This window comes from Vreelandella arcis, assembly GCF_900103865.1.
Taxonomy (GTDB): domain Bacteria; phylum Pseudomonadota; class Gammaproteobacteria; order Pseudomonadales; family Halomonadaceae; genus Vreelandella; species Vreelandella arcis.
The window spans coordinates 1-57671 of record NZ_FNII01000014.1 but is presented as its reverse complement, the minus strand read 5'-3'; the positions used below and the strand labels follow the sequence as shown (position 1 = coordinate 57671).

Sequence of the window (57671 nt, the reverse complement as noted above, 5' to 3'; positions counted from 1 at the left end):
GGTCGCCGTCGGTGGTGGACACGTCGGCGAGCATCGCTTCCACGCGCTCGGCATTTTCGTTGATCCACTGCTCGGCAACGCCGTCCAGCTCACGTTCTTCCTGGCCAAACTGCTGAATCATCCAGCTTTGTTCTTCTGCAGTGAAGGTGAACTGTTCAAAAAACGTCACGACATTGGGATTGGCGTCGGCGTAGTCGGCACGCAGCAGGGTGAGAACTTCGCTTTCGCCATTGTTCTCGCCGAACAGGTCTTCGGTATCGTCAAGATAACGCATCGGCAATTCAAGGTTCATCCAGTGCGGTGTCCAACCGACCCACACAATCGGTTCTTCCCGAGAGATCGAATCGCTGGCGGCGGATAGCATTGCCACCTCGCTGGTATCGACCAGTTCCCAGTCACCCAGTCCCCAGGTGTCGTTATCAATGGCGTTGTTGATAATTTCGCTGGCCGCTGAACCGGCACCGAAACCATGAATTTCGCCATTGAGCTGATCACGGTAGTCGTCGAGATCGGCAAAGCTTTGCAGGCCATCATCAAACAGGTATTCCGGCACTGCTAGGGTCATCTGTGCGCCGTCAACGTTGTTGGCGACATCGACCAGAACGCCTGACTCTTTGCGCGGGTTGAACATGTCGCGCTGAGCGGGCAGCCAAGCGCCCAAGAAGGCATCAATATCACCGCTTTCAATGCCTTGATAAATCACCTGCAAACCGATTTCTTGGGTGCTGGTCTCGTAGCCCAAGGGGTTGAGCAACTGCTCGGCGATGGCGGTTTTGACCGTAATGCCCGGCCATGCGGGTACGCCAAAGTCGAGGGTTTGGTCATCGGCGTTAGCCGCCGAGGCAAATAGGGCGGCGCCGGCGAGGGCGATGCCCGAGGCGAGAGGCTTAAGATGTGTCATGTGATCTCCTTGCTTGGTTTATTTTATGCGTTGCGCGCGAGGACGCGTAGCCGTGAAGCGAGCATGTCACGGTCTAAATAGGTGCCTTGCAAGTGGCGTGCGCCGCTATTGGGATCGAATTCACGCCGTCCGTGTAGAACGCGACGGTTGTCGAACGCCACCATTTCGCCCGGACGGAGGGTGAACTCAAGCTGGTGCGCCTCACTGTGAAACAGCTGCCATAACACGCGATAGGCGCGGTACCAGGCAGTCATTTTGGGTGCGGGCAGATGCAGCGTGTCGCGAATCCAGTTGTTTAGGCGCATTTCGACGAGGTTGCCTTCATCGTCGAGCTTGATAACCGGCGCACGCACGGCAATGTCGTGGGTCTCATCCTGAAAACGAAAATCGATAGGGGTATCGCTTAGGATGGCCAGTGCTTCAGGATCTTGTTCGCGCAGGGCATTGATCACCCGCGCACCATCGGCAAACAGTGACTCGCCGCCGCTGGCTTCGTTTTGCAGGCAGTAGAGCAACTGAATGTCGGGCGGTTGACGCCAGTTAGGCAAGTCGATGTGCAGCGCTAAGCCTACGGCGGTGTAGGCCGCGTTGTTGGGGTTAGGCTTCGAGCGTACATCAAAGCGCGAGCCAAAATTGGTCGCCCGTTGAGGGCCAATGCGCTCGGCTAAGCGGCTAACTTCTTCCTCAACCAGCGGCCCCTCGGTCATCAGAGCCAGGCCATCGCGCAGCATGGCGGTCAGCCAGGCTTTTTCACCCTCGGGCGTTAAAAAGTCGGCATGACGGATACGCTCGGGGGTGAACTGATCTTGCCAGGGCTTGAGCGCTGGAACGGACGTGGGTAGGTCGGCTTCCGGGCGGCGCTGGTAAAGCCAGCCGCTATGAAAGGCGCTCTCGTGACCATCTTGCCACGTCAGGTATAAATGACCGTCCGAGAGGGCGATAGCCGGTGTCTCGTTGATCTCCTCAAGCGGCAGGTACAGCCGTTCGCGGGTTTGCGGGTGACGGCAAGCAGGGCAGGCGCAATGATCGCGTAGCCACAGCAGGGGGAGGGTGGTGTACTGACCGTCCTGCCAGGTTAGCTGAATCCCGTCGTCGGTGGGCACCGCTTCAGTCAGCGATGGACCGTCTTGATAAGGGGCTAATTCGCCCATTTGAGGCGCTTGGCGTTGCTCTTCAGCAAAAACGGCACTGTTCATCACTTTCTCCCGGCCTTGAACTAATTACGTGCTGTATAGGATGGGCAGTCGCATCGGCAGTGACAAACGATTAATATGGCCCCTAAGACCTCATTCAGCTTATAGGTAACTTTTTCATGAGCGCATTGCCGCCGCTTTTATGGTTACAAGCCTTTGAATCCGCCGCGCGAACGCTAAGTTTTACCGCTGCCGGTAATGAGCTGGGGGTGACCCAGGCGGCGATCAGCCAGCGTATCCGGTTGTTGGAAGATCGCTTAGGCCAGAAGCTGTTCGTTCGGCATGCCCGAAGCCTCACCCTCAGTCCTGCCGGTCAGGCCTGGCTGCCCAGTATTCACGATGCGTTTGCGCGCATAAGCGAAGGCACGTCGGAGGTTTTCGGCGTGACCAGTGAACAGCCGGTGACGTTGCGTTCAACCCCGGTCATTCAGCAGTCGTGGCTGGCGCCTCGGTTGATTCAGCTGCACCACCAGCACCCTCATTTATCGTTGCGCCTGGTTAGTGCTATTTGGCCGGATGACTTTGGTCCGGAAGGCGCAGATATCGAGATTCGCTACGGCCGCGGTGAGTGGAGCGGTGTCGAGATGTGGCCGCTGGGGGACGAGGAGCTATTGCCGGTATGCTCTCCGCGCATTGCCCAAGGCCTGACTTCTCCCGAGGCTTTAGCCGGGCACACCTTGCTCCATGCGGTGGGGTTCGGGGTTGGATGGCCTGGCTGGTTGCAAACCGCCGGTGTGGCGCATTTGGAAGCCGAGTGTCACGCGCTGACCTGCGATAATCAGGTGATGACGCTGGCGCTGGCAAGTCAGGGGGGAGGGGTTGCCTTGACCCACCGCCGCTTATTTGAACAGCGCGACGATTTGGTCGCACCGTTTTCGATAAGCGTGCCCACCGACGAGCGTTTCTGGCTGGTAAGACCTAGCCGCCGCCATGTGAGTGACGAAGCCACGGCTGTCTGGCAGTGGCTGCAAAATGCGATCGCCTGATACACCACCAACGCTAAGCGGTATTCCATTCGACAGCAGGAGAGACGCGATGCCCCGACCCGAATTGCTTGAGCAAATTTACACCATTGTCGACCAGATTCCGGTGGGGCGGGTGACGACCTACGGGCGGATTGCCGCCATGACCGAGGGCGCGACGCCGCGCATGGTCGGCTCGGCGATGCGTCATCTACCCGACGGTCACCAGTTGCCCTGGCACCGGGTCATCGCTGCATCGCTGAAGCTTGCCGATCATGGCGGTGCGGCTCGTCAGCATCAAAAACTGCGCGATGAAGGCGTCGTGTTTGATGCTAAAGGGCGGGTGCCTAAGCACCTTGTTTGGCCAGATTAATTCAACTGACTTTATTAACACCAACGCCGCCTTAAAAGGCGGCGTTGGTGGAGGGGCAGCGATTGCCAGCGGCTGTGCGTTAGTCGTCGAGGTTAGCGCCCGACTTCCACGACCAATCGCGCCAGCGGAGATCAAACAGATCCTTGCGGCGGTCTTTCAGGTTGGTCACCGAGCCTTCGGCACGCACCACCGTTAGGCGGGTTAAGTCCAAGTCTGAGAAGAAGATCATCTCGGTATTGGGCGTCGTCTCGGCCAGCACCGCGTCATGAGGGAAGGCAAAGTCGGAAGGCGAGAACACCGCCGACTGGGCGTACTGGATATCCAGGTTCTCAATGGACGGCAGGTTGCCGACGCTGCCGCACAACACCACGTAGCATTCGTTTTCAATCGCCCGCGCCTGGCAGCAATGGCGCACCCGCAGGTAGCCGTTTTTGGTATCAGTCCAGAAGGGCACGAACAGAATATCCATGTCCTGATCGGCGAGCAGGCGACCAAGCTCAGGGAATTCCACGTCATAGCAAATCAAAATACCCACGCGCCCGGCATCGGTATCAAATACCTGCAGGTCGTCGCCGCCTTCAATCACCCAGTCGCGGCGTTCTTGAGGCGTGATATGCAGCTTCGACTGTTTCTCAACGCTGCCGTCGCGATGGAACAGGTAGGCCACGTTATACAGCCGGTCATCCTCGCCAACTTCAATCATCGAGCCGCCGACGATATTGATGTTGTAGGACACCGCCATCCGGGAAAGCTCAGTGCTAAACCGGTCGGTAAAACCGGCCAAAAAGCGAATGGCCCCCATCTGATCCTGTTGAGCGTCGCGGTCTTGCAGCCCCATTAACGGCGCATTAAACAACTCCGGAAATACCGCAAAGTCACTTTGGTAGTCGGAGAGCGCATCCACGAAGTACTCGATCTGCTGAAGCGCGGCTTCGACGGATGAAAACTCGCGCATTTGCCACTGTACCGCGCCAACGCGTACTTGGGTCGGGCGGGTATCCAGCACGCTTTCGGCGGGTTCGAACAGAATGTTGTTCCATTCCAGCAGCGTGGCGTAGCCGCGCGACTGTTCGTCTTCGGGAAGGTATTTGCGCAGCAGCCGCTTCACCTGGAAATCGTTCGCTAGCTGGAACGACAGAATCGGATCGTAGATTTCCTTGCGCGAGACTTTATCTATGTATTGAGCCGGGGAAAGCTCGCTTGCGTGCTGGTGGTATTCGGGGATTCGCCCACCCGCCAAGATGGCGCGCAGGTTGTGTGACCGGCACAGTTCTTTACGCGCCTCATACAGGCGGCGGCCCAGCCGGTAGCCGCGATAATCGGGATGGATCAGCACGTCCAACCCGTACATGGCATCGCCGTCCTGGTCGTTACGAATGATCTCACGATGCCCAATCAGGTCGTCGTACTTATGCGGGTTGGAGAACTCGTCGTAATCGACCTGCACGGTTAGGGCGACGCCAACTAGCTTGCCATCATCCTCGATGGCAATCTGACCATCGGGGAATTCTTGAATCAGTTTGTCGATGGTCAGCTTAGGCCAGGCACCACCAATATCGTGATACACCGCATCCATCAGCGCCTTGAGCTGATCGTAGTCATCGCTCGTCAGGTTGCGGAGATTAAGGTGCAGTTCTTCTAAGGACATTGTCAGAGGTATCCTACAGTCGGATAAAGTTGCCCGATTGTATCATTGCTCGGCACCACTAGACTTAACACGGGATAAACTTCGCGTTAACGGCTGGGTCAGCGTTTGGGCCATAATGACGCCGGCCAATATTAATAGTCCGCCGATAAAGTGGAACCCCGCCACCTGTTCACCCAGAAACGCCATGGCGATAAGCGCACTGAACAGCGGCATCAGGTTAATGAAAATACTCGCTTGGCTAGCGCCAATCTGACGCACGGCCCGCATCCATAAAAAGGTCGTGATAATCGATGCAGGAATCCCGGCGTATAAGATAAGTCCAATATTTTGGCTATCCACCGGCGTCATCGGCCCCAATAAGTAAGGCGGTAGCAGGAACAGCACGGCAAAGCAGACCTGAGCGTAGAGCATGACCCATGGCGGTAGCTTCATTGACCAGCGTTTTAGCATCACACCATATAGTGCGTAGCAGGTGGCCGCCGCGACCATCAGTGCATCGCCATAGGCGACTTGTAGCTGCAATAGTGAAAGCGGGTTACCGCGGCCCAGTAGCACGGTGACGCCGATAAACGCCACTATCCCGCCCATAATGCCACCGCGGGTTGGTGGCTCGCGTAAAATCAACGCACTTAACAGCACCGTCAATAGCGGTACCATAGCGGCTAATATGCCCATGTTGGTGGCGGTGGTGGTTTCCGCCGCCACGTAGGCTAAGCCTTGCCATAAGCCCATGCCGAGAAGCCCCAGTAAGGCGAGCTTGGGCCAATGGCGGCGGATTTCATCGCGATGGCGCAGCGCGGCGGGCAGTACAAACGGTGTCATGACCGCGAGCGCCAGTAGCCAGCGTAAAAACGCGATGCTGCTCGGCGCTATGGCCCCAACGGTCATCTGGTTAATGGTCATGTTCCCCGACCAGATCAGCACGGTGGCCAGCGGGGCTAAAAAGTAAATAAACGGCATAGCATAGTCCCTTATCGTTAGCCGGTTAATGTGACCTGCTTTGGCGCGATGAGCAAGAGCCAAAAGGGTATGCGGGTGAGGCAAAAGGCTGTACGTCGTGCGCTGCATGTCATACGCTTGTTTGAATTATTATATGAACAACGCCAAGGAGAACCGTGATGAGTCATCCCCCCGCGTATCCGTACCTGTTTCGCCCGCTGACGCTTGGCCATTTAACGCTGCCCAACCGCGTGCTGATGGGCTCAATGCACACCAACTTGGAAGAAGCACCGAATGGCTTTGAGCGCCTGGCGGCGTTTTATGCCGAACGGGCACGCGCCGGGGTCAGCCTAATCGTTACCGGGGGGATCGCGCCCAATGCCGAGGGTGCGGTGTTCCAGGGAGCCAACGCACTAACCGAGGCCTCGCAGCTGGCGGAACATCGTAAGGTGGTTGATGCCGTCCACGCCGAGGGCGGGCATTTGTGTATGCAGATTCTGCATGCCGGACGCTATGCGTACTCGCCCGAGCTGGTCGCGCCATCGGCGATTCAGGCACCGATCAACCCCTTTACGCCGCGTGCGTTGACCAGTGACGAAGTCGAGCAGCAAATTGATGACTACGTACGTTGCGCGAGTCTTGCCCAGCAGGCGGGCTATGATGGCGTTGAGGTCATGGGCTCTGAAGGCTATTTGATCAATCAGTTTATTTGTCAGCGCACCAATCAGCGCGATGACCAGTGGGGCGGTGACTTTGAGCGGCGTATTCGCTTTCCGATTGAGATCGTCGAGCGCATTCGTGCCGCCGTGGGCGAGCGGTTCCTGGTTATCTTCCGCCTGTCGATGATCGATCTGGTCGAAGAGGGTAGCTCTTGGGAAGAAGTCGTGGCGCTGGGACGAGCGATTGAAGCCGCGGGTGCGAATGTGATCAACACCGGTATTGGCTGGCACGAAGCCCGAGTGCCGACCATCGTGACCAGCGTCCCTCGGGCCGCTTTCACCGAGGTGACCAAGCGGATGAAGGCCACGCTGTCGATTCCGCTGATTACCACCAACCGCATCAATATGCCGGACGTGGCCGAGCGAGTGCTAGCCGAAGGGCACGCCGATATGGTCTCGATGGCGCGGCCGTTTCTGGCTGATCCCGAGTGGGTGCGTAAAGCTGAGGCGGGGCTGGCCGACGAGATCAACACCTGTATCGCCTGTAACCAGGCCTGCCTGGATCATACGTTTGCGGGCAAGTTGACCTCGTGTTTGGTGAACCCTCGCGCTTGCCACGAATCTGAAATAACGCTTACGCCGACTCAATCGGCAAAGCGTGTGGCGGTGGTCGGCGGTGGCCCGGCGGGTCTTGCCACGGCGGTGGCCGCTGCGAGCCGTGGGCATCAGGTGGTGCTGTTTGAACGCCGCGCCGAATTAGGCGGGCAGTTTAATTACGCCCGCAAAATCCCTGGCAAAGAAGAGTTTAACGAGACGCTGCGCTACTTCCGCGTGATGCTTGAAAAACACGCCGTTGAGGTTCGGTTGAACACCCTCGCGACGCCGGACGCGCTGGCCGAGTTTGACGAGGTGGTGATTGCCACCGGCGTGGTGCCTCGCGAGTTGACGTTGCCTGGTGCTGATCACCCCAGCGTGCTGAGCTACGCTGAGGCGATTGAGCAGCCCGAACGGGTTGGCCAAACCGTGGCGGTGATTGGCGCGGGTGGCATTGGTTTTGACGTCTCTGAGCTGTTAGCCGACCAACAGCATACCGCGCTGGATCTCGAGGCCTGGTGCGACGAGTGGGGCGTCGACTTAGCGATGGATGAGCGCGGCGGGCTGAAAACGCCAGTACCACCGGCCTCCCCGCGGGACATCGTCATGCTGCAGCGTAAAACGTCCAAACCGGGCAAAAATCTGGGTAAAACCACCGGCTGGGTGCACCGCTCGTCACTCAGGCAGCGCGGGGTAAAAACCCTCACCGGCTGTGAGTACCTGAAAATTGATGACGAGGGTTTGCATATCCGCCGTGACGGTGAAGAGCAACTGCTCGCCGTGGCGTCGGTGGTGGTATGTGCGGGACAGGAGTCGGTACGCGACTTGATCACGCCTTTGGAACAGGCAGGCGGCCGTGTGCACGTGATTGGCGGTGCCGATGAAGCCGCCGAACTGGATGCCAAGCGTGCTATTGAGCAGGGCACCCGCCTAGCGGCTTCCTTATAACCTTGAAATGGCGATAGACTGATTAGGCCTTAACTACCCCACTCGTTAGTCACCCTGACGAGTGACGACGACGCGGGTGGCACCCAGCCCACGTTGTAATACTGTCAGATAAAAGGACTATCGCCATGACCTCGGAGTGTACCCCGCGATTTTTAGCCAGTGACAACACCTCCGGCATTTGCCCGGAGGCCATGCAGTACTTGCTGGAAGCCAACCAAGCGGATGACTTGGCCTATGGCAATGACCGCTGGACTGCCCGCGCCGCCGACCGCTTTCGCGATATGTTCGATTACGATTGTGAGGTGTTTTTTGTATTTAACGGCACCGCTGCCAACTCACTGGCGCTTTCCGCGATGGGACGCAGCTACCACAGTGTGATCTGCCATGAACTGGCCCACATTGAAACGGACGAGTGTGGTGGCCCCGAGTTTTTTTCCAACGGTGCCAAACTGCTCACCTCGCCGGGGGCCAACGGCAAGCTGACGCCGGAGGGGATTGAAGCGCTGGTGACCAAACGCAGCGATATTCACTATCCCAAACCCAAGGTTGTTTCGCTGACCCAAGCCACCGAAGTGGGCACGGTCTACTCCCGAGAAGAACTGTTGGCCATCCGGGCGGTGGCGGATAAGCACGACCTGCGTTTGCATATGGACGGCGCACGCTTCGCCAACGCCTGTGCCAGTTTGGACGCCACTCCGGCCGAATTGACCTGGCAGGTGGGTGTCGATGCGCTGTGTTTCTCAGGGACTAAAAATGGCTTAGCGTTCGGCGAGGCCATTCTGTTTTTCAACCGTGAGCTAGCCGAAGACTTTGCCTACCGCTGCAAGCAGGCGGGGCAGTTGGCCTCCAAGATGCGCTTTGTCTCGGCGCCCTGGCTTGGCCTACTGGAAAGCGGTGCCTGGCTAACCAACGCCCAGCACGCCAACGCCATGGCGCGTTACCTCTCCGAGGGCCTTCAGGCACTGCCCGGCGTCTCGCTGATGTTTCCTACCCAGGCCAATAGTGTTTTCGTTGAATTGCCACCTCACGCCATCGAAGCGTTGAAAGCCAGAGACTGGACCTTCTATACCTTTATTGGCGCGGGCGGCGCGCGGTTTGTATGTGCCTGGAACACCACCGTTGAATTATTGGATCAACTGCTGGACGACATGAAAACGGTACTTGAATAGCCTGGCTTATTAGCACGTTCTTCACTGGCGCCGCCTCTTAGTAGGCGGCGCTTTGCGCCGGGCTACTAGCGCCTTGTTTAACGTAGTCGTCAGCGTGCCGAGGTTTTCAACGCAACTAATCTCCTGCCCTTATGCTCATAGCATTAACGTTCCAGCGTTGAAGTTTGAGCCATCACATTTTGCTAATACTGACTACGCTGATAGTGCGACACCTCGTTCGGCACACCTCTGTGACATTGGCTACTTGACGGTGACTGCCTGGGGATGGGCTACAGGAGAGTTAAATGAGCATCTTTGATCACGTTCAAGACCGTTTTGCCCGCGTTCAGCAAGAAGACATGAGCCTTGAAGAATATTTGGCGCTGTGTCGTCGTGACCCGAAGGTTTATGCCAGCGCTGCCGAGCGTATGCTCGAAGCGATCGGCGAGCCTAAGGTCATCGATACCGCTAAGGACTCGCGTCTCTCGCGTATTTTTTCCAACAAAGTGATTCGACGCTACCCTGCGTTTGCCGAGTTTCACGGTATGGAAGAGGCCATCGAGCAGATTGTGTCCTACTTTCGCCATGCGGCGCAGGGGCTTGAGGAACGTAAGCAGATTCTCTACTTGCTGGGGCCGGTCGGCGGGGGGAAATCGTCACTGGCTGAGCGCCTCAAGCTGTTAATGGAGCGCATTCCCTTCTATGCCATTAAAGGCTCGCCGGTCTATGAGTCACCGTTGGGATTGTTCTCACCCGAGGAAGACGGCGAGCTGCTCGAAAAAGAGTACGGCATTGCACCGCGCTACCTGAAAAGCGTGATGTCGCCCTGGGCGGCCAAACGTCTGAAAGAATACGGCGGCGACATTTCCCAGTTTCGTGTGGTGCGCTTGTACCCATCGCGGCTCAACCAGATCGCTATTTCTAAAACCGAACCGGGGGATGAGAACAATCAAGACATCTCGTCACTGGTAGGTAAAGTCGATATTCGTCAACTGGAACTTTACTCCCAGGATGATCCCGATGCCTATAGCTTCTCTGGCGGGCTGTGCCGCGCTAACCAGGGGATAATGGAGTTCGTCGAGATGTTCAAAGCACCGATCAAGGTGCTGCACCCGCTGTTAACCGCGACCCAAGAGGGTAACTACAACCCCACGGAAGGCATGGGCGCGATTCCTTTTAATGGGGTCGTTTTGGCCCACTCTAACGAGTCCGAATGGCAGGCGTTCCGCAATAATCGCAACAACGAGGCATTTTTAGACCGCGTGTATATCGTCAAAGTGCCTTACTGCCTGCGGGTAACCGAAGAAATTAAGATCTATCAGAAATTACTCGAAGACTCGTCGCTTAACGCTGCGCCTTGCGCCCCGGATACGCTACGCATGCTGGCGCAGTTTTCGGTGCTTTCGCGGCTTAAAGTACCCGAAAACTCAAGTATCTACTCCAAAATGCGCGTTTACGACGGTGAAAACCTTAAAGACACCGACCCACGGGCGAAGTCGATCCAGGAATACCGTGACGCCGCCGGAGTGGATGAAGGCATGCAGGGGTTATCTACCCGCTTTGCGTTCAAAATCCTCTCCAAGGTATTTAACTTCGACAGTACCGAAGTGGCCGCTAACCCCGTGCATTTGCTTTACGTACTCGAGCAAGCGCTTGAGCGTGAACAGCTGCCGTCGGAAGTGTTCGAGCGCTATATCGGCTTTATTAAAGAATTTTTGGCACCGCGCTACGTCGAGTTTATCGGTAAGGAAATTCAGACCGCCTACCTCGAATCGTATAGCGAGTACGGGCAAAACATTTTCGACCGCTATGTAACCTATGCCGACTTTTGGATTCAGGATCAAGAGTACCGCGACCCCGAAACCGGCGAGCTGCTGAATCGTCAGGCGCTCAACGACGAGCTGGAAAAAATCGAGAAACCTGCTGGGATTTCCAACCCGAAAGACTTCCGCCACGAGGTGGTCAACTTTGTGCTGCGGGCGCGGGCGCAAAACAACGGCATGAACCCCAGCTGGCAGTCGTATGAAAAGCTCAAAGGCGTTATCGAACACAAAATGTTCGCCAACACCGAAGAGTTGCTGCCGGTGATCTCGTTTAATGCCAAGGCGTCGAAGTCGGATCAGAAAAAGCACGAAGACTTTGTCGCGCGGATGGTGGATCGTGGCTACACCGAAAAACAAGTGCGGCTACTGTCCGAATGGTACCTGCGTGTACGTAAGTCCCAGTAGCGGCTAGCGCTTAAGCCAAGAGCTAGGGAGGTCGCATGACCTACTTTATCGATCGCAGGCCCAACGCCAAGCACAAAAGCGCGGTGAATCGGCAGCGCTTTTTAGAGCGCTACCGCAAGCATATTAAACGTTCGGTAGAGGAGGCCGTTAACCGACGCTCGATCACCGATATGGAGCGGGGAGAAAAGGTCTCGATCCCCACCAAGGACATTTCTGAACCGGTGTTTCAACACGGGCCGGGGGGCGCGCGTGAGATCGTTTCTCCCGGCAATAAAGAGTTTCTAACGGGCGATAAAATTCGCCGCCCTAGCGGTCAGGGCGGCGGCGATGGCGCGGGTGACGGCGGCGCCTCGAACCAGGGTGAGGGCACCGATGAATTCGCCTTCACCCTCAGCCGCGAGGAGTTCTTGGAGTTTGTCTTCGACGGCCTGGAGCTGCCTCATTTACAGCGCAAACCGCTTAAATCGCTACAGGAAATCAAAATGGTGCGCGCGGGCCTGGCCCGCGATGGCGTTCCGTCGCGCATTAGCATCACTCGCTCAATGCGCGAAGCCTACGCGCGGCGCATCGCCATGCGCGCTCCCATCAAACGCGCCTTAAAAGAAGCGCAGCAAGCACTGGAGGCCGAAGAGCGCAAAGACCCGGTACTGCGTAACCCCGCCCGGATTACCGAGCTGAAGGCTGAGATTGAACGTCTCAACAAGCGCATCGAAGCGGTGCCGTTTATTGATACCTACGACCTGCGCTATCACCAACTGGCCGCCCAGCCGCAGCCTTCAAGCCAAGCGGTGATGTTCTGTGTGATGGATGTCTCAGGCTCCATGACGCAAAACCACAAGGACATCGCCAAGCGCTTCTTCCTGCTGCTGTATCTGTTCTTGGAGAAGCATTACGAAAAGGTCGAACTGGTGTTTGTTCGCCACCACACAGCAGCGCGGGAAGTCGGCGAAGAAGAGTTTTTCTACTCCCGGGAAACCGGCGGCACCATCGTTTCCAGCGCACTCACGCTGGTCAACGGCATCATCGAAAAGCGCTATCCACCCGCGCAGTGGAACCTGTACGTCGCCCAGGCTTCCGACGGCGATAACTGGGACGATGACTCCAACGTGTGCCGCGATCTGCTGATCAAGCAGCTGATGCCGCAGCTTCAGTACTACGCCTATGTGGAAATCACGCCCCACGATCATCAGTCCCTATGGGAGGAATACGAGACCGTGGCCGCGCGCTTTCCCGAGCAGTTTGCCATGCGCCAGATTGTCGAGGCCGGGGATATCTACCCCGTCTTCCGTGAACTCTTTAAGCGCCGCTTGAGCCAGCAGCGCTGACCGCCCGTTGAGGAGTGCGCCATGACTGCCACCCGCCAACCCATCGCGACCGGTTCCGATTGGAACTTCCGCGTGCTGGAACAATTCGACGAGGAGCTCGCGCGTCTGGCCGATGAATACCGGCTGGATACCTACCCCAACCAGATCGAAGTGATTACCACCGAGCAGATGATGGACGCCTACGCCAGCGTGGGGATGCCGGTGGGGTATCACCACTGGTCGTTCGGCAAGCAGTTTTTAGCGGTTGAGCAGGCCTACAAGCGCGGCCAGATGGGGCTCGCCTACGAGCTGGTGATCAATTCCAATCCCTGCATTGCTTATCTGATGGAAGAGAACACCCTGATGATGCAGGTGCTGGTCATGGCCCACGCCTGTTACGGGCATAATTCCTTCTTCAAGGGCAACTACCTGTTCCGCACCTGGACCGATGCGGAATCCATCATCGACTACCTGGTGTTCGCCCGTCATTACATCGCCCGGTGTGAAGAGCGCCACGGCGTGCAGGCGGTCGAGCAACTGCTGGATGCCTGCCATGCGCTGCAGAACTATGGCGTGGATCGCTACAAGCGGCCGTCGCCGATATCCGCCGAGGAAGAAGCCAAGCGCCAGGAGGAGCGCGAAGCGTACCTGCAAACCCAGGTGAACCTGCTGTGGCGCACGATTCCCGATAGCCCGGAAGACGGCGAACAACTGCCCGGCAGTTTATCCGCACAGACGGATGACCCGCTCGGACTCCATAGCGGGGGGCGCTACCCACCGGAACCCCAGGAAAACCTGCTCTACTTTATTGAGAAGAATGCGCCCTTGCTGGCCCCTTGGCAGCGCGAAGTTGTGCGTATCGTGCGTAAACTCGCGCAATATTTTTACCCCCAGCGGCAAACCCAGGTGATGAATGAGGGCTGGGCGTGCTTTTGGCACTACACGTTAATGAACCGTCTTTACGATGATGGCCACGTGGATGAAGGGCTGATGCTGGAGTTTTTACAGTCTCATTCGGCGGTGATCCAGCAGCCTGCCTTTGATAGCCCCTACTACAATGGCATTAACCCTTATGCGCTGGGCTTTGCCATTTTTATCGACATCAAGCGCATCTGCGAGGCGCCCACCGATGAAGATCGCCAGTGGTTTCCCGATATCGCCGGCTCTTCCTGGCGAGACACACTTGAGTTCGCGATGCGCAACTTCAAAGACGAATCCTTCATTCAGCAGTTTTTGTCGCCCAAGGTGATACGCGACCACAAGTTGTTTTTGGTGGTCGATGATGATCAAGAGGAAATGCTGGAGGTAGCCGCCATCCATAACGAACAGGGCTACCGAAAGGTACGCGAAGCGTTGGCGACCCAGTATGCGCTATCGGTGCGTGAGCCCAATATCCAAGTCGTGGAAGCTGCGATTCGTGGCGATCGCTCACTCACGCTGCATCACGTCCAGGACAGCCGACGCCCGCTTGCGCGTAGTGTTTATCCGGTTATTCGGCATTTACAAAAGCTGTGGGGATTCCCCGTCCATTTGATATCGATGGAGGAGGGACGCGTGACGCGCCGCTATCGTTGGCCGGTAGAAGAAACGACTCAAGACGAAGAGTGAGCCAGGGCAGGCGTGATCACCACGCCTGCCGCCGTGATTAGATAGGTCTGGTTTTAGCCTTGTGCGACCCAGGATTGACACCAACCAGCAGGTTCTACGCTGTGCTGCGGGAACAGCTGGCAGCCATTGTTATCGGCGTTGAAGAACATGCAGTTGTCGCAGCGCTGCCCCTCTTCATAAGCTGGGTGATCGCTGGCATCCGCGGCGTTTTCCACATAGTTCAATGCTTGGGCGTTGCTCGCAGACGGATCCAGACGCGGCAGCTCTTGGGCGAAAGCGGTTTTAGACAAGATACCTGCGCCAAGCGGCAGGGCAGCAAGACTGAGCATGCTGGAACGCATAAAGGCGCGTCGGCTTTGGTTAGCCATGGTCTCTCCTCGTCGTCATTAACTGACGTATGGTCACGGTGTCGGTGGGTAGCTTGCCACCCGGATGGGTAGTCTGCCACCTCTTTAGTGACATCGCGCTCGGGTTAGTAAGCGCTTATCGACATGCTAGCGGAACTCATCGTCGAGTGCGAATATCGCGAATCGCCCAGCGACAATCCGTCACGCTAAACAAGCCACGGTCGCCTGAGTCACTACGCCCCTTGCCAGTGCCCTGGTATACTCGCTGAATTATTCAGCTGTAGCTTAACACCGACATAAAAGAGGGCGCGATGCAAAACGCAGTCATCCTAATCAATACCGAGAAAGGCCAGGTCAAGGCCGTCGCTGAGCGTTTGGCGGATGTCGATGGCATCAGCGAAGTGTACTCAACCTGCGGCCGTTATGATTTGGTCGCCATTGCGCGAACCCGCGACTTCGAAAGCTTGGCGGATCTGGTGACCGAGCGGCTTAATGCCGTCGAAGGCATCAGCGACACCGAAACCCTCAATGCCATGCAGGTTCATTCGCGCCACGATCTCGAAACCATGTTTTCGCTCGGTTGGTAATATACGTCGTTTGATGATGCGTTGCGTAACAGGCGCAGTAGTGGAGTCGTGTTAGTGAGTATATTGCGCTTGGGTTGGCGGCAAGCCAAACGAATAGGGATTCTTGTACTGTTTGTGTCGCTTGTAGCCGTGCTATGGGAGTACCAGGGGCGACAGCATCAAGACGCTTATACGTGGCAGGGCGTGCCCACCTGGGAGGCGCTTAGCCTGACCTCGTTTCATCGTGTGCTGCAAAACGATGGTTACCTGGTTGGTTGGTCTGACGTACGCGTTAATCCGCTGTGGGTCAGTTACCAGGTGGCCGCCGTAGACGACTCGCGAATTGGCTCACGGCCCGATTTTCGTCCAGATTGGCGAACGTTATGGCCGGTGGGCACCGACAGTTACTCGGGCAGTGGTTACGACCGGGGGCACTTGGCCCCCAACTACGCCATTGCCGCTGTGCACGGTCGTAGCGCGCAGCTTGATACCTTCTATATGAGCAACATGACGCCGCAGCGGCCCAATTTGAATCGCCAGCTCTGGCAGCGGCTGGAAGAAGCGGTGATGGATCACTTCGCGCCGCGCTTCGATCGCTTGCAGATCATTACCGGGCCGATTTTCCCCGAACCTTTTATGGACAATGTGTTTAATCGGGTGGGGCTTATCCAGGTGCCGGAGGCATTTTATAAAATCATCGTGGCGCCTCACGACAGTGCCCCACTGGCCCTGGCGTTTATCATGCCCCAGGACGTTCGCGGCAATGAACCGCTAGACGACTATCTGGTGAGCATCGATGCGATTGAAGCGCAAACCGGGCTGGACTTCTTTCCCGAGCTGAACGACGCCGTAGAGAGCGTTCTGGAAAGCGAGATTCGTACCGAGGGCTGGGCATTGGAAGAAGTCGCGAAAAAGCCTGGGCGTTATCAATAGCGCTTGGCAGGTAAGCCGTTGGGTTAGGAAGTTTTTAACACCCACTGGCGGAAAGCGCGCATGGGCTCGGTAAGGTGTCGGTGCTGAGGCGTGAATAGCGACAAGCGCCCTCTACTGGGAATCGCGTGGGGAAGTGCTTGCACTAAGTTTTTTTGGTCAAGCTCGGCATCTAGAAGACGCATCCATCCAAGTGTTACCCCCTGGCCCGCCAGCGTGGCATTCATGAGCAGTTGGAAACTATTGGCGCGTAACGTATGCACAGGTGGCTGCCAATCAAGCCCGAGTGCTCGGTACCATGTTTCCCAGGTTAGCCAATCATGGTAGTGATCCTCCACCACCATGAGGGTGTGGTCTGTCAGCAGTTGTGCTGGGTCGAGTACGCCATGGCGTTCCAGATAAATGGGGCTACAGACGGCTGATACCAGCTCATGCTCGAAAATAGCTTCGGCAATCAGCCCCGGTGGATCGACCTCGTTGGGAACGTGATAGTAGATGCCTAGATCAAACTCGGCTAAGTCGAGGCGATGAGGGTCTTCTACCGTCAAAATACGGATTTCGATGTGAGGATAAGCGCGCTGAAAATCGGGAAGTTGGCGGGCTAGCCAGATCGAGGCAATGGTCGGGCTAGAGGCTAGCGTCAACTGACGGTCGTCGCCGCGTCTTCTAAGGCGGGCGGTCTCATCACCCAAGTCGCGCAACAAGCGTTGTACCACTCGGAAGTATTGCTCACCGGCCGGCGTAAGACGTAACCCTTCGTAATGACGTTCGAAAAGCAGGCGTCCAAGGTCACGTTCAAGCCGCTTAATTTGACGACTAATGGCGCTTTGCGACAAATTCAGTTCACTTCCGGCTTGCGTGAAGCTGCAATATCGTGCGGCCGCCTCGAAGGCGCTCAAGCAAGATAGCGGCGGTAAGGCATCGCGCATTGGGTAAGTCTCGAACGTCTGAAAGAAATGGCTCCATAGCATAGCACGGCTAGGCGCTGTGCCTGGCCGTGCTGGTATAAGGTGGTTTAGATCGCCGTGCGAGGAATTTCCCGCTTCCAGGATTTGTCGCTCACCAAGGTGTCATCGTCGTAAGCCTGCTGCTCGGCCTTTAAGTAGAAAGTGCGCTCATCGCAATGCAGGTGGTAGCGACTGAAGACTTTAACGGCGAAGGGGGCCTTATCTCCGCTGCGGCTGGCGCGGTATACCCATTCGATATCGGCGCGCGTACAGGTGGCATCCTCAGGATGGCTGGTATAAATCTCCTTGGCGTACTGTTCAACGCGCAAGCCGTGATCGAGAAGCTGTATATCACCCATATCATCTTCAATGATCACGCTCACCTCTCCACTGCCGACGTCTTCGCTGATCGTTCGCTTGGGAAGGCCTTTACGGTGAGTCTCTACCTGGCAAGGCGTAGCGCTTTCCGGCGGCTCGAATGGCATGGGGATGTAAGCGGCCTTGGACACCGGTAGTTCGAGTGTTGGCGTGCCCGACTTGAGCGTCAGGTCTGAGCGTTTCTGAGGCGACCATATCAGTGGAAAGCTAGCGCTCGAAAGCGCGACCCGCAGCCGATGGCCTTTAGGTAGCCGATAACCGATGAGATCCAATGAAAGGCGTATATTCATTGGCTGGCCGGGAACGGGCGGGGTGATCGTCCCCGCGTCGTCGCGTAAATTGAGGTTAAGCGTCCCGTAAGTGATTAAGGCACTTTCCCCGGTTGGTGAGACATCGCACAACCGGACATGCAGTTGACCGCAGGCTTCAGCACTTTCTACCGCGAGTGATACGGCTGGCTGGCCGAGGATGTCGAGCCCTTCTGAGTAGGGCTTGGAATCAAACGTTACCGAGAGGCCATCATCGCGCCGCTGATCGGTGGGGAAATCAGCCCCAAACCAGAGCGGAATATATTCACCCTGTAGGGTGCCTGTTGTAAGCGGCGAGGCAATCAGCCGATCCTGGCTGAGGCCTGCGTCCGGTGCCAGGCCTGTGTCACCTAGCGTGAGTTTGATTGACTCAATTTCGTCCTGGGGAGCAGGCCAACCATGCGTTTGTACCCACTGGCCCGGTCGCTCCAGGTATTTAGGCGCTGGTGGCAGGCCGTCCTGAAGGTAAAATGTGCATTCAGGCTCTTCCATGATCCCGGTCTCAATACCTTTGAGCCAGTAGTCCCACCAACGAAGTGCTTCCTGCAGGAAGCCAATGGCAGGGTCAGGTATGGCGAAGTGTGGATACTTATGCATCCAGGGGCCCAAAAGCGCCTTTTTGGGACACTGAAGGTGCTCCATCATCCTCGGAATAGCGTTTATATAAGAGTCACCCCAGCCGCTTATCATATAAACAGCGGCTTCAATGTCGGCATAATTCTCGCCAATAGAGCCGTGTTTCCAATAATCATCGCGATGCTGATGAGTAAGCCAGGTATCGGCTAACAACGGCATATTGTCGAGGCGAGACTTCCACATCTCGCGCCATCTATCCCCCACCAGGGCAGGATCCGGGGCAGCGGCGGAAAAGCTTAGCATGGTGGCGGCCCAGCCAAGATTTTCCATCAGCATATTGCCGCCCTTGTAATGGATGTCATCAGCGTAACGATCATCCGTAGAACAAAGCGTGATAATTGCCTTGAGAGCAGTGGGGCGCAATGCTGCCACTTGTAGGCTATTGAAGCCGCCCCAGGAGATTCCCATCATCCCCAGGTGGCCATTACACCAGGGTTGGTGGGCGATCCAGTCAATCACTTCCAACGCATCTGCTTGCTCTTGAGGTGCGTATTCGTCCTCCATCAGCCCATCTGATTCGCCGTTGCCCCGCATGTCGACCCGCACACAGGCATAGCCATGACCTGCAAAGTAAGGGTGGGTCAGCTCATCGCGGATGGCGGTACCGTCGCGCTTACGGTAAGGGAGGTATTCCAGGATGGCGGGTACCGGTTGCGCTTCAGCATCCTCCGGTAGCCAGATGCGCGCGGCTAGATGGGTTCCGTCAGCCAACGGGATCCACATATTGTCTATTTCACGGACGCGGTGGGGAAAATCCTGCTTGGTGTTCATAGTTCACGCTTGTTACGAGTGAGTGTTGGGACGTTACGCAACTGTTCCGGGTTTTTGAGCCATATCCAAAGCGAACTGGTGGCCATTAACACGATCAACAGCGCTGGAAGCCCGCCCAGATTGGAAAGCATCTTGATGCCGTCAATGCCCACGAAACTAACCATTACCCATGCCACGATACCGACGATCACGCCCCAAATAATTTTCATGGTAATGCCAGCGTTAAGGTCTGAGTCGGCTGTGAGGCCACGGGTGCAGAGATTGCCGATGGCATCGGTTTGGGAGTCGGCCGCCGTGACATAAGAAACGTAGGCTATGAACAGCAGCAAGGGTATCCACAGGCCGGAAAACGGTAGCTGTCGGAATAGAGCGTAAAGTACATTTTCCACGCCCTGGTCATTGAGGATGGCGTAGAGGTCTATCCCAGTATGTGCTTGATAGTAAAGCGCGGCGCCAGAAAAAATCAGGATCCATGTGCTTGCGAATAGCGCGGGGTAGAGCAGGTTGACACGAAGAAACTCGCGCACGGTGTAGCCGCAGGATATTTTGCCGAGAAACAATGCCGCTACCGGCGCCCAGGCAAACCATACAGCCCAGTAAAATATGGACCACCACTGTGCCCACGGGTCGTCACCTGCACTGCCGGTAAACAGGCTTTTGGTGAAGAAGTTGTCGATGAAAATGCCAAACGATTCTACCCCGAGGCTGAGGCTAAAGATTGTGGGCCCAATGGCGAAAACGAACACGCCGAGCACAAGCAGCAGAACCGCATTGAGTGAAGAAAACCGGGCGATGCCTTTTTGCAGACCGCTGGCCGCCGAGAGAACGAACGTCGTGACGATAATGGCGACGATGATGCCGAGTCGCAGAGGGCTGGTTTCACCCCCCAGGTACTGACCGACCCCTCCCGCCAGTGTTAGTGCACCAGTGCCAAGAGAAGAGGCCATGCCGGCGACCAGCGCGTAGAGTGATATTGCATCGATAAGCCCAGAGAAGCGTTTGATTTTGGGGCCGAATAAAGGCTCCAGCATGCTGGAAATCGAGAAGCGAAGACGCAAGTTGTAGAACACCAAGGCAAAGATCAATGCGGGCACGGCATAGATGGCATAAGGCGTGAACGTCCAGTGCAGAAACATGGTCGACATCGCAAACAGCATTGCATCGCTCGAGCCAGGTTCTAAGCCGCTGGAACTTGGAGGGCCCATGTAATGGTAAAGCGGCTCAGCGGTTGTCCAGAAGAGAACGCCGACGGCCAAGGTGGTGCATAAGGTTATTGAAAACCAACGTAAAGGTGATAACAGTGGCTGAGCGTCTGAACCACCAATGCGAATATGGCCCAGCGGAGAAAAATAAACGATGACGGCCATCACCAGCAGGTACAGGCTGCCTAAGCTGAAAAGCCATGAGAAATTGTTGAGGATCGCGTCATTGAGGCTACTGGCGACGGCTAGAAAAGCGTCTAAATCAAGATAACTGGCAATAACGGCGGCCAGTAGAATCAGAAATGTTGGCCAAAAGACCAATGGTCGGAGCGATTTTGTCTGCATCCCATTCTCCCTTTGTCGTTATCGTCATGCATAAACTTCATGCCAGGACAACCTAACGCCTTTTAAGCCTCGGTATAAAACGTAGGCTGGGAATGGGGGTATGCGCTGGGCGCATGGGGTGCTTTCGAATTAACTTAATGGAGGATTTCTTAAGAATGTTCAGGCAGCAAGGCGGTGTATCCAGCATGTGCTAAACGAGAGGTAGGCTAAGTCGGGGATTATATCCAGAATCGCTTTGGGGAGTGTCAGAAAAGCAAGGAGGGATGCTGATGCGAGCCCAGTCAATGGTGCCCAGGAGAGGACTTGAACCTCCACGTCCATACGGACACTAGCACCTGAAGCTAGCGCGTCTACCAATTCCGCCACCTGGGCGCATCATTTTTCACTTGTCAGTTGTGTTCGATTGGTGCCCAGGAGAGGACTTGAACCTCCACGACCATACGGTCACTAGCACCTGAAGCTAGCGCGTCTACCAATTCCGCCACCTGGGCGAACAACAACTTGAAAACACCCATCAACTCGTAAAAAGGGGATAACACGAGTTTGATTGGTGCCCAGAAGAGGACTTGAACCTCCACGTCCATACGGACACTAGCACCTGAAGCTAGCGCGTCTACCAATTCCGCCATCTGGGCAAGTGGCGCGTATGATACCCGTGTATTGCTTAAATGCAAGCGTTAAGCGCGGGTTTTCAGCGCCAAAATACGATAATCATAGCCAAGGTGGTTGGGTGATTGAAGTCACGGCGCTATACTGCGCGTATGACCAAACAAAACATGATTATTTTCAGCCGAGCGGATGCTGAAACCCCCCGCCCGCGACGTACCCCGTCCGCGCTTTTTTTATGCCTCCCGCCAACGCAATCAAGGATGTTGATCGCATGAAGTACTGGACCTTAAGTGATGATCCGCACGCCGAGCGCGAGGCGCACAAATACGACAACCCTGCGCCTAGCCGCGAGTATTTGCTGGCTGCGCTAGAGCAGCACGGCAAACCCATTACTCACGAAAAAATGAGTAGCCTGCTGGGCCTGGAAGACGAGGATCACCATGAAGCCGTGCGCCGTCGCTTAGCGGCTATGGAGCGTGACGGTCAGGTGTTGCGCGACCGTCGTGGGGCGTATGCACTGATTAACAAGCTTGATTTGGTGAAAGGTAAAGTGCTCGGCCACCGCGACGGCTTTGGCTTTTTATTGCGTGACGACGGCAAGAAGCCCGACCTCGTGTTGCCCCCGCGCCAAATGCGTCGCGTGTTTCACGGTGACCACGTGCTGGTACGGATTAGCGGTCGTGACCGCCGTGGTCGCGATGAAGCCACCATTGCGGATGTTATCTCGCGCAACACGCAAACCATCGTCGGTGTTTACCGCAGCAATACGCCTGAATTCGGGATCCTGATTCCGGAAAATCCGCGTATTACCCAGGAAGTGATTATTCCTCATAGCGCTTGCGGTGGTGCGCAAGACGGGCAGGTGATCTCGGCCAAGATTGTCCAGCAGCCGGCTACGCGTGTTCAGCCGGTCGGGGAGGTGATAGAGGTGCTCGGCGAGCGCATGGATCCTGGTATGGAAATCGATATCGCCATTCGCAGTTATGAAATCCCCGCCGAGTTTCCGCCCGAAGTGCTGGATCAAATCAGCGAGATTTCCGCGGAAGTGCTCGAAGACGATAAACAGCACCGGGTGGATCTGCGCGACACGCCGCTGGTCACCATTGATGACGAGTCGGCCAAGGACTTTGATGATGCCGTATGTGCCTGGCAAACCAAGTCAGGCAGCTGGAAGCTGTTGGTCGCCATCGCTGACGTCTCGCATTATGTGCGCCCCGGCACGCCACTTGACGACGAAGCGCGCACGCGGGGCAACTCGGTTTATTTCCCGGGTCAGGTAGTCCCCATGCTGCCGGAGCTGCTCTCCAATGGCCTTTGTTCGTTAAACCCGCATGTCGATCGGCTGGTCATGGTCTGCGAGATGAACATCTCGAAGACCGGTGCCATCAGCCGCTACCGTTTTTACGAAGCGGTGATGAACTCGCATGCGCGGCTTACCTATAACAAGGTGGCGGCAATCCTGGACGAGGAAAGCGACGAAGGCGAAGCGCTGCGCAAGGAACACTCAGCGCTGGTCAAACCGCTTAATAACATTCACGAGCTTTACAAATTACTGCGCAAAGCCCGTGAAGAGCGCGGTGCGATTGATTTCGATACCACCGAAACGGCGATTATTTTTAATGACGAGCGCAAGATCGACAAAATTGTGCCGCGTACCCGTAACGACGCCCATAAGCTTATTGAAGAGTGCATGTTGGCGGCGAACGTCGCCACCGCGCGTTTCCTGGATAAACACGATCTGCCGGCGCTTTATCGTATCCATGAACGGCCGACACCTGAGCGGCTCGATAAGCTGCGTTTGTTCCTGAATGAATTAGGGCTGTCGGTGGGCGGCGGTGATATGCCGACCCCTCAGGACTATCAGGCGCTGCGTGAGACCATCAAGGATCGTCCCGATTTCGATATCATCCAAACGGTCATGCTGCGCTCGATGAACCAAGCGGTGTACTCGCCGCAAAACGAAGGTCACTTTGGCTTGGCTTATCAAGCCTACGCGCACTTCACATCACCGATTCGCCGCTACCCTGACCTCTTGGTCCATCGGGCGATTCGCTCGGTGATTCGTGGGCCGCGACAAACCAACACCGTGTTGCGGGTAGAAGGTGCACCGGTTGAGCCGCCGAGCAAATGGTGCCCTTACACCTTCGAGAATATGCTTGAGCTTGGTGAGCACTGCTCGATGACCGAGCGCCGTGCTGACGACGCCACCCGCGACGTGGAAAGCTGGCTCAAGTGCGAGTTCATGTCCGACAAACTGGGCGAAACTTTCGACGGCACCATTGCCTCGGTGACTCAGTTCGGTCTGTTCGTGCGTCTCGATGCGTTTTACGTGGAAGGGCTGGTTCACGTCACGTCGCTACCGTCTGACTATTACCACTACGAGGCGGAAAAGCACCGCCTGAAAGGCGAGCGTACCGGTACCACTTACCGTCTGGGTGATGGCCTAAGCGTCCAAGTGGCACGTGTGGATATGGACGACCGCAAGATCGATTTTGCCCTGGCTGACGAGAAGCCGCGTCCGCGTCGCCAGCCGCGTAAAAAGCCATCGACCGAAGGCAGCAATAACGCTAGCAGTAAGGACAAGCCCGAGCGCCGAGGCCCACGCCGCACGCGCAAAGGGCCGCGTAAGCCATCACCGAATAAAGGCTGACTATGAAATCGGCAGCGTCCAAGAAGCGCCCGCGCACGCCGGATGGGCTGGATCAGGTGTACGGTGTACACGCCTTGCAAAGCCTGCTCGAACGCGGTGAAACGCCGAAGGAAATATGGGTGCAGCAAGGTGTCGGCAGCCGCTTGGGCGAGCTTTTAACCCAGGCGCGTAGCCAGGGGGCGCAGATTCAGGAGCATCCCCGGGCACTGCTCGACCAGCTAACTCAAGGGGCCGCCCATCAAGGGGTAGTGGCTTTTTGCCCACCGTTAACGCCTGAAAGCGAAGAGTCGCTTTGGCTTAAGTTGCGGGCGTGGCCGTCGTCCACGCCTCCGTTGCTGCTCGTGCTGGATGGCGTCACCGATGTACATAATTTCGGTGCTTGTTTGCGCAGCGCCGATGCGGCTGGTGCGCATGGTGTCATCGTGGCGAAAGATAAAGCCGCGCCGTTAAATGCGACCGTGCGTAAAGTGGCCTGTGGTGCAGCCGAAGTGGTGCCTGTTTATCAAGTCACCAATCTGGCCCGGGCAATGGCTAAGCTCAAAGACGCGGGCGTGTGGATTACCGGCGCCGCCGGTGAGGCCGACACCAGCGTATACGAGATTAATATGGTCGGCCCGACGGCGCTGGTCATGGGGGCTGAGGGGAAGGGCATGCGCCGCCTGACCCGCGAAGCGTGCGATAACCTCGCAAAACTGCCCATGGCCGGGCAGGTGTCGAGTTTGAACGTATCCGTCGCGGCAGGTATCTGCTTATTTGAAGCTGTGCGTCAGCGCCAGCTTGCAAGTTAACCCGGCCCCTTCTAGAATACATGCGCCCGTTTGCCTTGCAATCGGGCGCTCGTTCTTATGAACGGTGCTATGTACGGTTGTTACAGACCGTTGTTCTGCTTGATGCTGACGCCATTGATCTGATCAGTGTGCGAACCGCATTTCAGTTAACTCCTTGCTTCTATGTCGTTTTGCCAAGTGCGCTCGCATAAGAAGCTGTCAAACCGCAAGGAGATCCCATGCGTCATTACGAAATCGTGTTTATGGTCCACCCGGATCAAAGCGAGCAAGTCCCCGCGATGGTCGAGCGCTACACCAGCCTCGTCACCGAAAGCGGCGGCACTGTGCATCGCCTGGAAGATTGGGGCCGTCGTCACCTGGCTTACCCGATCAACAAGATCCATAAAGCCCATTACGTGCTGATGAACGTTGAATGTAACGGTGAGACGCTCGACGAAATCGAGAATATCTTCCGCTTCAACGATGCCATCATCCGCAGCTTGGTAGTGCGCTGTAAAGAAGCCGTTACCGAAGCGTCGCCGATGATGAAGCCGGCAGAAGAAAAGCGTCCGCGTCGCGAAGAAAAACCGCGCGCTGAAGCAGACACCGAAACTGCCTGAATTTATTCACTGCACGTAATTTAAGGAGCTTATTCCATGGCACGTTTTTTCCGTCGCCGTAAGTTTTGCCGCTTCACAGCCGAAGGCGTCAAGCAGATCGACTACAAAGATCTCGACACGCTGAAGGCTTACATCACCGAAACCGGTAAGATTGTCCCGAGCCGTATTACCGGCACAAGAGCTCGCTACCAGCGTCAGCTGGCAACGGCTATTAAGCGTTCGCGCTACTTGGCGCTGCTGCCCTACTCCGACAGCCACCAGTAAGCGCTTAACGTGATGCTAGCACTGGCGCGATGGCTAATGCGTGGCACGCCCTACGCCGCAGGCGGGGCAGCGCTCGCAAGCTTCGTGCCCTGGCTATTTTGGCTAGGTGCCGCTATCAGTGCATTGGTAACGCTCCGTCGCGGGTTCGCGTCAGCGTTACCGGTGACCATAGCGGCGGCACTGCCAGCGGGTATGTGGTGGGTGCAGGGCGATGTGATTCCGCTTGCCAGTATATTGCTGGTGACGCTGATGGCCGTTGTTCTGCGCGAGCGAATGCGCTGGGGTGAAGCGCTCATACTGGGCTCAATCGCCGCTGCTGTGATGGTGCAAATCGGCATTTTTAGCCCGCCGGCGGGTACCGAGCAAATGCTCGAACAGCTACGACAAAGCTCGCAAGAAATCGACCAGATGCTCAATGAGTTCGCCAACCAAGGCTACGATACCCAGCGCTTAGCCGGGCTCGTCGTTGGTGGTGTAACCGGGTTTGTGGTGTTGCTTGCCGCGGTTGCCTGCTTGGCGCTCGCACGGAGCTGGCAAGCCGGGCTTTATAACCCCGGGGGCTTTCGTGCAGAGTTTCATGGCCTGCGTTTAACACCGAAAGAACTCATTTTGCTGGTTGTCTTGAGTGTTATCAGCATGGTGTTGGGTATTTCGGCGTTGGCGATGCTGGCATGGATCCCGCTGCTAGTGGCTGGCATTGCATTAGTGCATGGTATTGTTGGAATAAAGGGGATGAACGGGCTGTGGCTGGTGGCTTTTTATGTGCTGCTAATCACGACCTGGCCCACGATTCTCATTGTGCTGCTGTTGGGGCTGATTGATACATTCGCGAACATTCGCGCACGCCTTGCCCGCAGCAATTGACTAGAGGTTTACGAGATGGAAGTCATTCTGCTCGACAAGATTGGTAAGCTGGGCGGCCTAGGTGACAAGGTCACCGTCAAGCCTGGTTATGGTCGTAACTACCTAGTGCCTTACGGCTTAGCGGTACCGGCGACTAAAGATAACGTTGCAGCTTTTGAAGCGCAGCGTGCTGAGCTCGAAGCCCAAGCGGCAGAGCGCAAAGCAGAAGCCCAAGCGCGCGCTGAGCAGCTCAACGACATCGAACTGTCGTTGGTCTCCAAAGCAGGCGATGAAGGCAAGCTGTTTGGTTCCATTGGTCCCCGCGATTTGGCAGACGCCATTTCGTCTGCAGGCTTCGACATCGCCAAGAGCGAAGTTCGTATGCCTCTCGGGCCGATTCGCCAGACAGGCGAGTACGACATCTCACTTCACTTGCACGCTGAAGTGGACGCCGTTGTACGCGTGGTGGTCGTCGCAGAGTAATCGCTGCGCGTTCATCAACGTCTTAAAGGGCGCGGGCAACCCCCGCGCCCTTTATTATTGTTAGCCTGTTGGTCAAGGCGACGCTTTGGGTAGTGATGAGCGGCGTTCGCCGCTAAGATTAGGCGCCTATCGGCCATTAGCCTTTACCCCCGCTGATTAGAGGCGTTAACAAGAGGAACTTGCTATGCAGGACCAGCCACCCGCTGATCAGGAAACGGCAGCGCTCAAGCTGCCGCCCCACTCGCTAGAAGCGGAGCAGTCGGTGCTGGGTGGGCTAATGCTGGATAACCAGGCCTGGGATCATATTTCCGACCGCTTAGTCGCCGATGATTTTTATCGCTATGAACACCGCCTGGTGTTCAACGTGATGATCCATCTGGCCGAGTCGGGACAGCCAATGGATGTGGTGACCCTCTCTGAAGCGCTGGAAGACCGCGACCAACTGGACACGGTGGGCGGGCTGGCCTTTCTGGCGGAGCTGGCGAGGAACACCCCCTCAGCGAGCAATATTCGGGCCTACGCCGATATCGTGCGCGAGCGCGCGACACTGAGAAAGCTGATCCGCGCTGCTAACCAGATCGCCGAAGGCGCGTTTGCTCCCCAGGGGCGGCCCGCCGATGAATTGCTCAACGAAGCCGAGCGCCTGGTATTCCAAATTGCCGAGGAGCGCCCCAAAACCGGCGGCCCCATTGGCATGAGCGACCTGTTGACCAAGGCGGTCGACCGTATCGACGAGCTGTTCAATCTCAAAGGGGAAATGACCGGTTTGTCATCGGGCTTTCGTGACCTCGATGGCATGACCTCGGGGCTTCAGCCGTCTGACCTGGTGATTATTGCCGGGCGTCCGTCAATGGGCAAGTGTTTGATGAGTGGGTCGCGACTGGTAGACCCTGACACTGGCGCGCTGGTCACGATTGATGAACTAGTGGCTCGTCAACAAGCACCGCTTCTAACACTAACCGATGATTTCAAACTGAAGCAATCATGTGCATCGGCGTTTGTCGATGACGGTAAAAAGCCCGTTTTTCGTGTGCGTACCGTGACAGGGAGAGAAGTTGCCACAACGCTGACGCACCCGTTTTTAACCGGAGATGGCTGGCAGCCGCTGGAAAAGATAGCCGTTGGCGAGCGCATTGCTGTGCCTCGTGAGATACCGGTGTTTGGTCATGACGCCATGCCTGAGCACCAAGTGAAAACCTTGGCTTTTATGTTGGCTGATGGCGGCACAACACAAACCTGCCCCATGTTCACCAATAACAGCCCGGAATTGCGTGCTGATTTTACCCAAGCGGTGAGTCATTTCCCTGGCGTAACGTGTCGCTTGGTTGAAAGTGCCGAAAAAGGGGCTGACCGGGCACCTGTCTTGCGGGTGAGTAGGGATGCAGCCCGCTTTCACCCTTTGAGGGAGCAGTTTTCACAAACACTGCGTGAGAAACTTCAGGCCAAGAACATAACCGGGGAAGCGCTTGCCTCGTTGCTAAATGTGAGTAAAGCAGCGGTGAGTGCCTGGTGTAACGGAAACGCTGTTCCCGTTCAGACAACGTACATGCGTCTTTGCGAGACGTTGAACATGCCTTTGATGGGTGACAACCTTGCATCTGACTATAGCGCTGTTGCAAAAAATGCGCCGAACCCTGTCAGGCAGTTTCTTGAAGCGCACGGTGTATGGGCAAAAAAGGCACTGCACAAGCGGATGCCAGACGGCATATTTCGTTTACCTAAACAGCAGTTAGCCCTATTTCTAAACCGCCTCTTTGCCTGCGATGGCAGCGCCTTTGTACAGGCAAATGGCCAAGGCCGTATCAGCTATGCCTCCTCAAGCCGTGAACTGATCCGCGATGTACAGCACTTGCTACTGCGTTTTGGTATTTTGAGCAAAATTCGTGAGAAGCAGAATCACTATGCCAATCTGCGCCAATCACCCTGGGAGCTTGAGATAATCGACCAGGCAAGCCAAAAACGCTTTATCCAAGACGTTGGTATCTTTAGTAAAGAGCAGGCCTTAGAAGCGCTTGGCGACTGTCTTAACACTAAGCGCACGCACAGTAACCGCGATAGCTTGCCAAAATCGGTCAATCGCTATGTGCTTGCTAAAAAAGGAGAACGTTCTTGGAGCGAGCTGTTCGCGCAATCGGATGAACCCTTGCCGGTTGGTTATAACTCGCATTTGTCAGGCCGAAGTGAGCGTTTCCTATCGCGCCAACGAGCTGCCGAGTATGCCCGCCTGTTAGAGGGGGATGTATACCTCGAAAATTTAGCTTCATCCGATGTTTATTGGGATGAGGTTGTCGCCATCGAGCCGCTCGGTATGCAGCAGGTTTATGACTTGACGGTAGATGACACTCACAACTTCGTCGCGGAAGATATTTGTGTTCATAACACCACCTTCGCCATGAATCTGGTGGAGCACGCGGTAATTGCGAGTGACAAACCGGTGATGGTATTTTCCATGGAGATGCCCGCCGAATCGTTGATGCTGCGGATGCTGTCCTCCCTAGGGCGTATCGACCAGACTCGGGTGCGTACCGGTCAGTTGGAAGATGAAGATTGGCCGCGCCTGACCTCAGCGGTGAATCTGTTAAAAGATAAGCAGCTGTTTATTGACGATACCGCGGCGCTATCGCCCAATGAAATGCGCTCGCGTATTCGCCGCGTGGTGCGTGAGCACGGCAACATGGCGTTGATTATGATCGACTATCTGCAGCTGATGCAGATTACCGGCTTTTCCGAAAACCGTACCGGTGAGATCTCTGAAATTTCCCGTTCATTGAAAGGTTTGGCGAAAGAATTCAACTGCCCCGTGGTGGCACTGTCGCAGCTTAACCGCTCGCTTGAGCAGCGTCCCAATAAGCGTCCGGTCATGTCGGATCTACGTGAATCGGGCGCGATTGAACAGGATGCAGACGTTATCGCCTTCGTTTATCGCGATGAAGTCTATAATCCGGATAACCCTGATAATCAGGGCATTGCCGAGCTGATTATTGGTAAGCAGCGTAACGGCCCCATTGGCACCGTGCATATGGCCTTTATCGGCCGGTATACACGCTTTGAAGATCTGGCGCCGGATAGTTACGGTGAAGCCTTTGGCGACTAACTTGAGCCTATGGGTTAAGTTCGTATAATGCTCAGCGCATTAGCAAATAGAAGGGGAGCACAACATGGCAGGTGGTTTTCGGCGCGGCAATCGTCAGCGTCTACCCAAGTTAGAAGCGCGTGGCGAATTGCAATCGCTTGAGCGTGAAGGGCCGTTTAAAGAGTGGCTGGGCATGCCGGATCTGTACCGGTATTACATAGAGGTCGATGGCGAAAAATACAGCTATCAAACCGAAGACTCTGAGGTGCCGGTCAAGGTAGGCGATAAGGTGGTGTTTCGTTACAAGCAGACCAAAGCGGGTAACTGGATTGACCGTAATTCGTTAGGCAAAGCGATCGACCCCTCCGAATACCAATAGCCAGCTGTTTGCCGGGCAGGCGTCTCTTTGCGAGCTGTTCACGTGCTCTCTATCAGGCGCTCGCCTTAAGCGCTTGCCTATGGAACTCTCCTAGCGTGTTATCGTCATAATCACGACATCCTAGTGCAACAAAAATGCCATTACTTTTGGGCATGCTGTGTTGCTGACTACCTAATAATCTAGGAGAGAACCATGGAAATGAAGGCGCTCAAGGCGTTCGTTGCCAGCCACGATAATTTTGAAATACGCGTTATCAGCCATGCGGGCAGCCGTTATTATCAAGTCGAGCTAGAAGACGTCGAAGGCGAACGGCATATGTTGACCCAGCGGGGGAAGCCGATGATGTATCGCGCTTTAGACGACATCTATTTAGAGCTCAAGCGTGCCGGTATTCACCGTGCGTATCTGGTTCAGCATGTGGCACACGATGAAATGATCGGCCGTGAGGCGCATTACAGTGCCCCATTAAGCTCACGCATGCCGCTGGTTTTTTGAGCATTATGACGGTTTGCTAGCACGCTTTTCCCACCATTGACCCAGCCGCACGCGGCGACGGGCGAACCACCGATAGCCCATATTAAGCCCCCACCTTAATCCCGGCAGGCACGATAGCCACACAAGCCGCCGGTATCCTAGAACGGCATACAAAGCGCGACTCGCTTCCATGCCGACATACCAATTTCCTTGACTATCTTTTACGTGAAGTAGCCCCATCATGGTGTCGAACTCGTGACCCTCGTGGGTGGCGTTGAATTCCGCACTCTGAATATCCACTAGTTTGACGCGGTTCTGGTAGTGATGGCGGGAAAGCCACTCAACCTCCACGCGGCAAAAAGGGCAGTGGCCGTCGTGGAAAAGCGTGACAGGCGCGCTGGCGTTAAGCGGGGTAAAACGACTCATGGAGTGGCCTCCGTTGCGTAGCCAGATGTATGGCAGGCTTGGCCGTAGCCCGGTGAGGTTTCAAGCTGGGCAAGGAACTGCTCTGCTTGTTGGTGAATTGCCGCGCGCTTGTCTGGCTTCATGCGCGAAAGCGATCCATAGATCAATTTCATCCGCGGATTTTGGCTCAGCTTGTCACGGTGGCGTTCTAAAAAATGCCAATACAAGCTGTTAAAAGGACAGGCCTTTTCACCCGTCACTTGGTTGGGGGAGTAGCGACAGTGTTGGCAGTGATCCGACATTTTGTTGATATATTTGCCTGACGCGCAGTAGGGCTTCGAGCCCATTAAGCCGCCGTCAGCGTGAAGCACCATGCCCAGGGTATTGGGCAACTCGACCCATTCGCAGGCATCGACATACACCGCCAAATACCAATCGCACAGCGCCTCGGGCTTAACCCCGCACAGCAGCGCAAAGTTGCCGGTCACCATCAGCCGTTGAATGTGATGGGCGTAACTGTTCTCCATGGTCATTTCAACGGCGCGCCGCAGGCAGTGCATGTCGGTATTGGCGTCCCAGTAAAACGCCGGGAGGTCGCGCTCAAAGCCCAGGTGATTGCCGCGTTTATAGGCGGGCATTTGCGTCCAATACAGCCCACGTACGTATTCCCGCCAACCCAATATTTGGCGAATAAACCCCTCCACTGCATTGATCGGCGCTTTGCCCTGAACGTAGCGCTCTTCTGCCGCTTGGCAGACTTCCTGAGGCGTTAGCAGGCCGATGTTGAGCGCCGCCGATAGGCGTGAGTGAAACAAAAACGCGGAGCTCTCACTGATGGCATCTTGATAGCGACCAAAATCGGCTAAGCAGTGCTCCAGAAAATGGCGTAAATCCCCCAACGCTTGGCGACGCGTCACCGGCCAATTAAACGTCGCTAGATCGCCCATATGGTCGGGAAAGTGGCGCGTTGCCGCATCGAAGGCGGCACGCGTCAGCGCGTCGGGTTCGTGGAGGGGTGGGGTGGGAAACAACAGATCGCGCTGGATCGGCTCGCGGTTATCGTGATCAAAATTCCATTGCCCGCCCACCGGTTCACCGTTCTCCATCAACAGCCCCGTGCGTTTGCGCTGTTCACGGTAGAAGTATTCTAAGCGCAGCTGCTTGCGACTTTGTGCCCACAGGCTGAAGTCGTCGGGAGTGGTAAAAAAGCGGTCATCTTCGAGTAAATGCCAGGGCAGATCGGCGGTTTGGCGATCTTGCATGGCGCTATAAAGCCGCCATTCGCCAGGGCGCGCCACGCGTATTCCATCGCAGCCGTAAAGCGTGGCTAGGCGCTCCGCCTCCTCGATCAGTGTCTGACAGTTGTCGGTATCGTCTAACTCGCTGTAGTGAACCTGAAAGCCTGTCTCGCGCAGCTGTTGAGCAAAGTGGCGCATGGCCGCAAAAAACAGACCAATTTTATGGATATGATGGGGCACGTAATGGGCTTCTTGCGTCACTTCGCAAAGAGCCACCACGGCGTTGTCAGGCGCATCGCGAAGGGTGGCCAGCGATAATGACAGCTGGTCGCCTAATATAAGCAGCAAGGGCTTAGACATGAGTTGTCCCAAATATGTACAAATAATGTTGATAGTATAACTTTATATCACCGCTTTGCCGAAAAGTGATACGATTTAGTTTCTATTAGGCGTCGTTAGCAGGAGTGAATGTCATGACCGAGCAAGTAGCAAAGGATCAGCCGGGCGAAGGTCGTCTTGCGCATGCCCCCAGTGACCATCCCCCTGTGCCCCGCGCGAAAGTCGGTGTGGTACTAGCGAATTTAGGCACCCCCGATGCCACCGACTATTGGTCGATGCGTCGTTACTTAAGCGAGTTTTTGTCCGATAAACGGGTGGTGGATTACGCCGGTTGGAAGTGGCAGCCGCTGCTGCAACTGATCATCTTGACCAAGCGCCCATTCTCATCGGGTAAAGCCTACAAAAGCATTTGGAACAACGAGCAAAACGAAAGCCCGCTATTAACTACCACTCGGGCGCAGACGCAGAAAATGACCGAGCGCTTAAAAGCACTCTACGGTGACGATGTCGAAGTTGATTTCTGTATGCGCTACGGCAACCCCTCGACGGAAAGCGTGCTAACGCGGTTGAAAGATAAGGGCTGCGAAAAAATCGTGTTCTTCCCGCTTTACCCACAGTACGGGTCGCCCACCACGGCTACCGCTAACGACCAGGCATTTCGCACGTTGATGAAGATGAAATGGCAGCCGTCAATCCGTACCGTGCCGGCTTATTTTGATCACCCCGCGTATACCGACGCATTGGCCAACTCAGTGCGTGAAGCCTACGAAGGATTTACATCGCGGCCGACCAAGCTAGTGGCGAGTTACCATGGTGTACCCGAGCGTTATTTGCTCGAAGGCGACCCCTACCACTGCCAGTGTCAGAAAACCACGCGTCTTCTGCGGGAGAAGCTGGGCTTCAGTAAAGAAGAAGTCGATACTGCTTTCCAGTCACAGTTTGGGCCCGAAAAATGGGTGGGGCCGCAAACCGTTAACCACGTGGCGGAACTAGCCAAGCAGGGGCATAAGCACATCGCCATCCTGTCGCCCGCGTTCTCCTCGGACTGTGTGGAAACGCTGGAAGAAATCAAAGAAGAGATCCATGACAGCTTCATGGAGGCCGGCGGTGAAACCTTTAGTTATATACCCTGCTTGAACGACCGAGATGATCACATCGAGGCGCTTCTCGCCGTGGTTAATAACGAACTGTCAGGATGGTTGCCGCGACATTAGGGCCTAAGCTTACTTTAAGGGTTTTATGTAATTTTTCACTTATCTTCTACGTACCAGCCACCTGCGGGTGGCTTTTTTGTGCCTGTCTAGTGATGCCCACCGATGGGCACAACCTATGCCGAGTAAATTAAAAAACCGTTACAAATTGTTTGTCATGTACAATTCTTGTACTATACAGGGTAGACGATTAACGTTAATAAAACGCCGCCAGCGGTTACAGCGAGCATCAATATGGCCCATCAACATCATTTGCCGCAAAAAGCCTGCGTTCACTGCCAGCGCCCATTTAGCTGGCGAAAGAAATGGGCGCGATGCTGGGACGAGGTTCGCTACTGTAGCAAGCGCTGTCAGCGTGATGCCCGGATAGCAAAGCGCGCTGAGGAGACAAGAGCATGAACAGCACGGTCGATGTCGTCTGGTTGCGCGATGATCTCAGAGTATCGGACAACCCGCTGCTGCACTTTGCCGATCTGCCGGAGCATCTCGTCTGCCTTTACGTACTTGATGAGGCATGGCTGGCACCTCTGTTCGACGATCCTGCCGAGACGCGTATCGGCCCTGCCAGGTTACGTTTTCTGTGGCAGTGCCTAATGGAGCTGCGCGGTGAGCTGTTACAGCGGGGGAGTGATTTGCTGGTGCGCATTGGCAAGCCGGCCGAGGTGGTCGTGTCGCTAGCCGAGCAGTTGCAGGCACGCAGCGTGCGGGTCGCTCAGCACGTTGGGGTCGAAGAAACCCAGCAGATTAAGGCGGTTAAGCAAACGCTTCCGTCTACCACCGAGCTTCAATGCTATGAAAGCGGCCGTTTGATCGATCAAAGCTCGCTTCCGTTTGCGTTGGCTGAGTTGCCAGGGAGTTTTTCGGCGTTTCGTCGCCAGGTTGAGCAACACTGCGAGATTCCGCCCAGCCATATCCCGCCGTTTACTTTGCCTGCCTGGCCGGATGCGCCGCGTGGCTTTCCACCGTTGAGACAGGTCTGTAAAACCAGTGCTGATTGGCGACCCGATCCGCGACAAGGACTTCACTATGTGGGTGGAGAGGCGGCCGGCCGCGAGCGGCTAAATCATTTCGTGTGGCGTCAGCATGGCCCAGCGACTTATAAGAAAACCCGCAACGGTTTATTGGGGGCCAATTTTTCAACCCGGTTTTCTCCCTGGCTAGCCCGTGGCTGTTTATCCGCGAGGCAGGTGCAAGCAGAAGTTAACGCTTGGGAATCAGAACATGGCAGCTGTGAATCCAGCTACTGGATTGGTTTTGAACTGCTGTGGCGGGAATACTTTTTACGCGCCGCGCAGTTGGAAGGTGAGGCGCTATTCGGCCAAGCGCAACTTCCCCCGACGAATGCCGATTTTGACGCCTGGCGCGATGCCAGCACCGGGGTGCCGTTTATCGATGCTGCGATGCTGGAACTACGCAGCACCGGCTGGATTTCCAACCGCGCTCGCCAGAACGTCGCCAGTTTCCTGGTTAAAGACTTGGGTGTGGATTGGCGTTTGGGCGCTGCTTGGTTTGAGCACTGCCTGCTGGACTACGATGTTGCGAGCAACTGGGGTAACTGGCGTTACATTGCCGGAGTAGGGCGCGATCCACGCCAGGATCGTTACTTTAATGTGCTCAAGCAGGCGGGCCACTATGACCCTAAAGGCCTCTATGTCGCCCACTGGCTCCCGGCGCTTGATACCTTGCCCTATGGGCTCGAGCGGCAGCAGCCTTGGCGGGCAGCGCCCGCTCAGTTTACGCCGCCGCGTACCCAGCCTGATACCTGGGCACGTTGGTTAATCGACCCAAGTTAATTGTGAAAGCTGAAAGGGGTTGTTTCCGGCTCACATATCCGGCGCTGATAAGTCCTCGCCGGGCTAGTAACCAGCATCGTTCTGCGCGATCATCAGCGCAGACAAGGACTGCTCTGAGGAAGGAATGATGTTGGATAAAAAGGTGATAAATCGCTCGGCCCGTGCCGTGCTGGGCATGACCGCTATGCTGATGCTGAGCTCGCCGGGGCTTGCCAATCAGCAGTTGATGACCGAAGTAGACGCTGAGGTAGCTCAAGAAGTACAGCACTCAAGCTTTAATCAGTGGCGAGAGGCATTTCGGCGCTACGCCAAGCAGCAAGGTATAAGCGAAGCCACGCTACGCGACGCCTTTGACGGGGTGCGCTATCGCGAACGCATCATTGAGCTGGATCGCTACCAGCCCGAATTTGTCCGCCCTATTTGGGAATACTTGGATACCGCCGTCTCCAGCACACGCATTAATAACGGGCAGGATCGCCTTGCGGAACATCGCAGCACCGCGGCGCAAATGGAGCAGCGCTACGGGGTTCCCGCCGAGATTATTGTCGCGATCTGGGGCATTGAAAGTAACTACGGCAGCAATTTCGGCGATTTCTCGACGTTAGAAGCACTCGCGACGCTCGCCTATGATGGTCGTCGTCAGCAATTTGCCCGCGGGGAATTGCTGGCGGCCTTGCGGATTATTCAGCAAGGCGACATTGCCGCTGAGCAAATGCGCGGTTCCTGGGCGGGGGCCATGGGGCATACCCAATTTATTCCGAGCAGTTTTGAAGCCTACGCTGTTGACGGTGACGGCGACAACCGCCGCGATATTTGGCAGAGCATTCCGGATGTCATGGCGTCTACGGCCAACTACCTGGCGCGCGCAGGTTGGCAGCGAGGCCAGCCCTGGGGCGTGGAAGTGACCTTGCCGAATGATTTTGACTATGCTCAAACCGGGCGCCGCTCAAGCCAAGCGTGGGCAAATCAAGGCGTAGAGGCCATTGACGGCGAGCTTCCCCGGTTTGATAGCGCCGCAGTGATCGTCCCTGCCGGCGCACAAGGGCCAGCCTTTATAGTGGGGCCTAACTTCCGCGCGATTCTGCGCTATAACAACGCCACCAGCTATGCCCTGGCGGTGGGAACGCTGAGCGATGCCATTGCCGGGCGCGACGGTATTCAGCAGAGCTGGCCGCGTGAACAGGCACCTTTAACCCGCGACGATGTCCAAGCGCTGCAGCGGTACCTTAACCAAGCAGGGTATAACGTTGGTGGTGCCGATGGCATCATGGGGCCCAATACCCGCCAGGGTCTGCGCGCGTTCCAGCGTGATGCAGGGTTGACCCCCGACGGCTTTGCCACGCAATCGTTGCTTGAGCGTCTGCGCCGAAATGCCGACTAGCGCTTATAGAGCGCTTGATAAAGCAATTTATTGATTAAATAGCTATTGATTGAGGGGTGCCAAGTTACAAGACGCCCCTCTTTTCAATGAAACCGTTATAGGAAGAATTTATGCCCAACGTGATGATGACGTTGATAAGTAGTATCGCCCTTGCTGCGGCAATGGTCAGCAGCCAGGCAGTCGCCAGTGACGATAATGTGTTTGGCTGGGTAGAAAAAGCCACCCTTCAACCCTGGGGCACCGAAGTCAAAGCCAAGCTCGACAGCGGGGCGTTAACTTCGTCGCTGGATGCCCGGGACATCGAGATGTTCGAAAAAGACGACGAAGACTGGGTACGCTTTCGCCTTAAGCTCGAAGACCAGGAAAGCGGTGAGGTTTTCAGCGATGTATTAGAGCGTCCGCTTTACCGCGAACTGAGAGTCCGCGGCGCGGGTGGCCTAGATGAGCGCCCTGTCGTGCTACTCAATGTGTGCATGGGCGACACGGTCTACGAAGAACAGTTTAGCCTGCGCAACCGTGAAGAAATGAACTACCCGCTACTGTTAGGGCGGCGCACGATCAGCCACCTCGGCCTGCTTGATGTGCGCGAAACCTTCATGCAAGAGCCTGACTGCGGCGATGACGCAGACGTGGTCGCCCATGACCCCGATAACGATGACCCCAGCGACAAAAGCTAATTGCTGGGGCTAAAAAAGCCGCGATAACAAAGCGGTAACGGCGGTCTCAACGCGCAAAATACGCGGGCCCAGGTGCATGCCTTGGCAGCCCGCGTCCAACAGCTGATCCACTTCCCAGTCAATAAACCCTCCCTCGGGGCCGATAAATAACACCGTTTCCTCGTTGATGCCCCTGGGGCATGGGTTCGCCATGCCTGGGTGGGCAACAAGGCCGCGCCCTTGGGCGAGTAACGATGGCAGGTGTTCATTGAGAAACGCCCGAAAGCCTTTGACTAAAGTCACGCTGGGCAGCACGGTATCGCGGGCTTGCTCAAGGCCTAACACCAAATGTTGGTGTATCTTGTCAGTTCGCAGTTCGGGCGATTGCCAATAGCTTTTTTCTACCCGCTTGGTGTGCAGCAGCGTAATACGCTTAACACCCAGCGCGGTGACGTGTTCCAGCGTGCGAGCCAACATGCGCGGCCGCGGTAATGCCAGCACCAAATGCACGGGTAATGCTGGTGGGGGTGGCTCACTCAAGTGGGCCCACCTGAGCGCTGCATGATCCGGCTCAAGCGCGGTCAGTTCGGCCTTGCCGATCAGGCCGTTGGTGCAGCCGATGGTGAGAGTGTCGCCCGGTTGGGCGCGGTGTACCTTGCGTAGGTGCTCCAAACGACGTTGATCGTGAAGTAACGCCTGGCCGTCATGGGTAACATTATGGGGTTCGAGTAAAATCAGGTTCATGGGGGCGGTGAGTCAGTCAGTCGTTGGTTAAGGCGTCGCCAGTCACGTTTATAATGAGTGAATATCGATACATAGCTTGCATGGACGCGTGGTGCAGGCACAATACCAGCAACGGGAAGCAAAGCCCTATTGTGTTTAAGGAGAATCGCCGTGCGCGTCATTCGTAAATATGCCAATCGCAGATTGTATGATACCCAGCAAAGTCGTTACGTAACGTTGGAGGATCTGCGTCGTTTGATTCTTGAGGAAGAGCCGTTTCGGGTGGAGGATGCCAAAAGCGGTGAAGACCTCACGCGCACCATTTTATTGTCGATTATTATCGAGCAAGAACAGGCCGATAGCGAAGCGGAAGTGTTCTCCAATGACCTGCTCGCGCAGCTGATTCGCGTCTACGATATGTCGTCGCCTCTGCCGCTGGCGCGCTACCTGGAGCAGGGCACGCAGATTATGATGGAGCAGCAAAAGCGCATGCAAAGCCAGTGGCAGCAAGCCATTCGCCATACGCCGATGGAATTTATGCGCGAACTGGCCGAGGAGAACATGCGCTTTTGGCAGAAAACCATGAACCAAGCGCCGCCCTCCGGTAAGCACGATAGCGACGGCGATACAGGTCAGAGCGGCAAGGCTAAAAGCGGCAAGAGCAAGGCCCAGAACGACAAGTCAGAAAACGACAAGTCATCGTAAGCGCCGCGCGGACAAGCTGTGGCATAATGCCGCGATTAATTTGCTCTTCCGCATAAGAAGGATATTCATGAAGGTTTTGATGATAGGCGGCGGCGGTCGCGAGCACGCCTTGGCGTGGAAACTAGCGCAGTCCTCGCGCGTATCGCAAGTGTTGGTGGCTCCGGGCAACGCGGGGACGGCCAGTGAAGAAAAGCTGACCAATGTTGCCATTGAAGCAACGGATATCGCCGGGCTGGTGGAATTGGCTCGCCAAGAGGCTGTGGCGCTCACGGTGGTGGGCCCGGAAGCACCGCTTGTCGAAGGCGTGGTGGATGCGTTCCAGGCGGCGGGGTTAACCATTTTTGGCCCGACTCAGGCAGCCGCCCAGCTAGAGGGCTCTAAGTCGTTCACCAAAGACTTCCTGGCACGCCACGCGATTCCCACCGCTGATTATCAAACCTTCACCGCCGTCGAGCCGGCGCTGGCCTACCTGGCTAAAGTAGGCGCACCCATTGTTATCAAAGCCGACGGTTTAGCCGCGGGTAAAGGCGTTATTGTGGCAATGAGCGAGGCTGAGGCCGAAGCCGCGATTCGCGACATGCTGGAAGCCAACGCCTTTGGCGATGCGGGCGCGCGCGTGGTGATCGAAGAATTTTTGGACGGTGAAGAAGCCAGCTTTATCGTCATGGTCGACGGTGAAAACGTGGTGCCCATGGCCACCAGCCAGGATCATAAACGCGCTTACGATGGTGACAAAGGGCCGAATACCGGCGGCATGGGTGCCTATTCACCCGCACCGGTGGTCACGCCAGAGGTGGATGCGCGCATTATGCAGCAGGTAATCCTGCCCACCGTTAAGGGGATGGCTGCTGAAGGTCACGCCTACTGTGGGTTTCTCTACGCCGGGCTGATGATTGATGGCGAGGGCAACCCCAAGGTAATCGAGTATAATTGCCGTTTTGGCGACCCGGAAACACAGCCGATTATGCTGCGCTTGACTTCCGACTTGGCCGCTTTGTGTCTCGCCGGTGCGCAGGGCCAGCTTGCCGGACAACAGTGCCAGTGGGACCCACGCGCCGCCGTGGGCGTGGTGCTGGCAGCCGGTGGCTACCCAGACAGCTACCGCAAGGGCGATGTCATTCATGGCATCGCAGCGGCCGAGCGCCACGGCTGTAAAGTCTTTCATGCCGGTACCCAGCACAATGACCAAGGTGATGTCATCACGGCAGGTGGGCGCGTGCTGTGCGTTACCGCATTAGGCGATAGTGTCTCTCAAGCCCAACAGGCGGCGTACCAGGGGGTTGATGAAATTCATTGGGAAGGCGTTATCTGCCGCCGTGATATTGCTTACCGTGCGATTGCGCGCGAAGGTTGACGCTCCAAAACACGCACGGTCATTCTGCCGCGACGGCCAATCGCAACAAGGATAATACGATGGAACGGGTTCAGCTTGATTTTCCCGACGCGGCGATTATCCATCGCCATGCGCTGAGCGTCCGCGTCTCGGATATGAACTACGGTCGTCATCTCGGCCACGATGCCCTGGTGTCGCTTCTCCATGAGGCGCGCATTCAAGCCTTTGCCGCCATCGACCTTCCTGAATGGGATATGCACGGCTACCCGAGTGTGGTGGCCGACCTAGCAGTGCAGTATCAAAGCGAAGCGCGCTGGCCTGATGCCCTGGTGATCGACACCGCCGTGCCGACGCCCGAGGGTAAGGCGTTAACCATCTATCAGCGCATCGCCCATGCCGAAAGTGGCAAGCCCGTGGCGACTGCACGTGTCAATCAACTGCTTATTGACCTGGCGTCGGGTCGCCCTGTGGCGATACCCGAGGCGGTGGCGCAAGCATTAGCGCAAGCGAGAGGCACCTGATGTCACGTGAATATCCCATCATAGCCATCACCGGCTCGTCGGGGGCGGGCACGACCACCGTTCGGCGCAGTTTTGAACGAATGTTCCTGCGCGAAGATGTGCATGCCGCGATGGTCGACGGCGATGCCTTTCATCGCTACTCCCGTGATGAACTGCACCGCATGTTTCGTGAAGAGCCTGAGCGAAAAAACGAACTGTCGCATTTTGCCGTGGAAGCCAACCTGCTGGATCGCCTCGAAGGCATGTTTATCGAATACGGCGAGCACGGCACCGGCACCTTCCGCCACTACATTCACGCCGAAGATAAGCAAAGAATTGAGGCGGGGTATCAGGTCGGCACCTTCACCGAATGGCAGCCGCTTCCCTGCGGCACCGACTTGTTGTTTTACGAAGGCTTGCACGGTGGCCTGGTGACGGAAGAATACGACATCGCCCGGCATGTTGACCTGCTGGTGGGGGTGGCGCCCACCATGAACCTGGAATGGATTCAGAAAATTGACCGGGATACCAAGATGCGCGGTTATTCCCAGGAAGCAGTGATCGACACCATACTGGGCCGCATGAATGACTACGTGCACTACATCCAGCCGCAGCTTTCGCGCACCCACATTAATTTTCAGCGCGTGCCCACGGTGGATACCTCCAACCCATTCGAGGTGCAGGATATTCCCACCGATGCAGAGTCATTTGTGGTCATTCGCTTCCGCGACCCGTCGACGGTGGATTTTCCCTGGCTGCTGGCGATGATTAAAGATTCCTTTATGACCCGCCCCCATACCCTGGTAGTACCCGGCGCGCGGATGTCGCTGGCCATGGAGCTTATATTGGCTCCTCTGGTGCGCCACTTGTTGTCGCAGCGTCGTTTTCGTTAGGGTTTTTAGAACCTCAATGCCTGTTATCAGGTTACGCGCATAAAGGAGCTTTTTATGGACTGCCTATTTTGTCGCATGATTAACCGCGAAATCCCCGCGGATATCGTCTACGAAGACGAGCATGTGCTGGCCTTTAACGACATTAATCCCCAAGCGCCAACGCATCAGCTGATCATTCCTAAAAAGCATATTGCCACGCTTAATGATATCCACACCGATGACCTGAATATCGTCGGGCGCTTGCAATATACCGCCGCACAGCTCGCCAAAGAACAAGGTTTTGCCGAAGATGGCTATCGCGTGGTGATGAACTGCAACGAAATGGGGGGCCAAACGGTCTACCATATTCACATGCATTTGCTCGGCGGGCGTGAGTTTACTTGGCCTGCCGGGTAGATCTGCCACGTTTATTCGCCCCGCGGCCAAGGAGCGCGCCATGATGCGTCGACGCACCCGTTCAGACCAATGGATTTATCAGTTTGATCGTGCCCTCCGTACGCTGTTACCGCCAACGGCGCGAATGGAATTACCCATTCCGGTGCCGCCTAACGATGAAACGCTGACAACCTTTGAGGCGCATCATGTGGCGGGCATGATGCGCGTAACGCATAGCGGCGAAGTGTGCCTGCAAGGGCTTTATCAGGGGCAACGACTGTTTTCTCAACGGCCTGAGGTCAGCGCGGAAATGGATCAGTCGGCGGCAAATGACCTTATCCATCTTGCTCGCTGTGGCGAGCGGCTACGCCAACTGGATAGCCACACGAGTTTACTCGCACCATGCTTCTATCTTGCCTCGCTGAGTGTTGGCGCGACCACCGGTGGCGTGAGTGAGCGTCTTGGCTTAGGCGTGCTGGCGGCCAGTGAAGCCCAAGCCGCCAAGCAACTAGACGAGCAACAAACGCGACTGCCCGCGTCCGATCACACCTCAAAAACCCTGCTGCGCCAAATGGGGATCGATAAACGCCATCACGCCCAGTTGGCGCTGGAAGCCGGGGGGCTGCGTTTGCCCGCGCCGGTGCAGTGGGCCATGCGCGGCGTATTTAAAGCCGTTAGCAAAACGACATACCACGTTTAATCGATACCTATCATGGTGACGCCACCCACAAAAAACCCCGCAGCGCGGGGTTTTTGTTTAAGCGTCGACGTTATATCAGTCAGCTTTACGCGTCGATACGCTTGTACTTCATGCGTTTGGGCGTGTCATTGCCGACGCGCTTTTTATGATCTTCTTCATAGTCGGTGTAATTACCGTCGAAGAAGACCACCTCTGAATCGCCTTCAAAGGCCAGAATGTGCGTGGCGATGCGGTCAAGGAACCAGCGGTCGTGCGAAATCACCATCGCGCAACCTGGGAAGGCCAGCAAGGCTTCTTCCAGCGCGCGTAACGTTTCGATGTCCAAGTCGTTAGACGGTTCGTCAAGCAACAGCACGTTGGCGCCCTGCTTAAGCGTTTGCGCCAGCTGTAAACGGCCGCGTTCACCGCCGGATAGCTCATCCAGGCGTTTTTGCTGATCATTGCCTTTGAAGTTAAAGCGACCCACGTAAGCCCGCGAGGCGACTTCGTAACCGTTAATGTTAAGAATATCTTGGCCGTCGGACACGGCTTGCCAAACGGTTTGTTTGTCATCCAGGGCGTCGCGTAGCTGCTCAACGTAGGCAATATCGACCGTTTCACCGATGACCACTTCGCCCTCATCGGGCTGTTCTTGGCCGGTGATCAGCTTGAACATGGTCGACTTACCCGCACCGTTACCGCCGACGATGCCGACAATCGCACCGGGAGGAACGGTAAAGGTGAGATCCTGATAAAGCAGCTTGTCGTCGAAACGCTTCGCGACGTTATGGAATTCGATGACTTTATCCCCCAGGCGCGGGCCGGGTGGAATATAGATCTCGTTGGTCTCGTTACGCTTTTGGAAGTCGCCGGACTGCATTTCTTCAAAGCGGTTGAGGCGCGCTTTGCTTTTCGCTTGGCGGCCCTTCGAGTTCGAACGTACCCACTCAAGCTCTTGCTTGATGGCTTTCTGACGCGAGGCTTCCTGCTTGGCTTCCTGGCCTAAGCGCTGCTCTTTCTGCTCAAGCCACTGCGAGTAGTTGCCTTCAAACGGAATGCCTTGGCCACGGTCAAGCTCCAAGATCCAGCCTGCGACATTGTCGAGGAAGTAACGGTCGTGGGTGATGGCGACCACGGTGCCGCTATAATCGTGCAGAAAACGCTCAAGCCAAGCCACCGACTCGGCATCCAAGTGGTTGGTAGGCTCGTCGAGCAATAGCATGTCGGGGCTGGAAAGCAGCAAACGACACAGCGCTACGCGGCGGCGCTCACCCCCGGAAAGGTTGCCTACCTGGTCTTCCCAGGGCGGCAGGCGAAGCGCTTCCGCGGCCACGTCCAGCTTGCGCTCGAGGTTGTGCGCGTCGGCCGCTTCAATAATGTTCTCTAAGCGTGCCTGCTCGCTTGCCAAGGCGTCAAAATCAGCATCCGGCTCGGCATAAGCGGCATAAACGCCGTCGAGCTTCTCCTGGGCTTCCTTGATGGCGCCCAGAGCTTCTTCGACGGTTTCGCGGACGTTCTTGCTGTCGTCAAGCTCGGGTTCCTGGGGAAGGTAGCCGACATTGATCCCCTGCATGGGGCGGGCTTCACCTTCAAACTCAGTATCGACACCGGCCATGATGCGCAGCAGTGTGGATTTACCCGAGCCATTTAAACCCAGCACGCCGATTTTGGCCCCCGGGAAAAACGACAGCGAGATATCTTTGAGAATTTGTTTCTTGGGCGGCACGATTTTGCCGACCCGATTCATGGTGAAAACGTATTGCGCCATGGAAATCCGTAAAGTTGATGAACAAAAATGCCAGCGTAGCAGCTGGATGATACGCAGATGATAGAGCTCTGCGTGATGAAAGGCCAGCTACGGGACAATGGCTATAGGCAACCGGCTAAGCGAATAAACGATGGGTAGTCGGGAAACCTTACTCTTCCTCGTCCCAGTCGTCTTCGATCGCTCGCTTCAAGCGGCGCTCTTCCAGCCAGGCTTCAACTTGGCGGCGGGCGCGCAGGCTATTGGCTTTGCTATTTGGTCGCGAGCGGCCGTAATGCTCGTCATTAACCGCATCTAGCGATTCGAAGTCATCCGACTCGGCGTCTTCGTGGGAGAAAGATTCACGACTTAAGGGGTCACGGCTCATCACTGGCCCTCCAACCCAAGCCGGCATGCCGGCATAACGACAGGCTTCTCGTCAAATATGGCGGCAAGAAGCGACTAACGCTGTGGTAGCGCCTTGCCGCTATATAACGCTGCTAAGGTTGAAGTTCAAGCGTTGTTGTTAATTTTTTGTCTTGGTTGTTTAATTAAGCGCTATCAACGCGTCTTTATTGCAAGCGTATTCGGTCAATGCCTATTTGGCATTTTCCCGCTCAGATTGCAGGGCGGCTAGCGCCTGCTGAGCCTCAATGCGTTCGGTGACATCCTTTTGCACGCCGATGAAGTACATCAATTTGTCGTCTTCATCGAACACCGGCGTAATCGACAGCTCGTTCCAGAACATGGTGCCGTCTTTACGATAGTTGCGCAGCACTTCCCGCGAGGGGAGGCCGGCGCTTAACGCCTCGCGGATGGCCTTCAGCGGGGCTTGGTCGCGATCTTCATTCTGCAGAAAGCGACAATCCCGATATAAAATTTCATCGGCGCTGTAGCCCGTCAGGCGTTCAAAGCCTTTGTTGACGTAAATCAGGATGTTTTCATCGCCTTCCTGTTCAGCAACTACAATGCCGTCTTCGGAAGCGTCTACCATACGTTCGAGCAACGCAGGGCTGATTAATGGAGATCGTTTCATCAAGGGATCCTGTTGCAGCTCCAAACCTATTGGGGGCTTTACCACGTTGATGGTTGCGATCTAGCGCATGCCCCTTACGACGTAACTTTTTATAATAGCAAAAGATCGATTAACAGTTGCCACTTAACGTCCATCATGGCGAGCGTTGCCAAGCATTGCAATCTTGAACGTTATCTTCAGGTTACTCTACTTCCGGTAATCGCTGTGCGCAGACTATCGCGGCCAGGGCGGTGGCGGACAATACCAACAGCAAAGCGTCGCTGCCTAACCACTGGGCCAGGAGACCAATGACTCCACCCACCAGCAACATCAGCACACCGGTCAACGTGTTGGACAGTGCTACATACAGGGCTCGGTTATCTTGGCTTGCCATATCGACCAAATAGGTTTTGCGACCCAAGCGCACGCCGTGGTGAACAATGACCAGCAGCGCATAAACCAGCGCATAGGGCCATATCTGTTGGGAGAAAGCGGCCGGTAGCCACGTAATACCAGCCCCTAGAAAGCAGCACACAGCCGTGCCTATCGCCGCGTCGCGCATGACGCGACGGCTCGATTGATCCGCGCGCTTGCCCCAAACAGGGCTTGCCACCATCGCCGCAATACCCGACACCACGACAAGCAGCCCCAGGCCACCTAATTGGGTACCGCTTTGCTGTTGGCCCAGCAGTGCTAAGTAGGGCAGCGCCAAGGCACTGGAAAGGAGTAATGCCCGGGCTACATTGAAGTGAACGAAGGTGTGGTCTTCTTTGAGTAGCGATAGGCCCAGCTTAATGCTGTCCCATGCGTTTTCACCGCCTTCAACAGCCCCAGACGTTTCTTCAATACCGGCAGCGCAGGCGCCGTTTACGATCCAGCCGAGGGCCGCAACGCCCAGTAACGCGGCCAGCATGGCATTGCCTTGCGAGTCGCCCATGAGCATTAGCACGCCCCCCGCTGCCAGGGTGGCGGCCCCAGCAACGCTGCCGCTCCAGCCCATTAGCGTGCCACGGCGGCGTTTGGCAATGGTCTTGCCCATGACATCCTTTGTCGCGATAGACGAAAGCCCTCGGGCGAGAGACAGCATCACCAGCGCCAGCAACACCAGGCTGCCGCCGAGGGTTCCGCTGCTCCATAGAGCCAGGGCGGCTAACAATAGCGCGGCTAACGCCTGTAAACATGCGCCAGTGACCCAAACCCATTTCCGCTGCGGCTTGAGGCGAATGAAGCCTGCCACAAAAATCTGCGGCAATAGCGCCCCGGACTCTCGAATAGGCACCAGTAACCCGACCATCCATACCGGCGCACCGATGATGCCCATCAGCCACGGGAGCACCAGCCGGGCGCTGGATAGCTCATCCGCCAATTTATTGCCCAGAGCTGCCCATAAATGCAGCATAAAATTGCGTGGTTGTTCATGACAGGCGCTGTCAGGGATGTCGTCGCACATCCGGCTGTCTTCGTCACCGGTGAGCCATTCGTAAATGCGCGACTCTGATGCGTCGTGTCTAGCCATGTGGGCTCCTTGGCGATAGCCGTCCTGAGCGACCCGTTTTGACGAGCCGGGTGATTAAGTACACTCTTGAGTAATGTCTTAAGCAATGAATGTTACTGATCGAGGATAATGGCGAGTCAGGCCAGGGAGCTCAAGTATGTCGCGTGTTCAAATTCGATATTGCACTCAGTGCCAGTGGCTACTAAGGAGCGCCTGGTACGCGCAGGAACTGCTTTCCACCTTTGGCGAAGCACTCAATGAAGTAGCGCTTTGCCCCGACCATGGCGGCACCTTTGAAATCTGGTGTGACGACGACTTGCTGTGGGAGCGCAAGCGTGATGGCGGTTTTCCCGACATCAAGGCCCTCAAGCAGCGCGTGCGCGACCACGTCGAGCCTTCCCGCGATCTGGGCCATACCGACCGATGAATCAAGATCGTCGGGCGATCCTCTATGGTCTGGGAGCGGTTGCCCTTTGGTCCACGGTCGCCACCGCCTTCAAGGTGGCGCTGGCCTGGATGTCACCGCTGGAACTCATGTGGCTGGCGTCGCTGGTGTCCTGGGCGTTGATGGGCGCCATCGTGGTGTACCAAGGCAACGCCGGCGTCGCGCTGAGCAAAGGTTGGAAGACCGCCGCCTGGGCCGGGTTGATGAACCCGGTGGCCTATTACCTGGTACTGTTTGCCGCCTACGATCGACTGCCCGGCCAGGAGGCCATGGCGCTCAACTACACCTGGGCGCTGGCCATGGCATTTCTGGCGGTGCCGTTGCTTGGCCACCGCCTCACCAGAACGGATGTGGCCGCCGGGCTGGTCGCCTACTCGGGCGTATGGGTGATTGCCACCCGCGGTGATGTTTTCGACGTCAACTTTGCCGACCCCCTCGGGGTGGTCTTTGCCCTGGCATCCACGCTGCTGTGGGCGCTTTACTGGTTGCTCAATGCCCGCGATAAACGCCAGCCATTGGTTGGGCAGTGGCAGAACTTCACTGTTGGGTTGCCGGTATTAACACTGCTGCTGCTATGGGGGCCAGGCTTCCAGTGGCATAGCGGCTCGGCGCTGTTGGCCGGTATCTATGTCGGGCTGTTTGAAATGGGCATCGCCTTTATTTTATGGCAGCTCGCGGTTCACAAGGTGTCGCGCACCGCCAAGGTCTCGAACCTGATCTTTCTTTCCCCGCCTGTGTCTCTTTTGTTACTGTTTGTAGTCGTGGGAGAGTCGATATACCCTTCCACGCTTGTCGGTTTGGCTCTTATTTTGGCGGGTCTAGGCTGGCAACAAGCGCGAAAATCATAGGGTGAATGCGCTGAAATCGGCGCTGGTAAGCTTGTTCCAGCGCAATTGGTTGACATATCAATACTCACTACATAAGAAATTTATCGCATTTTTTTGTGTATAATGTAATCTTGGGTTACGATTACTTACATTAATTATTCTGACGTAGCCTGCGCGTTGTAGGCTATAAGTAGGTAAGAGCCCATTAATGTGCTTAAGCTCTTTAGATGGGTGACATGGACACGCAAGGCTCTAGAGCCAAGCACCATCAGGGTATGGAAGCCGGGAATGGATGCGCCACCTGAACATCGTGTGAGTGTTAGGTGAGTCCCGCGATAAAAAAATAACGTATCAATTGCTATCGGTGATTGCGGTGGTTTTGCTGCAGTTGCTGTCTCATATTCCATGAGGGGACGAAAGATGAAAAAAATCAGTTGCACCAACGGGCTTTACCAACGGTTTGGCTTGACACGTATCATTCAGGCAGCCGCTATCGGTACCAGCCTGACACTCCTTCCGCTTAGCCAGGCGATGGCGCAGTCACTACCATCCGGTATGGCCATACCGGGTTCATCCAATTTGCAAGAGACTGTTCAGCAGGCGATCACCCAGAACCCTGAAGTCAACTCGGCGTTCCGCGCATTCAATGCAGCGGGATACGACAGAGACGAAGCCTGGGGCGGCTATTTGCCCAGCATTGATGCCACCGCTGGCATAGGGCGAGAGTCTGTCGAAGGTGATGGCCGCGGTAGTTATGACACCGACTACGTGCAACTCGAATTGACCCAAATGGTCTACGACGGTTTTGCGACTGCCGGTCGGGTAGAGCAACTGGACCGGGCGGAGTTGGTACGCTATTACGAACTGTTAGGCGCCAGTGAAACCGTTGCCCTGGAAGCGACCACGGCCTACGCCGATGTGCTGCGCTATCGTGAGCTGGTTCGCCTGGCCCAGGATAATTACCGCCAGCACATGCGCGTCTACGATCAGATCGAAGAGCGTGCGCTCTCCGGCGCAGGCCGCGGTGTTGATCTTGAGCAAATTTCCGGCCGTGTCGCACTGGCCGAATCCAACCTGCTGACCGAAGCCTCAAATCTGCACGATGTCTCGGCCCGCTATAACCGCATCGTCGGCGACCTACCGGTTGAAAACCTGGCACCCACGCCGGAACTGGCGGATGAGTTGCCAAGCTCGGTGCAAGAGGCAGTCAACCTTGCCTTTGAAGGTAATCCTGACTTTCACGCCGCGATTGAAGACATCGCCGCGTCTCGCGCGGAGCAGGACATCGCGGAATCAGGTTTCCATCCGCGGGTCGATATCGTGGGACGTACCGGCAATAATAACGATGACTCGTCAGCATTCGGTCGTCGTGACCAGAGCAGCATCGAACTTGTTGCCAGCATGAACCTATACCGGGGTGGTTCAGACCTGGCCTCATTCCGTGCAGCGAGTGAACGCATTGAGGAAGCGGTCGATAATCGCGAGCTGGCCTGTCACAACGTGCGTCAAACCACCCAAATTGCTTACGCGGATACACAGCGTTTGCGCGAGCAGATGCAATACCTGAATCAGCATCGCCAATCGATCGATCGTGTTCGAGGCGCCTACCAGCAGCAGTTTGATATCGGCGAACGTACCTTGCTCGACGTGCTGGACAGTGAGAACGAATTCTTTGAAGCGAGCCGCGCCTACGTCAATGCCCAGTACGACGTGGCCATTGCCGATGCCGAGACACTGGCGGCAATGGGACAGTTGATGCGCACCTTGGAAGTGTCGCGTGCCGACATGCCCAGCCTGGCAGATCTGGAGAGCGATGGCGTTGAACTTGACGGTGAGACTATTTGCCCCAGTCAGGCACCGGCAAATTACACGCTGGAAGATCTGGTGGGAAATGTAGGCGATGGTATATCTTCGGATGTCAGTACAACGCGTTCGTTTGATGTGAAAAGCACCGTTGACACGCTTTCGACCTCTGAAGGATCAGGCAAGCCCTCAAATCATTCTTCAACGTTCACGGATGAGCTCGTTAACGCCACGCCAGCGCATGAAAGTTCTTTTTTCCAGGTAGCGGCCCTCAGTAGCCAAGCCTCTGCCGTTGAGTTGCAAAAAGAACTTGAAAATCAGTTGAACACGCCAGCCCGCGTCGTTAACGGTGGGGATTTGTACCGTGTTCAAGTAGCCGTCACCCCTGATGCTACGCCAAGCTTTCGTCGCCAGTTGAGCGATATGGGGTATGGCGAAGCGTTTCCTGTCAGCAGTTAATCAAGAAGATGTCGCTTTAGGTTGTTTCGCGTGCTATCCACTCTTTTAATGGATAAGTGCGCGAAACAGCGGCGCTGGGCGTACTAATCTGAGCAGGCGGTATTTATGATTTGGGGTATGTGTGTCTAACGAAAAAGACGTAACGTCAGACGAACAAGCTAACAGAACCGAGACAGACGAGCTGCTGGAATGTTTGGTCGCTGTCGCCTCAATTCACCATCACGATGCCACGCGAGAAGCACTTCTTGCAGGTCTCCCGCTTGAGGAGGGCAGGTTGACGCCAGGGGTGTTGGGACGTGCGGCGGCGCGCGCTGACCTGACGGCTCGGCTGGTCAAGTCACGCCTTTCACAGCTGAACCCCGCCTTGTTTCCGGCTATTTTGCTGCTTGAGTCCGGGCGTGCCTGTGTACTGCTCAACCTGGATCTTAAAAATCGCCAGGCGGAAGTGATTTTCCCTGAGCTTGGCGATGCAAGCTCTGTTGTCAGCTTGGTCGGCTTGCAGGATGCTTACAGCGGCCAAGCGGCCTATGTGAGGCCAAAGTATCGTTTCGATGCGCGCGGCCCCGAAGTTAAAAAGCAGCGCTCACGGCACTGGTTTTGGGGCGTTATCCGCGAAAACCGCAAGCTTTATCGTGATGTGTTGATCGGATCGGCGGTGATCAACCTGTTTGCCGTGGCCATGCCCCTGTTCGTGATGAACGTTTACGATCGAGTGGTGCCCAACGCGGCCACTGAAACCCTCTGGGTGCTGGCGGTAGGCATCTTCATCGTGCTGTGCTTCGACCTGGCGCTGCGTTTGATGCGCAACGCCTTTGTGGATCTGGCGGCCAGTCGTGCCGACGTCAAGTTAACCTCCAGTATCATGTCACGCGTGTTGGGCATGCGTATGGAAGCCAAACCAGCGTCGACCGGCTCATTCACGGCCACGCTGCAATCGTTCGAATCCGTCCGCGCGTTTATTGGTTCGGCCACCGTCGTGGCGTTGGTGGATCTGCCCTTTGTGATTCTCTTCGCCGCAATTATCGCGCTCATCGGGGTGCCGCTAGTGATCCCAATTGTGGTGGGGGCGACCTTTGTTTTTCTATACGCACTGGCCGCGCAGAGCAAACTACACGAACTCTCCGAAACCACCTGGCGCATTGGCGCCCAGCGCAACGCCACTCTGGTGGAATCCGTGGGGAATTTGGAAACTGTCAAAGCACTACGCAGCGAAAGCCGCTTGCAAGGCATGTGGGAGCGGGCATCGGCTTTTCTATCGCGCACCTCGGCCCAGTTACGCCTTGTTAGCTCCTCGGTTACCAGCGTGGCGCTATGGACGCAACACACCGTGGCGGTGGCAATCATCGTTATCGGGGTATACCTGATCATCGAAGGTGATTTAACCCAGGGCGGGTTAATTGCGGCTTATTTGCTGTCTTCCCGCGCCATGGCGCCGATCAGCCAAGCGGCGGGGTTGATGGCCCAGTACCACCAGTCATCCACCGCGTTGCAATCGCTCAATGAGGTGATGGATAAGCCTGTTGAGCGCGTCGAAGGCAAAGCCTATATCAGCCGCCCGGTGGTTCGTGGCGATATTAAATTCGACGGCGTGAGCCTGAGCTATCCAGAGGCGGAACGTAATGCCTTAAACGACGTCAGCTTCCGGCTTAAACCCGGTGAAAAAGTTGCCCTAATCGGGCGTGTCGGCTCGGGTAAATCAACCCTCAGTAAGCTGTTGCTGGCGCTGTATCAGCCCACCGGCGGTGCCATCTTTCTCGATGACGTGGACATACGCCAGTTCGACCCTATGCAGTTACGCCGTCACATTGGCTACGTGCCGCAGGATATCGCGCTATTTTTTGGCTCCCTGCGCGAAAACATTGTGGCCGGCGGGGGGAACGAGGGCGTCGATGACGAAGCATTGCTCGAGGCCGTTAGGTTAAGTGGCCTTGAGTCGCTGGTTAAATCTCACCCCCATGGGCTCGATTTGCCGGTGGGTGAGGGCGGTAACATGCTTTCCGGCGGGCAGCGTCAATCGGTGGCGATAGCGCGAGCGCTGGTCAGCAACCCGACCGTACTCTTGCTCGATGAGCCGACCAGCGCCATGGACCACGCCAGTGAAGAGGTATTGAAGAAAAACCTCACTCGTTTCAGCGAAGAAAAAACCATGGTGATCGTTACTCATCGTACATCGCTGCTCTCGTTGGTCGACCGTATTATAGTCATGGATGCGGGTAAAGTCGTCGCTGATGGCCCCCGCGAGCAAGTCGTCGAAGCCCTGCGCAAAGGCCAAGTTGGGAGGGCGAGTTAATGGCCAAAAAGCGTAAAACCGCCGAGCAGCAAGGCTTTGAAGCACTAGGTCGATTTAGTGAAAAAGGCGGTAAGCCCTTTCGCCCGTTTATGGATCGGCTCTTTTCCAAACGGGTAACCTCGGCTCACTTAAACCGCGACTGGGCAAGCGATGCCGATTGGGCGCGTATGCAGCAAGACCCGCTGCGCGCGCGGGCGTTTCTTTACACCCTTTTGCTCGCGGTAATTGCGCTGCTGGTGTGGGCTTCTTTTGCGGAAATTGACGAAGTCACTCGTGGCCAGGGCCGCGTCATCCCCGCGCAACAGCTACAGCGTGTCCAATCTTTCGACGGCGGCGTAGTAGAAGAAATCCTCGTCCAGGAAGGCCAGATGGTGGAGGCGGGCGAGGTCATTATGCGGATCGACCCTACTCGGTTTGTCTCCGATTTCCGTGAGAACCGCGTTCAAGCACAGGCGCTGAAAGCCCGTGCCGAGCGGCTGCGTGCCCTGGTGACAGACACTGACTTCTCGCCCAGTGATGAGTTGCTGGCAGATGCGCCACTCGCCGTTTCGCAAGAGCGTGAAGCTTATCAAAGTAGCTTGTATGAATTACGCCAGCAGGAAGCCGTTATTCGCGACCGCGTCCGCCAACGCGAAGCCGAGTTGCTTGAGGCAAAACTGCGGCGTGATACGGCGGCCCGCGAGCTGCAGATGGCCAATGAAGAGCTTCAGCTAACGCGTCCGTTGTTATCGTCGGGCGCGGTATCGGAAGTCGAAGTGCTGCGTCTGGAGCGTGAGGTTTCCCGAAACCGTGGGGAGCGCGACCAAGCAAACGCGGCGATTGAGCGTCTCGAAGCCGCCGTTGAGGAAAGTGAATCGCAGTTGCGTGAATTGGGCGCTGAACGGCGTAGCCAGTGGCGCAACGACCTATCCGATACGCTGAGTGAAATAGCGGCGCTGGATGAAGGCAGTTCGGGCTTACAGAACCGCGTGCAACTCGCCGATATTCGTTCGCCGGTTAAAGGGGTAGTGCAAACGCTGCACATCACGACCATTGGGGGTGTTGCTCAAGCCGGGGAGGACGTGGTCGATATTATCCCTACTGACGATCGGCTACTGGTTGAGGCACGTATCGCACCCCAGGACATTGCCTTCCTGAGCCCCGGGCAAGAGGCAACCGTCAAACTAACGGCTTACGACTATTCCCAGTATGGGGGGTTAAAAGCCGAGCTCGAAAATATCAGTGCCGACACGATTACTGATGACGATGACAACACCTTCTATCGCGTGCGGGTGCGTACCGAGCAGGGTGAGATTAATAACGAAGAAATGGATATCATTCCCGGCATGACCGCCCAGGTGGATATTATGACCGGCAAGCGCACGGTGATGGAGTTTCTCCTGAAACCCGTCCTGCGCGCGTGGAATAATTCATTAGGGGAACGCTGATGAACCACCTTTTTGTCACGCAAGATCAGGCGTTAATGCCCCGCTGGCAAGCCGCATTTGCCGAGGCGAAATGTGTGACGTCAGAGCAGGCCGAGGCATGGGCTGGCGCTGACACCGTGGTGTGGGTGCTGAAAGAAGAGCATGCCGCTGATGGCCCCTTTCTACGCCGCCTGGCGCAGCGTGCCACCGTCGTTGTGCTCTCGATGATACCGGAGAACAGCGCAGCGATGGAGGCGCTTCAGCAAGGTGCAAGAGGCTACGCGCATGCTCTGAGTCCCGCCGATACGTTAAAACAAATTGCCACCGTGGTGATGAATCAGGGGATTTGGGTACCGCCTGATCTAATGGCACAAGTCATGGGTAGCACCTGGCGGCTACTCAATGGTGATCAGCAGGTTCAATCATCGGTGCTGGAAGCGCTCACCCAACGCGAGCGCGAAGTGGCCCTGGCGGTGGCCAAGGGAGCCAGTAATAAAGTTGTCGCCCGAGAACTCGATATCACAGAAAGAACAGTGAAAGCCCACTTGACTGCCATTTTCAGTAAGCTGGATATCCACGACCGGCTACAGTTGATTATCAAGCTCACCGGCAAAGGCGCGTCGGAAAAGGTCAGTAACGCCCCTAGCTACTCCTCTTCCAAGTAGCCAGTACCAAGCGCTGATATCGTCATTTTTGGATGGCGATGTGTCAGCCTCCTCACTCAGCTATTCGCCTTTTCTCTGCCGCTGGGGGTGCGCCTGATGCCACCTCTGTATGTATGAAGTGACACTGCCAAAATAGTCCTCCTTCCTGTACCACAGTCCAATACTAAGCTTCCCCAGCCTAGCCTAACCTGATTGTCAATATAAAACCTTATTTCTGTTGTTAGAGGATGACTCCTATGAGCATTGCAACCGTTGTCACCATTACTGGTCAGGCTTGGGCACGCGATCCTGATGGCAACCTGAGAGAGCTAGCCGTCGGCGATGCTCTACAGGAAGGCGAGACGCTGGTCACCTCTACCAACGGCAGTGTTCAACTTGATTTTGACGATGGCTTGCCGCCCACCACGATTGGTGCCGACGAAGAAGTCGCCATTACCAATGACGTGGATGCCGAAAACGCCCCCACCGAAGAAGAAACCGTCGCCCAGGACGGAGAAGTAGAAGCGCTGCTTTCCGCACTGGAAGAAGAAGATGGTGACCTGCTTGAGCTCCTTGAAGCGACTGCCGCAGGTGGTGGCGCTGCTGGCGGGGGCGGCGGTGGCTCCGACTTCGTCCAGCTCGCGCGTATCGAAGAATCCGTCCAGGGGCTGCAGTATGAATACGCAGTTGGTGCTGAGGGTGGCCCTGATGCGGTTGAGTTTGCTGCTGCGCCCGCTGCCGCTGACGAGGAAATCGAAGGTAACCCGACGGCTGGCCCAGCAAGTATCACGCTTGATGAAAGTCAATTGGTGTCCGGTGAACAATCTCAATTCAATAGCATAACGGCGAACGGAAGCATTGATTTCAGCTTTGGGCCTCTGGGCGCTGGCAGCATTGGCTTTGTCGGCATGGACGGCGAAACGCTAAGCATCGGCCAGGAAAGCTTCACCTTAGAGTGGGATGCAGCCAGCAATACGCTTACGGCATCAAACGACCGTGTTCAGAGTAGCAACCCTGACGAGCCGTTCCTGTTTCAAGTCCAGATTGATCCTCAAACGGGTGACTTTGTCTTTACCCAGGCCAGTAACCTGCTGCACGAAGAAGGTACCGAAGAAGCCCTGGCCAGTCTCGTTTATACCGTCACTGATTCGGGCGGCAACACGGCATCTAATAGCCTCGAAATTACTATCCTTGACGACGCGCCAACCGTTGAAGTGTTCGCCCAAGACGGCATTGATAGCCTCACCCTGACCACCTCCGATGCAGAGCTAAGCTCATTCTTTGGAGATGATGATCAGTCGCCGGATTCTCCCAACCCAAATCTGCTGCCCGGAGAGGTCAACCCCGAGCCAATACCACCGGTGGATAACCCAGAGCAGTCGCTGGTCAATACCCGCGATATGTCGGATTTCTTTAGTTCCACCGTCCTCCCTGGCGCTGATGGTCTCGGCTCCAGCACTTGGTCTTACTCGCTAAGCTTGAATGCCCAAGGTGAAGAGTCAGGCCCCCGTGATTCAGGGCTTGAAGCCGATGGCAATACCATCTACTTACATGAAGTCGAAGGCCCGGATGGCAATGTCGCTATTCTCGGCTCGACAGACCCCGAGCTCTCCGTCGACGGTGGTGAAGGTGCATCAGAAAGTCTTGTTTTTGCACTATTCATTACGTCAGGTGAAGGAGAGGGTGAAAGTGAACCCACCATCACTCTAGAGCAGTTCCAGGCCATCGATCATCCTGAAGGAGTAGAGCCCGGCGAGAGCATTTCGCTTGATTCAGGCTTAATCTCCCTAGGTGCAGAACTGGTCGTTATCGACAACGACGGTGATCAGGCCAGCGATAGCATTAGCTACGACCTCGCCGAGCTGTTGCAATTTGTGGACGATGGCCCGATCGCCAATGCCGACGATGTCACCCAGGATCAAGAGAACGATCAGGTACTGATCGACGTGGTTGCCAATGACGAGGCGGGCGCTGACGGCGTGGACCTGACTACCGGGGTCGCCCTGGTAGCCGACAGCCTCACCGGCAACGGCAGCCTGGCCTACAACGACGATGGCACCTTCACTTACACCCCGGCACCGGGGGAAGAAGGCGAGGTCAGCTTCCAATACACCCTCACCGATGGCGATGGCGACACGTCCACTGCGACGGCCACGCTGACGCTGCAGGACGACTCCACGCCGACGATCAATGTGGTACGGGCCGACGGCGATGA

At 56.1% G+C, this 57671-nt stretch carries 51 protein-coding genes and 3 tRNA genes (1 of these 54 running past the window's edge); 36 read left to right on the top strand and 18 right to left on the bottom strand.

The annotated features are described in order from the left end of the window. Together BLR97_RS15595 and BLR97_RS15590 are read right to left on the bottom strand one after the other, a co-directional pair. A protein-coding gene (locus BLR97_RS15595; protein WP_089707445.1) for an ABC transporter substrate-binding protein crosses the window boundary here: on the bottom strand, positions 1-901 show its 5' portion. 38 nt of this gene lie to the left of the window's left edge; only the first 901 of its 939 coding nucleotides appear in the window; the start codon lies at positions 899-901; its stop codon lies off the left edge, out of view. Positions 902-924: 23 nt separating this feature from the next. Beyond that, complete coding sequence (locus tag BLR97_RS15590; RefSeq protein ID WP_170833044.1) at positions 925-2097, bottom strand: TauD/TfdA family dioxygenase; 1173 nt, start codon at positions 2095-2097, stop codon at positions 925-927. 116 nt (positions 2098-2213) lie between these two features. Here BLR97_RS15590 and BLR97_RS15585 point away from each other — a divergent pair, with 116 nt between their 5' ends. Both BLR97_RS15585 and BLR97_RS15580 read left to right on the top strand, forming a co-directional pair. Then, positions 2214-3080 (top strand): LysR substrate-binding domain-containing protein, encoded by an 867-nt coding sequence (locus BLR97_RS15585; protein ID WP_089707444.1) that lies wholly within the window; start codon positions 2214-2216, stop codon positions 3078-3080. A gap of 49 nt (positions 3081-3129) precedes the next feature. Beyond that, the gene (locus BLR97_RS15580; protein WP_089707443.1) at positions 3130-3429 is read left to right on the top strand and encodes an MGMT family protein; all 300 of its coding nucleotides are present in this window, start codon (positions 3130-3132) and stop codon (positions 3427-3429) included. 79 nt (positions 3430-3508) lie between these two features. On the opposite strand, the gene BLR97_RS15575 is transcribed toward BLR97_RS15580, so the two are convergent. Next, positions 3509-5077, bottom strand: a complete 1569-nt coding sequence (locus BLR97_RS15575; RefSeq protein WP_089707442.1) for a bifunctional GNAT family N-acetyltransferase/carbon-nitrogen hydrolase family protein — start codon at positions 5075-5077, stop codon at positions 3509-3511. 42 nt (positions 5078-5119) lie between these two features. Continuing rightward, entirely contained in the window at positions 5120-6037 is a 918-nt protein-coding gene (locus tag BLR97_RS15570; protein WP_089707441.1) for a DMT family transporter, read from the bottom strand. A gap of 158 nt (positions 6038-6195) precedes the next feature. Between BLR97_RS15570 and BLR97_RS15565 the strand changes: the two genes are divergently transcribed. The 5 genes from BLR97_RS15565 (at position 6196) to BLR97_RS15545 (ending at position 14505) form a co-directional block, all read left to right on the top strand. Continuing rightward, positions 6196-8217: an NADPH-dependent 2,4-dienoyl-CoA reductase gene (locus tag BLR97_RS15565; RefSeq protein WP_089707440.1), complete on the top strand. Its 2022-nt coding sequence runs from the start codon at positions 6196-6198 to the stop codon at positions 8215-8217. Positions 8218-8342: 125 nt separating this feature from the next. After that, complete coding sequence (locus BLR97_RS15560) at positions 8343-9386, top strand: threonine aldolase family protein (protein WP_089707439.1); 1044 nt, start codon at positions 8343-8345, stop codon at positions 9384-9386. Positions 9387-9670: 284 nt separating this feature from the next. Beyond that, positions 9671-11593, top strand: a complete 1923-nt coding sequence (locus BLR97_RS15555; protein WP_089707438.1) for a PrkA family serine protein kinase — start codon at positions 9671-9673, stop codon at positions 11591-11593. Between the two features lie 35 nt (positions 11594-11628). After that, positions 11629-12918 carry a YeaH/YhbH family protein gene (locus BLR97_RS15550; protein ID WP_089707437.1) on the top strand — a complete coding sequence of 430 codons (1290 nt, stop codon included), beginning with the start codon at positions 11629-11631 and terminating at the stop codon, positions 12916-12918. 21 nt (positions 12919-12939) lie between these two features. Then, a complete protein-coding gene (locus tag BLR97_RS15545) occupies positions 12940-14505 on the top strand; it encodes a SpoVR family protein (protein ID WP_089707436.1) in 1566 nt (521 codons plus the stop codon). Positions 14506-14558: 53 nt separating this feature from the next. Here BLR97_RS15545 and BLR97_RS15540 read toward each other — a convergent pair whose 3' ends face one another. After that, positions 14559-14873 carry a high-potential iron-sulfur protein gene (locus BLR97_RS15540; protein WP_089707435.1) on the bottom strand — a complete coding sequence of 105 codons (315 nt, stop codon included), beginning with the start codon at positions 14871-14873 and terminating at the stop codon, positions 14559-14561. A gap of 290 nt (positions 14874-15163) precedes the next feature. Here BLR97_RS15540 and BLR97_RS15535 point away from each other — a divergent pair, with 290 nt between their 5' ends. After that, the gene (locus BLR97_RS15535) at positions 15164-15439 is read left to right on the top strand and encodes an Lrp/AsnC family transcriptional regulator (RefSeq protein WP_027338179.1); all 276 of its coding nucleotides are present in this window, start codon (positions 15164-15166) and stop codon (positions 15437-15439) included. 69 nt (positions 15440-15508) lie between these two features. Next, complete coding sequence (locus tag BLR97_RS15530) at positions 15509-16351, top strand: DNA/RNA non-specific endonuclease (RefSeq protein WP_089707477.1); 843 nt, start codon at positions 15509-15511, stop codon at positions 16349-16351. A gap of 23 nt (positions 16352-16374) precedes the next feature. On the opposite strand, the gene BLR97_RS15525 is transcribed toward BLR97_RS15530, so the two are convergent. From BLR97_RS15525 to BLR97_RS15500, 6 genes are all read right to left on the bottom strand, one after another. Further along, entirely contained in the window at positions 16375-17277 is a 903-nt protein-coding gene (locus BLR97_RS15525) for a LysR substrate-binding domain-containing protein (RefSeq protein ID WP_089707434.1), read from the bottom strand. A gap of 86 nt (positions 17278-17363) precedes the next feature. Then, positions 17364-19388, bottom strand: coding sequence for a CocE/NonD family hydrolase (locus BLR97_RS15520; RefSeq protein ID WP_089707433.1), 2025 nt, complete (start codon positions 19386-19388; stop codon positions 17364-17366). Beyond that, the gene (locus BLR97_RS15515; protein WP_089707432.1) at positions 19385-20935 is read right to left on the bottom strand and encodes a BCCT family transporter; all 1551 of its coding nucleotides are present in this window, start codon (positions 20933-20935) and stop codon (positions 19385-19387) included. The genes BLR97_RS15520 and BLR97_RS15515 overlap by 4 nt, the downstream gene beginning before the upstream one ends. 285 nt (positions 20936-21220) lie before the next feature. Beyond that, a tRNA-Leu gene (locus BLR97_RS15510) sits at positions 21221-21307 on the bottom strand. A gap of 32 nt (positions 21308-21339) precedes the next feature. After that, positions 21340-21426: transfer RNA gene (locus tag BLR97_RS15505), tRNA-Leu, on the bottom strand. 57 nt (positions 21427-21483) lie between these two features. Further along, positions 21484-21570, bottom strand: a tRNA-Leu gene (locus tag BLR97_RS15500). A gap of 245 nt (positions 21571-21815) precedes the next feature. Here BLR97_RS15500 and rnr point away from each other — a divergent pair. The 9 genes from rnr (at position 21816) to BLR97_RS15455 (ending at position 31118) form a co-directional block, all read left to right on the top strand. Continuing rightward, positions 21816-24194 (top strand): ribonuclease R, encoded by a 2379-nt coding sequence (gene rnr, locus BLR97_RS15495; RefSeq protein ID WP_089707431.1) that lies wholly within the window; start codon positions 21816-21818, stop codon positions 24192-24194. A 2-nt stretch (positions 24195-24196) separates the two neighbouring features. Continuing rightward, positions 24197-24982, top strand: coding sequence for a 23S rRNA (guanosine(2251)-2'-O)-methyltransferase RlmB (gene rlmB / locus BLR97_RS15490; protein WP_089707430.1), 786 nt, complete (start codon positions 24197-24199; stop codon positions 24980-24982). Between the two features lie 218 nt (positions 24983-25200). Continuing rightward, positions 25201-25581: a 30S ribosomal protein S6 gene (gene rpsF, locus BLR97_RS15485; RefSeq protein ID WP_089707429.1), complete on the top strand. Its 381-nt coding sequence runs from the start codon at positions 25201-25203 to the stop codon at positions 25579-25581. Between the two features lie 36 nt (positions 25582-25617). After that, complete coding sequence (gene rpsR, locus BLR97_RS15480; RefSeq protein WP_089707428.1) at positions 25618-25845, top strand: 30S ribosomal protein S18; 228 nt, start codon at positions 25618-25620, stop codon at positions 25843-25845. 12 nt (positions 25846-25857) lie between these two features. After that, complete coding sequence (locus BLR97_RS15475; RefSeq protein ID WP_089707427.1) at positions 25858-26709, top strand: hypothetical protein; 852 nt, start codon at positions 25858-25860, stop codon at positions 26707-26709. A 15-nt stretch (positions 26710-26724) separates the two neighbouring features. Then, positions 26725-27171, top strand: coding sequence for a 50S ribosomal protein L9 (gene rplI, locus BLR97_RS15470; RefSeq protein WP_089707426.1), 447 nt, complete (start codon positions 26725-26727; stop codon positions 27169-27171). 184 nt (positions 27172-27355) lie between these two features. Further along, positions 27356-30265, top strand: coding sequence for a replicative DNA helicase (gene dnaB, locus BLR97_RS15465; protein ID WP_089707425.1), 2910 nt, complete (start codon positions 27356-27358; stop codon positions 30263-30265). Between the two features lie 64 nt (positions 30266-30329). Then, positions 30330-30623 (top strand): hypothetical protein, encoded by a 294-nt coding sequence (locus BLR97_RS15460; RefSeq protein WP_089707424.1) that lies wholly within the window; start codon positions 30330-30332, stop codon positions 30621-30623. Between the two features lie 192 nt (positions 30624-30815). After that, positions 30816-31118 carry a DUF6482 family protein gene (locus BLR97_RS15455; protein WP_089707423.1) on the top strand — a complete coding sequence of 101 codons (303 nt, stop codon included), beginning with the start codon at positions 30816-30818 and terminating at the stop codon, positions 31116-31118. Between the two features lie 3 nt (positions 31119-31121). Here BLR97_RS15455 and BLR97_RS15450 read toward each other — a convergent pair whose 3' ends face one another. Next, entirely contained in the window at positions 31122-31523 is a 402-nt protein-coding gene (locus tag BLR97_RS15450; RefSeq protein WP_089707422.1) for a thiol-disulfide oxidoreductase DCC family protein, read from the bottom strand. Next, on the bottom strand, positions 31520-33100 hold the full coding sequence (locus tag BLR97_RS15445) for a cryptochrome/photolyase family protein (RefSeq protein WP_089707421.1): 1581 nt from the start codon (positions 33098-33100) through the stop codon (positions 31520-31522). The genes BLR97_RS15450 and BLR97_RS15445 overlap by 4 nt, the downstream gene beginning before the upstream one ends. Before the next feature lie 113 nt (positions 33101-33213). On the opposite strand from BLR97_RS15445, the gene hemH reads away from it, so the two are divergent. The 5 genes from hemH (at position 33214) to rloA3 (ending at position 38141) form a co-directional block, all read left to right on the top strand. Then, entirely contained in the window at positions 33214-34293 is a 1080-nt protein-coding gene (hemH, locus tag BLR97_RS15440) for a ferrochelatase (protein ID WP_089707420.1), read from the top strand. A gap of 231 nt (positions 34294-34524) precedes the next feature. Beyond that, positions 34525-34689, top strand: coding sequence for a DUF2256 domain-containing protein (locus BLR97_RS15435; protein WP_089707419.1), 165 nt, complete (start codon positions 34525-34527; stop codon positions 34687-34689). Continuing rightward, complete coding sequence (locus BLR97_RS15430) at positions 34686-36083, top strand: DASH family cryptochrome (protein ID WP_089707418.1); 1398 nt, start codon at positions 34686-34688, stop codon at positions 36081-36083. The genes BLR97_RS15435 and BLR97_RS15430 overlap by 4 nt, the downstream gene beginning before the upstream one ends. A 175-nt stretch (positions 36084-36258) precedes the next feature. After that, positions 36259-37464, top strand: a complete 1206-nt coding sequence (locus tag BLR97_RS15425; RefSeq protein WP_244511333.1) for a lytic murein transglycosylase — start codon at positions 36259-36261, stop codon at positions 37462-37464. A gap of 161 nt (positions 37465-37625) precedes the next feature. Next, positions 37626-38141: a retropepsin-like aspartic peptidase RloA3 gene (gene rloA3 / locus BLR97_RS15420; RefSeq protein WP_422821930.1), complete on the top strand. Its 516-nt coding sequence runs from the start codon at positions 37626-37628 to the stop codon at positions 38139-38141. Positions 38142-38150: 9 nt separating this feature from the next. On the opposite strand, the gene BLR97_RS15415 is transcribed toward rloA3, so the two are convergent. Continuing rightward, complete coding sequence (locus BLR97_RS15415; protein ID WP_089707416.1) at positions 38151-38864, bottom strand: 16S rRNA (uracil(1498)-N(3))-methyltransferase; 714 nt, start codon at positions 38862-38864, stop codon at positions 38151-38153. A gap of 150 nt (positions 38865-39014) precedes the next feature. Here BLR97_RS15415 and phaR point away from each other — a divergent pair, with 150 nt between their 5' ends. From phaR to coq7, 6 genes are all read left to right on the top strand, one after another. Continuing rightward, on the top strand, positions 39015-39548 hold the full coding sequence (gene phaR, locus BLR97_RS15410) for a polyhydroxyalkanoate synthesis repressor PhaR (protein WP_089707415.1): 534 nt from the start codon (positions 39015-39017) through the stop codon (positions 39546-39548). 67 nt (positions 39549-39615) lie between these two features. Beyond that, the gene (gene purD, locus BLR97_RS15405) at positions 39616-40902 is read left to right on the top strand and encodes a phosphoribosylamine--glycine ligase (RefSeq protein ID WP_089707414.1); all 1287 of its coding nucleotides are present in this window, start codon (positions 39616-39618) and stop codon (positions 40900-40902) included. Between the two features lie 59 nt (positions 40903-40961). Then, positions 40962-41402, top strand: a complete 441-nt coding sequence (locus BLR97_RS15400) for an acyl-CoA thioesterase (protein WP_089707413.1) — start codon at positions 40962-40964, stop codon at positions 41400-41402. Then, positions 41402-42274: a phosphoribulokinase gene (locus BLR97_RS15395; RefSeq protein WP_089707412.1), complete on the top strand. Its 873-nt coding sequence runs from the start codon at positions 41402-41404 to the stop codon at positions 42272-42274. Before BLR97_RS15400 ends, BLR97_RS15395 begins: the two co-directional genes overlap by 1 nt. A gap of 54 nt (positions 42275-42328) precedes the next feature. After that, positions 42329-42670, top strand: coding sequence for a histidine triad nucleotide-binding protein (locus tag BLR97_RS15390; protein WP_089707411.1), 342 nt, complete (start codon positions 42329-42331; stop codon positions 42668-42670). Positions 42671-42710: 40 nt separating this feature from the next. Then, positions 42711-43349 carry a 2-polyprenyl-3-methyl-6-methoxy-1,4-benzoquinone monooxygenase gene (gene coq7 / locus BLR97_RS15385; RefSeq protein ID WP_089707410.1) on the top strand — a complete coding sequence of 213 codons (639 nt, stop codon included), beginning with the start codon at positions 42711-42713 and terminating at the stop codon, positions 43347-43349. 85 nt (positions 43350-43434) lie between these two features. Here the strand turns inward: coq7 and ettA are convergent, their stop codons facing one another. From ettA to BLR97_RS15365, 4 genes are all read right to left on the bottom strand, one after another. Continuing rightward, positions 43435-45096: an energy-dependent translational throttle protein EttA gene (gene ettA, locus BLR97_RS15380; protein ID WP_089707409.1), complete on the bottom strand. Its 1662-nt coding sequence runs from the start codon at positions 45094-45096 to the stop codon at positions 43435-43437. 148 nt (positions 45097-45244) lie between these two features. Continuing rightward, positions 45245-45460 carry a PA3496 family putative envelope integrity protein gene (locus BLR97_RS15375; RefSeq protein WP_089707408.1) on the bottom strand — a complete coding sequence of 72 codons (216 nt, stop codon included), beginning with the start codon at positions 45458-45460 and terminating at the stop codon, positions 45245-45247. A 210-nt stretch (positions 45461-45670) separates the two neighbouring features. Further along, positions 45671-46108, bottom strand: a complete 438-nt coding sequence (locus BLR97_RS15370) for a PAS domain S-box protein (RefSeq protein ID WP_089707407.1) — start codon at positions 46106-46108, stop codon at positions 45671-45673. Positions 46109-46289: 181 nt separating this feature from the next. Next, the gene (locus BLR97_RS15365; RefSeq protein WP_089707406.1) at positions 46290-47603 is read right to left on the bottom strand and encodes an MFS transporter; all 1314 of its coding nucleotides are present in this window, start codon (positions 47601-47603) and stop codon (positions 46290-46292) included. Between the two features lie 136 nt (positions 47604-47739). On the opposite strand from BLR97_RS15365, the gene BLR97_RS15360 reads away from it, so the two are divergent. The 7 genes from BLR97_RS15360 to BLR97_RS15330 all read left to right on the top strand — a co-directional run. Further along, complete coding sequence (locus BLR97_RS15360; RefSeq protein WP_089707405.1) at positions 47740-48009, top strand: Rdx family protein; 270 nt, start codon at positions 47740-47742, stop codon at positions 48007-48009. Further along, the gene (locus BLR97_RS15355; protein WP_089707404.1) at positions 48006-48875 is read left to right on the top strand and encodes a DMT family transporter; all 870 of its coding nucleotides are present in this window, start codon (positions 48006-48008) and stop codon (positions 48873-48875) included. The genes BLR97_RS15360 and BLR97_RS15355 overlap by 4 nt, the downstream gene beginning before the upstream one ends. Before the next feature lie 399 nt (positions 48876-49274). Next, positions 49275-51116 carry a TolC family outer membrane protein gene (locus tag BLR97_RS15350; RefSeq protein WP_089707403.1) on the top strand — a complete coding sequence of 614 codons (1842 nt, stop codon included), beginning with the start codon at positions 49275-49277 and terminating at the stop codon, positions 51114-51116. A gap of 121 nt (positions 51117-51237) precedes the next feature. Then, entirely contained in the window at positions 51238-53406 is a 2169-nt protein-coding gene (locus BLR97_RS15345) for a type I secretion system permease/ATPase (protein ID WP_244511330.1), read from the top strand. Then, on the top strand, positions 53406-54833 hold the full coding sequence (locus BLR97_RS15340; RefSeq protein WP_089707402.1) for an HlyD family type I secretion periplasmic adaptor subunit: 1428 nt from the start codon (positions 53406-53408) through the stop codon (positions 54831-54833). The genes BLR97_RS15345 and BLR97_RS15340 overlap by 1 nt, the downstream gene beginning before the upstream one ends. Beyond that, on the top strand, positions 54833-55477 hold the full coding sequence (locus tag BLR97_RS15335; protein WP_089707401.1) for a response regulator transcription factor: 645 nt from the start codon (positions 54833-54835) through the stop codon (positions 55475-55477). Before BLR97_RS15340 ends, BLR97_RS15335 begins: the two co-directional genes overlap by 1 nt. 236 nt (positions 55478-55713) lie before the next feature. Then, the coding region (locus BLR97_RS15330) for a retention module-containing protein (RefSeq protein ID WP_170833043.1) at positions 55714-57671 on the top strand (1958 nt) is incomplete at its 3' end.

Bases quoted from the DNA above. Each gene is read 5' to 3' on its own strand.
- BLR97_RS15350 (WP_089707403.1), top strand. From the start codon at position 49,275: ATGAAAAAAATCAGTTGCACCAACGGGCTTTACCAACGGTTTGGCTTG.
- BLR97_RS15340 (WP_089707402.1), top strand. From the start codon at position 53,406: ATGGCCAAAAAGCGTAAAACCGCCGAGCAGCAAGGCTTTGAAGCACTA.
- rpsF (WP_089707429.1), top strand. From the start codon at position 25,201: ATGCGTCATTACGAAATCGTGTTTATGGTCCACCCGGATCAAAGCGAG.
- BLR97_RS15545 (WP_089707436.1), top strand. From the start codon at position 12,940: ATGACTGCCACCCGCCAACCCATCGCGACCGGTTCCGATTGGAACTTC.
- BLR97_RS15395 (WP_089707412.1), top strand. From the start codon at position 41,402: ATGTCACGTGAATATCCCATCATAGCCATCACCGGCTCGTCGGGGGCG.
- BLR97_RS15365 (WP_089707406.1), bottom strand. From the start codon at position 47,603: ATGGCTAGACACGACGCATCAGAGTCGCGCATTTACGAATGGCTCACC.
- BLR97_RS15390 (WP_089707411.1), top strand. From the start codon at position 42,329: ATGGACTGCCTATTTTGTCGCATGATTAACCGCGAAATCCCCGCGGAT.
- rplI (WP_089707426.1), top strand. From the start codon at position 26,725: ATGGAAGTCATTCTGCTCGACAAGATTGGTAAGCTGGGCGGCCTAGGT.
- rpsR (WP_089707428.1), top strand. From the start codon at position 25,618: ATGGCACGTTTTTTCCGTCGCCGTAAGTTTTGCCGCTTCACAGCCGAA.
- BLR97_RS15575 (WP_089707442.1), bottom strand. From the start codon at position 5,077: ATGTCCTTAGAAGAACTGCACCTTAATCTCCGCAACCTGACGAGCGAT.
- BLR97_RS15515 (WP_089707432.1), bottom strand. From the start codon at position 20,935: ATGCAGACAAAATCGCTCCGACCATTGGTCTTTTGGCCAACATTTCTG.
- BLR97_RS15450 (WP_089707422.1), bottom strand. From the start codon at position 31,523: ATGAGTCGTTTTACCCCGCTTAACGCCAGCGCGCCTGTCACGCTTTTC.
- BLR97_RS15360 (WP_089707405.1), top strand. From the start codon at position 47,740: ATGTCGCGTGTTCAAATTCGATATTGCACTCAGTGCCAGTGGCTACTA.
- hemH (WP_089707420.1), top strand. From the start codon at position 33,214: ATGACCGAGCAAGTAGCAAAGGATCAGCCGGGCGAAGGTCGTCTTGCG.
- BLR97_RS15535 (WP_027338179.1), top strand. From the start codon at position 15,164: ATGCAAAACGCAGTCATCCTAATCAATACCGAGAAAGGCCAGGTCAAG.
- BLR97_RS15580 (WP_089707443.1), top strand. From the start codon at position 3,130: ATGCCCCGACCCGAATTGCTTGAGCAAATTTACACCATTGTCGACCAG.
- coq7 (WP_089707410.1), top strand. From the start codon at position 42,711: ATGATGCGTCGACGCACCCGTTCAGACCAATGGATTTATCAGTTTGAT.
- dnaB (WP_089707425.1), top strand. From the start codon at position 27,356: ATGCAGGACCAGCCACCCGCTGATCAGGAAACGGCAGCGCTCAAGCTG.
- BLR97_RS15560 (WP_089707439.1), top strand. From the start codon at position 8,343: ATGACCTCGGAGTGTACCCCGCGATTTTTAGCCAGTGACAACACCTCC.
- BLR97_RS15460 (WP_089707424.1), top strand. From the start codon at position 30,330: ATGGCAGGTGGTTTTCGGCGCGGCAATCGTCAGCGTCTACCCAAGTTA.
- BLR97_RS15445 (WP_089707421.1), bottom strand. From the start codon at position 33,100: ATGTCTAAGCCCTTGCTGCTTATATTAGGCGACCAGCTGTCATTATCG.
- BLR97_RS15415 (WP_089707416.1), bottom strand. From the start codon at position 38,864: ATGAACCTGATTTTACTCGAACCCCATAATGTTACCCATGACGGCCAG.
- BLR97_RS15585 (WP_089707444.1), top strand. From the start codon at position 2,214: ATGAGCGCATTGCCGCCGCTTTTATGGTTACAAGCCTTTGAATCCGCC.
- BLR97_RS15355 (WP_089707404.1), top strand. From the start codon at position 48,006: ATGAATCAAGATCGTCGGGCGATCCTCTATGGTCTGGGAGCGGTTGCC.
- rnr (WP_089707431.1), top strand. From the start codon at position 21,816: ATGAAGTACTGGACCTTAAGTGATGATCCGCACGCCGAGCGCGAGGCG.
- rlmB (WP_089707430.1), top strand. From the start codon at position 24,197: ATGAAATCGGCAGCGTCCAAGAAGCGCCCGCGCACGCCGGATGGGCTG.
- BLR97_RS15375 (WP_089707408.1), bottom strand. From the start codon at position 45,460: ATGAGCCGTGACCCCTTAAGTCGTGAATCTTTCTCCCACGAAGACGCC.
- rloA3 (WP_422821930.1), top strand. From the start codon at position 37,626: ATGGTCAGCAGCCAGGCAGTCGCCAGTGACGATAATGTGTTTGGCTGG.
- BLR97_RS15425 (WP_244511333.1), top strand. From the start codon at position 36,259: ATGACCGCTATGCTGATGCTGAGCTCGCCGGGGCTTGCCAATCAGCAG.
- BLR97_RS15540 (WP_089707435.1), bottom strand. From the start codon at position 14,873: ATGGCTAACCAAAGCCGACGCGCCTTTATGCGTTCCAGCATGCTCAGT.
- BLR97_RS15550 (WP_089707437.1), top strand. From the start codon at position 11,629: ATGACCTACTTTATCGATCGCAGGCCCAACGCCAAGCACAAAAGCGCG.
- BLR97_RS15590 (WP_170833044.1), bottom strand. From the start codon at position 2,097: ATGAACAGTGCCGTTTTTGCTGAAGAGCAACGCCAAGCGCCTCAAATG.
- ettA (WP_089707409.1), bottom strand. From the start codon at position 45,096: ATGGCGCAATACGTTTTCACCATGAATCGGGTCGGCAAAATCGTGCCG.
- BLR97_RS15555 (WP_089707438.1), top strand. From the start codon at position 9,671: ATGAGCATCTTTGATCACGTTCAAGACCGTTTTGCCCGCGTTCAGCAA.
- BLR97_RS15370 (WP_089707407.1), bottom strand. From the start codon at position 46,108: ATGAAACGATCTCCATTAATCAGCCCTGCGTTGCTCGAACGTATGGTA.
- BLR97_RS15475 (WP_089707427.1), top strand. From the start codon at position 25,858: ATGCTAGCACTGGCGCGATGGCTAATGCGTGGCACGCCCTACGCCGCA.
- BLR97_RS15570 (WP_089707441.1), bottom strand. From the start codon at position 6,037: ATGCCGTTTATTTACTTTTTAGCCCCGCTGGCCACCGTGCTGATCTGG.
- BLR97_RS15435 (WP_089707419.1), top strand. From the start codon at position 34,525: ATGGCCCATCAACATCATTTGCCGCAAAAAGCCTGCGTTCACTGCCAG.
- BLR97_RS15430 (WP_089707418.1), top strand. From the start codon at position 34,686: ATGAACAGCACGGTCGATGTCGTCTGGTTGCGCGATGATCTCAGAGTA.
- BLR97_RS15335 (WP_089707401.1), top strand. From the start codon at position 54,833: ATGAACCACCTTTTTGTCACGCAAGATCAGGCGTTAATGCCCCGCTGG.
- BLR97_RS15400 (WP_089707413.1), top strand. From the start codon at position 40,962: ATGGAACGGGTTCAGCTTGATTTTCCCGACGCGGCGATTATCCATCGC.
- BLR97_RS15520 (WP_089707433.1), bottom strand. From the start codon at position 19,388: ATGAACACCAAGCAGGATTTTCCCCACCGCGTCCGTGAAATAGACAAT.
- BLR97_RS15455 (WP_089707423.1), top strand. From the start codon at position 30,816: ATGGAAATGAAGGCGCTCAAGGCGTTCGTTGCCAGCCACGATAATTTT.
- BLR97_RS15525 (WP_089707434.1), bottom strand. From the start codon at position 17,277: ATGCGCGATGCCTTACCGCCGCTATCTTGCTTGAGCGCCTTCGAGGCG.
- purD (WP_089707414.1), top strand. From the start codon at position 39,616: ATGAAGGTTTTGATGATAGGCGGCGGCGGTCGCGAGCACGCCTTGGCG.
- BLR97_RS15565 (WP_089707440.1), top strand. From the start codon at position 6,196: ATGAGTCATCCCCCCGCGTATCCGTACCTGTTTCGCCCGCTGACGCTT.